General features: G+C 45.5%; 53 protein-coding genes and 2 pseudogenes (1 of these 55 running past the window's edge). 1 reads left to right on the forward strand and 54 read right to left on the reverse strand.

Annotated features, from left to right (window positions below):
• From A3GW_RS0109835 to A3GW_RS0109995, 33 genes and pseudogenes are all read right to left on the reverse strand, one after another.
• Positions 1–1,853 (reverse strand): Cna B-type domain-containing protein (locus A3GW_RS0109835; protein WP_018369121.1); only part of this gene is annotated, 1,853 nt, incomplete at its 3' end.
• A gap of 262 nt (positions 1,854–2,115) precedes the next feature.
• Positions 2,116–2,934 (reverse strand): RNA-binding cell elongation regulator Jag/EloR, encoded by an 819-nt coding sequence (gene jag / locus A3GW_RS0109840; protein WP_018369122.1) that lies wholly within the window; start codon positions 2,932–2,934, stop codon positions 2,116–2,118.
• Positions 2,935–2,990: 56 nt separating this feature from the next.
• Positions 2,991–3,785: a YidC/Oxa1 family membrane protein insertase gene (locus A3GW_RS0109845; protein ID WP_040798915.1), complete on the reverse strand. Its 795-nt coding sequence runs from the start codon at positions 3,783–3,785 to the stop codon at positions 2,991–2,993.
• A 23-nt stretch (positions 3,786–3,808) separates the two neighbouring features.
• A complete protein-coding gene (gene rnpA / locus A3GW_RS0109850) occupies positions 3,809–4,153 on the reverse strand; it encodes a ribonuclease P protein component (protein ID WP_018369124.1) in 345 nt (114 codons plus the stop codon).
• Between the two features lie 927 nt (positions 4,154–5,080).
• Entirely contained in the window at positions 5,081–6,088 is a 1,008-nt protein-coding gene (locus tag A3GW_RS0109860) for a GtrA family protein (RefSeq protein WP_018369126.1), read from the reverse strand.
• A complete protein-coding gene (locus A3GW_RS0109865) occupies positions 6,085–6,438 on the reverse strand; it encodes a hypothetical protein (RefSeq protein WP_018369127.1) in 354 nt (117 codons plus the stop codon). Before A3GW_RS0109865 ends, A3GW_RS0109860 begins: the two co-directional genes overlap by 4 nt.
• A gap of 25 nt (positions 6,439–6,463) precedes the next feature.
• Positions 6,464–7,411 (reverse strand): phosphodiester glycosidase family protein, encoded by a 948-nt coding sequence (locus tag A3GW_RS0109870; RefSeq protein WP_018369128.1) that lies wholly within the window; start codon positions 7,409–7,411, stop codon positions 6,464–6,466.
• Positions 7,412–7,555: 144 nt separating this feature from the next.
• The gene (locus A3GW_RS0109875; RefSeq protein ID WP_018369129.1) at positions 7,556–7,978 is read right to left on the reverse strand and encodes a GNAT family N-acetyltransferase; all 423 of its coding nucleotides are present in this window, start codon (positions 7,976–7,978) and stop codon (positions 7,556–7,558) included.
• A 151-nt stretch (positions 7,979–8,129) separates the two neighbouring features.
• Entirely contained in the window at positions 8,130–9,026 is an 897-nt protein-coding gene (era, locus tag A3GW_RS0109880) for a GTPase Era (protein ID WP_018369130.1), read from the reverse strand.
• Between the two features lie 153 nt (positions 9,027–9,179).
• A complete protein-coding gene (locus A3GW_RS0109885) occupies positions 9,180–9,656 on the reverse strand; it encodes an NUDIX hydrolase (protein WP_018369131.1) in 477 nt (158 codons plus the stop codon).
• Positions 9,657–9,714: 58 nt separating this feature from the next.
• Positions 9,715–9,807 (reverse strand): annotated as a pseudogene (locus A3GW_RS12250) (8-oxo-dGTP diphosphatase); the annotation flags it as partial.
• Between the two features lie 153 nt (positions 9,808–9,960).
• Entirely contained in the window at positions 9,961–10,893 is a 933-nt protein-coding gene (locus A3GW_RS0109890; protein ID WP_018369132.1) for a nitronate monooxygenase, read from the reverse strand.
• Positions 10,894–11,125: 232 nt separating this feature from the next.
• Positions 11,126–12,037 (reverse strand): MBL fold metallo-hydrolase, encoded by a 912-nt coding sequence (locus tag A3GW_RS0109895; protein WP_018369133.1) that lies wholly within the window; start codon positions 12,035–12,037, stop codon positions 11,126–11,128.
• A gap of 14 nt (positions 12,038–12,051) precedes the next feature.
• The gene (locus A3GW_RS0109900) at positions 12,052–13,164 is read right to left on the reverse strand and encodes an acyl-CoA dehydrogenase family protein (RefSeq protein ID WP_018369134.1); all 1,113 of its coding nucleotides are present in this window, start codon (positions 13,162–13,164) and stop codon (positions 12,052–12,054) included.
• A gap of 13 nt (positions 13,165–13,177) precedes the next feature.
• On the reverse strand, positions 13,178–14,083 hold the full coding sequence (locus tag A3GW_RS0109905; RefSeq protein WP_018369135.1) for a LysR family transcriptional regulator: 906 nt from the start codon (positions 14,081–14,083) through the stop codon (positions 13,178–13,180).
• A gap of 148 nt (positions 14,084–14,231) precedes the next feature.
• Positions 14,232–14,885: a 3-oxoacid CoA-transferase subunit B gene (locus A3GW_RS0109910; protein ID WP_018369136.1), complete on the reverse strand. Its 654-nt coding sequence runs from the start codon at positions 14,883–14,885 to the stop codon at positions 14,232–14,234.
• Between the two features lie 4 nt (positions 14,886–14,889).
• Positions 14,890–15,612: a CoA transferase subunit A gene (locus A3GW_RS0109915; RefSeq protein WP_018369137.1), complete on the reverse strand. Its 723-nt coding sequence runs from the start codon at positions 15,610–15,612 to the stop codon at positions 14,890–14,892.
• Positions 15,613–15,625: 13 nt separating this feature from the next.
• A complete protein-coding gene (locus A3GW_RS0109920; protein ID WP_018369138.1) occupies positions 15,626–16,405 on the reverse strand; it encodes an enoyl-CoA hydratase-related protein in 780 nt (259 codons plus the stop codon).
• Positions 16,406–16,654: 249 nt separating this feature from the next.
• A complete protein-coding gene (locus tag A3GW_RS0109925; protein ID WP_018369139.1) occupies positions 16,655–17,845 on the reverse strand; it encodes an L-lactate MFS transporter in 1,191 nt (396 codons plus the stop codon).
• A 15-nt stretch (positions 17,846–17,860) separates the two neighbouring features.
• A complete protein-coding gene (locus A3GW_RS0109930) occupies positions 17,861–19,039 on the reverse strand; it encodes an acetyl-CoA C-acetyltransferase (protein WP_018369140.1) in 1,179 nt (392 codons plus the stop codon).
• A gap of 30 nt (positions 19,040–19,069) precedes the next feature.
• Positions 19,070–19,918 carry a 3-hydroxybutyryl-CoA dehydrogenase gene (locus A3GW_RS0109935; protein WP_018369141.1) on the reverse strand — a complete coding sequence of 283 codons (849 nt, stop codon included), beginning with the start codon at positions 19,916–19,918 and terminating at the stop codon, positions 19,070–19,072.
• 88 nt (positions 19,919–20,006) lie between these two features.
• Positions 20,007–21,212 (reverse strand): acyl-CoA dehydrogenase FadE, encoded by a 1,206-nt coding sequence (fadE, locus tag A3GW_RS0109940; protein WP_018369142.1) that lies wholly within the window; start codon positions 21,210–21,212, stop codon positions 20,007–20,009.
• A gap of 276 nt (positions 21,213–21,488) precedes the next feature.
• Positions 21,489–21,965 (reverse strand): annotated as a pseudogene (locus tag A3GW_RS11120) (NUDIX hydrolase).
• A gap of 12 nt (positions 21,966–21,977) precedes the next feature.
• Entirely contained in the window at positions 21,978–22,421 is a 444-nt protein-coding gene (locus A3GW_RS0109950; RefSeq protein ID WP_018369144.1) for a diacylglycerol kinase family protein, read from the reverse strand.
• Positions 22,402–22,896, reverse strand: a complete 495-nt coding sequence (ybeY, locus tag A3GW_RS0109955) for an rRNA maturation RNase YbeY (RefSeq protein ID WP_018369145.1) — start codon at positions 22,894–22,896, stop codon at positions 22,402–22,404. The genes A3GW_RS0109950 and ybeY overlap by 20 nt, the downstream gene beginning before the upstream one ends.
• 113 nt (positions 22,897–23,009) lie before the next feature.
• The gene (rsgA, locus tag A3GW_RS0109960; protein WP_018369146.1) at positions 23,010–23,957 is read right to left on the reverse strand and encodes a ribosome small subunit-dependent GTPase A; all 948 of its coding nucleotides are present in this window, start codon (positions 23,955–23,957) and stop codon (positions 23,010–23,012) included.
• A gap of 8 nt (positions 23,958–23,965) precedes the next feature.
• Positions 23,966–25,705 carry an ABC transporter ATP-binding protein gene (locus A3GW_RS0109965; RefSeq protein WP_018369147.1) on the reverse strand — a complete coding sequence of 580 codons (1,740 nt, stop codon included), beginning with the start codon at positions 25,703–25,705 and terminating at the stop codon, positions 23,966–23,968.
• Positions 25,705–27,432, reverse strand: coding sequence for an ABC transporter ATP-binding protein (locus A3GW_RS0109970; protein WP_018369148.1), 1,728 nt, complete (start codon positions 27,430–27,432; stop codon positions 25,705–25,707). Before A3GW_RS0109970 ends, A3GW_RS0109965 begins: the two co-directional genes overlap by 1 nt.
• A gap of 302 nt (positions 27,433–27,734) precedes the next feature.
• Positions 27,735–28,643 (reverse strand): PhoH family protein, encoded by a 909-nt coding sequence (locus tag A3GW_RS0109975; RefSeq protein ID WP_419757110.1) that lies wholly within the window; start codon positions 28,641–28,643, stop codon positions 27,735–27,737.
• Between the two features lie 455 nt (positions 28,644–29,098).
• On the reverse strand, positions 29,099–29,689 hold the full coding sequence (locus A3GW_RS0109980) for an ATP-dependent Clp protease proteolytic subunit (protein WP_018369150.1): 591 nt from the start codon (positions 29,687–29,689) through the stop codon (positions 29,099–29,101).
• A gap of 177 nt (positions 29,690–29,866) precedes the next feature.
• Positions 29,867–30,496 (reverse strand): uracil phosphoribosyltransferase, encoded by a 630-nt coding sequence (gene upp, locus A3GW_RS0109985; protein ID WP_018369151.1) that lies wholly within the window; start codon positions 30,494–30,496, stop codon positions 29,867–29,869.
• Between the two features lie 196 nt (positions 30,497–30,692).
• Positions 30,693–31,793, reverse strand: a complete 1,101-nt coding sequence (locus A3GW_RS0109990; RefSeq protein WP_018369152.1) for an LPXTG cell wall anchor domain-containing protein — start codon at positions 31,791–31,793, stop codon at positions 30,693–30,695.
• 251 nt (positions 31,794–32,044) lie between these two features.
• Positions 32,045–33,577, reverse strand: a complete 1,533-nt coding sequence (locus A3GW_RS0109995; RefSeq protein ID WP_018369153.1) for a zinc ABC transporter substrate-binding protein AdcA — start codon at positions 33,575–33,577, stop codon at positions 32,045–32,047.
• A gap of 240 nt (positions 33,578–33,817) precedes the next feature.
• Between A3GW_RS0109995 and A3GW_RS0110000 the strand changes: the two genes are divergently transcribed.
• Positions 33,818–34,291 (forward strand): LURP-one-related/scramblase family protein, encoded by a 474-nt coding sequence (locus A3GW_RS0110000; RefSeq protein ID WP_018369154.1) that lies wholly within the window; start codon positions 33,818–33,820, stop codon positions 34,289–34,291.
• 63 nt (positions 34,292–34,354) lie between these two features.
• Here the strand turns inward: A3GW_RS0110000 and carB are convergent, their stop codons facing one another.
• The 21 genes from carB to msrA form a co-directional block, all read right to left on the reverse strand.
• The gene (gene carB, locus A3GW_RS0110005) at positions 34,355–37,531 is read right to left on the reverse strand and encodes a carbamoyl-phosphate synthase large subunit (RefSeq protein ID WP_018369155.1); all 3,177 of its coding nucleotides are present in this window, start codon (positions 37,529–37,531) and stop codon (positions 34,355–34,357) included.
• Between the two features lie 18 nt (positions 37,532–37,549).
• Positions 37,550–38,587, reverse strand: a complete 1,038-nt coding sequence (locus tag A3GW_RS0110010) for a carbamoyl phosphate synthase small subunit (protein WP_018369156.1) — start codon at positions 38,585–38,587, stop codon at positions 37,550–37,552.
• Between the two features lie 9 nt (positions 38,588–38,596).
• On the reverse strand, positions 38,597–39,523 hold the full coding sequence (locus A3GW_RS0110015; protein ID WP_018369157.1) for a dihydroorotate oxidase: 927 nt from the start codon (positions 39,521–39,523) through the stop codon (positions 38,597–38,599).
• 1 nt (position 39,524) lies between these two features.
• A complete protein-coding gene (locus A3GW_RS0110020; RefSeq protein WP_018369158.1) occupies positions 39,525–40,787 on the reverse strand; it encodes a dihydroorotase in 1,263 nt (420 codons plus the stop codon).
• 9 nt (positions 40,788–40,796) lie between these two features.
• On the reverse strand, positions 40,797–41,681 hold the full coding sequence (locus A3GW_RS0110025) for an aspartate carbamoyltransferase catalytic subunit (RefSeq protein ID WP_018369159.1): 885 nt from the start codon (positions 41,679–41,681) through the stop codon (positions 40,797–40,799).
• Between the two features lie 95 nt (positions 41,682–41,776).
• A complete protein-coding gene (pyrE, locus tag A3GW_RS0110030; RefSeq protein ID WP_018369160.1) occupies positions 41,777–42,391 on the reverse strand; it encodes an orotate phosphoribosyltransferase in 615 nt (204 codons plus the stop codon).
• Positions 42,388–43,074: an orotidine-5'-phosphate decarboxylase gene (pyrF, locus tag A3GW_RS0110035; protein WP_018369161.1), complete on the reverse strand. Its 687-nt coding sequence runs from the start codon at positions 43,072–43,074 to the stop codon at positions 42,388–42,390. Before pyrF ends, pyrE begins: the two co-directional genes overlap by 4 nt.
• A 325-nt stretch (positions 43,075–43,399) precedes the next feature.
• On the reverse strand, positions 43,400–44,323 hold the full coding sequence (ftsX, locus tag A3GW_RS0110040) for a permease-like cell division protein FtsX (protein ID WP_018369162.1): 924 nt from the start codon (positions 44,321–44,323) through the stop codon (positions 43,400–43,402).
• Positions 44,316–45,008 (reverse strand): cell division ATP-binding protein FtsE, encoded by a 693-nt coding sequence (ftsE, locus tag A3GW_RS0110045; RefSeq protein WP_018369163.1) that lies wholly within the window; start codon positions 45,006–45,008, stop codon positions 44,316–44,318. Before ftsE ends, ftsX begins: the two co-directional genes overlap by 8 nt.
• Before the next feature lie 210 nt (positions 45,009–45,218).
• A protein-coding gene (prfB, locus tag A3GW_RS0110050; protein WP_149036291.1) for a peptide chain release factor 2 occupies positions 45,219–46,323 on the reverse strand; the annotation gives its coding sequence in 2 pieces (ribosomal slippage) (positions 45,219–46,250 and positions 46,252–46,323; 1,104 coding nt in all).
• Positions 46,324–46,435: 112 nt separating this feature from the next.
• Entirely contained in the window at positions 46,436–47,563 is a 1,128-nt protein-coding gene (queG, locus tag A3GW_RS0110055) for a tRNA epoxyqueuosine(34) reductase QueG (RefSeq protein WP_018369165.1), read from the reverse strand.
• Between the two features lie 122 nt (positions 47,564–47,685).
• Positions 47,686–48,444, reverse strand: coding sequence for a hypothetical protein (locus A3GW_RS0110060; protein WP_026216697.1), 759 nt, complete (start codon positions 48,442–48,444; stop codon positions 47,686–47,688).
• 87 nt (positions 48,445–48,531) lie between these two features.
• Positions 48,532–51,219 carry a cation-translocating P-type ATPase gene (locus A3GW_RS0110065; RefSeq protein ID WP_018369167.1) on the reverse strand — a complete coding sequence of 896 codons (2,688 nt, stop codon included), beginning with the start codon at positions 51,217–51,219 and terminating at the stop codon, positions 48,532–48,534.
• A 199-nt stretch (positions 51,220–51,418) separates the two neighbouring features.
• Positions 51,419–51,811 carry a YwiB family protein gene (locus A3GW_RS0110070; protein ID WP_018369168.1) on the reverse strand — a complete coding sequence of 131 codons (393 nt, stop codon included), beginning with the start codon at positions 51,809–51,811 and terminating at the stop codon, positions 51,419–51,421.
• 72 nt (positions 51,812–51,883) lie between these two features.
• Positions 51,884–53,071 carry a methionine adenosyltransferase gene (gene metK, locus A3GW_RS0110075; protein WP_018369169.1) on the reverse strand — a complete coding sequence of 396 codons (1,188 nt, stop codon included), beginning with the start codon at positions 53,069–53,071 and terminating at the stop codon, positions 51,884–51,886.
• A 300-nt stretch (positions 53,072–53,371) separates the two neighbouring features.
• On the reverse strand, positions 53,372–54,187 hold the full coding sequence (gene folK / locus A3GW_RS0110080; protein ID WP_018369170.1) for a 2-amino-4-hydroxy-6-hydroxymethyldihydropteridine diphosphokinase: 816 nt from the start codon (positions 54,185–54,187) through the stop codon (positions 53,372–53,374).
• Between the two features lies 1 nt (position 54,188).
• Positions 54,189–54,743: a GTP cyclohydrolase I FolE gene (gene folE, locus A3GW_RS0110085; RefSeq protein WP_018369171.1), complete on the reverse strand. Its 555-nt coding sequence runs from the start codon at positions 54,741–54,743 to the stop codon at positions 54,189–54,191.
• Positions 54,744–54,827: 84 nt separating this feature from the next.
• Positions 54,828–55,778, reverse strand: coding sequence for a dihydropteroate synthase (gene folP, locus A3GW_RS0110090; RefSeq protein WP_018369172.1), 951 nt, complete (start codon positions 55,776–55,778; stop codon positions 54,828–54,830).
• Positions 55,778–57,148: an SLC13 family permease gene (locus tag A3GW_RS0110095; RefSeq protein WP_018369173.1), complete on the reverse strand. Its 1,371-nt coding sequence runs from the start codon at positions 57,146–57,148 to the stop codon at positions 55,778–55,780. Before A3GW_RS0110095 ends, folP begins: the two co-directional genes overlap by 1 nt.
• Positions 57,149–57,248: 100 nt before the next feature.
• Positions 57,249–57,464, reverse strand: a complete 216-nt coding sequence (locus A3GW_RS0110100) for a YozE family protein (protein WP_018369174.1) — start codon at positions 57,462–57,464, stop codon at positions 57,249–57,251.
• Positions 57,461–57,671, reverse strand: partial view of a peptide-methionine (S)-S-oxide reductase MsrA gene (gene msrA / locus A3GW_RS0110105; RefSeq protein WP_018369175.1) — the final stretch only. The gene runs 299 nt beyond the window's last position; 211 of the gene's 510 nt are visible here — the last part of the coding sequence; its start codon lies off the right edge, out of view; it ends in the stop codon at positions 57,461–57,463. The genes A3GW_RS0110100 and msrA overlap by 4 nt, the downstream gene beginning before the upstream one ends.

The raw sequence follows: 57,671 nt of genomic DNA on the forward strand, positions 1-57,671 counted from the left end.
GAAACCTGAGCTTCCAACTGTCCTTTGCCATTGTCTTTAACTGTTACAGTAACTTTTACAGGGGTTTCATCATAGGTAATTGTTGAATCAGTACCCTTCACTTCTGTGATGGTGTAATTATAAATCCCAGCCTTATCAAATGAGAGTTCTGGAAACTTAATATTCCCAGCGCCATCATTCGTCACTGTCTTGATGACCTCACCATCTTCCTTGGCAAGTTTAAACGAGAATTCATCAGCCAACAAATCTCTATTTTCCAGTGTTTTTTTGGCAACAATGGTAGCTGTTGTTGGGGTAGTTCTGTAGGTGTTTGTGACAGTATAACCTGTTGTCGCATCACCGCTAATTTCAGAAGTGTAACCTTTCGGAACAACCACTTCTTTGATGGTATAGACGATTTCTTTACCGTCTTTCATTTTTGGAAGATCAGTAAAAGTTCCTTTCCAATCAGAAGTAGCATCTAACTTAAGAGTCTTACCTGAAACTTCCTCACCATCTGCTAAGAGTTGAACGGTAATCGTTTCTGGACGCATCGTTGGCTGGTCTCCTTCCCAAATCTTTGTGACTGGGATAGAGATGGTTTCTTGTTTGTTAATAATTTGTTTGGTTGCTAATTTTGTATCTGCATCAAAGTCTGATGGATTAATTTTCACATCTTCGGCTTTGACATATCCTCTTGGTGCCTCTGTTTCTCTTAAAATGTAGGTATCGTTCAGGAGATCTCCAAGTGTTCCTTCTCCTTTTGCATCAGTAGTGATGGTACCAACAGAACGACCTGTCCGCTCACGGATAACATCAAAAGTTGCTCCTTCTAATGCTTCCCTTTGTTCGTTTACTTTTTTGATTTTTATCTTGTAAACATAACCTTCAGCCTTACCACCGGCTGCATAGAAAGTATAGCCAGAATGAACCAGTTCCTCAATTCCTTCAGCAGTTGTCAAAGTCGCATCGTTGAGGAACTTCTCACTATCTACTGGAGTATGTCCCAATTTCACATCATAAAATATGCGAATACCTTTATCTTTCAAAAGGTTACCAAAGTGAAGCGTAAATGTATTGCTATTTGCGACCGCATCGCGATCTGGAAGAACTTCATCAGTGATGAGTTCTTCGTCATACATTCCCCAGTCACCATTCCTAAAATCAAGGGTTCCTCTATAAATTCTGAAACTGTCAGGGATGTAGGTTACATTTGGGTCTTTTAATACATCAACCAATTTAATATCTGACATATCCTTGTTGCCTCGGTTAATGTCGATGTAAAAATGTCCTATTTTAGGATCATCTTTATCTTGCCAACCTGACTTGGCTATATCAGATTTGTCGATTTGACCGATACCCTCATAAGTGACGTTCCCAGCATGCATGATCTTGCCACTGACTTTAATATCAATTGGGACTTCTTTGCGTGTCGGAACAACATTAAAATCAAACTTTACATAAAAATAGAATGACCCCTTAACCCCAGATTTAGTTTCAGGATATTTGGTATAGGTAATGATAATTTCACGAGGATTGTTATTATTTACAACACCTGTACCTACTAGCTCTTTCTGCTCATCTCTAAGTTCAAAAGTCGCTTGACCGCTAAATTGTATTTCGGGAGGTAGAGTAACTGTTGTTGTGTCACCTGCCTTTACAGTATTATCTGGCAAGCTAAACTTACCGTTGATACGAAAGGTCTGCCATTGACTAATATCTCCTGTGATGGGTTTCCCTTCTGCATCTGTGACAGTCATTTCAGTAATGACATCTCCCTGTTCTTGTGCCAGCACATTTGACACACTTGGAGTCAATAAACTCAGAAATAGGCTGAAAATTAGGATAAATGGGATAAATATTTTTTTCCTCATATCGCTTTCCTTTATAAAGATATTTAATTATTTTTATACCACTTAAAGCAGTATACAAACATTATCATTTTAACAAATATTAACTAGTTTCGCAAGTAAATATACTCACAAGGTCTACAAAAAGTCGCACTTTGATAATAACCAGAGAAACTAGAGATTTTATTTTACCTCATCCGCCCACTCGTAAAGTCGGGAACAACCGCATCCCGACATAATAAAAAATAACGCACCTGTACCCGCGGGCACAAGTGCGTAAGCATGACTAATCTCTGGATACGATGACAACATAACGTTCTGGATCTTCACCTTCTGAATAACTCTCAACACCAGAAATTTGAGAAATCGTTTTATGGATAATTTTACGCTCGTTGTTGCTCATCGGTTCCAAACGATGCGGACGTCCATTATCTAGCACTCGGCGCGCAGAGCGATGAGCCATATCGACCAGAGTTTCTGTACGATGTTCTAGATAATCGTGAACATTAAGCATCACATTGAAATGGCGAGAATAGCGATCATGCAAATAGTTCTGAGCTAAAAGCTGTAAAGATTTCAAAACCTTGCCATGATAGCCGATAATACGACCTGGCTCAGGAGTATCAATCTGCAAAATGATCTGGCGTCGACTTCTTTTAATGCTAATATCAGCTTCTAAATCCATATCATAAATAATCTGTTGAACATAAGACAACACATCTTCTTGAGCCTGTTCAATCATTTTGGGGCTTTCGACAGCCTCTTCAATCCCATCAAATTCCTGAGCAATAAAAGCCTCAAAGTCCTTATCTTCCTGCTTTGGTGCAGTTTTCTCTGTCTGCTCTGACAAGGACACTTGCTCGTCTGCAACAACTTGACTAGTTGGTTCCTCAACTTGGACAGGCTCTGAAACCAATTCTTCTTGCTCACGGTTTTCAACCAGTGGAGAGATCTCGACTTGAGCTGGTTTCTTACCAAATAATCCTAAAAATCCTTTTGATTCCTTGGCTAAAATAACAATATTTGCCTGTGAACGTGTTAAGCCTAAACTGGTCAGACCTTTTTCAACTGCTTCTTCAACGTTGGACCCTGTAAATACTGCCATTGTTTCCTCCTTGATACAACTGCTTTTCTCTATTTCATTTTCATACTTGACTAAGGTTAGCGACGCTTAGCCATTTTTTTCTTAGCTCGTCTGATTTTTGCTTCTTTTTCTTTAACCGCACGTTCAGCTGCTTCACGCTCTGCAATAACCTTAAAGGGGTTGTTAAATAGCAAGAGCTGGGCCACTTGAAAGGCATTAGAGGCTGTCCAGTAAAGGGCCACACCGCTAGCAACCTGCACAGCGAAAAGTAAAATCAATCCAGGGGCGATATAGGTCATTACCGTCGTCATCGTATCCTTGTTTGGGTTCGCTTTGCTGGTCAGCCAAGTTGATAAGAACGTAAATCCAGCTGCTAAAATTGGCAAAATAAAGTATGGGTCTGGCTTGGCAATTTCTAACCAGAGAAAATGTCCCTCTCGTAAAAACTCAACGCGAGTAAGGGCTTGGAAGAGCGCCATTAGAATAGGCAACTGCAAAAATAGTGGCAGAAAACTTGCCCAAGGGTTGATCCCTTGTTCCTTATAGAGAGCTTGTGTTTCCTCCGACAACTGCACCCTGCTGTCCATATCCTTGCCAGGATACTTGGCTTGCAAAGCACGCAATTGAGGTTGAAGTGCTTGCATTTTCTGGCTCGATTTAATCTGCATATTGTAAAGTGGTAGCAGAACAATCCGAATAACAATAGTAAACAGGATGATACCTAAGCCAGTCAGACCTCCAAATGATAGACTTTTAATCATTTGAGCAAAGAAAAAGACAAACTTTTCCCATAGAGAGGTTGATGAACTAGTAATATCTGCGACTTGGCTACTTGATTGACAGCCAACCAAGAACAGCAGGCTGAATAACATTAAAATGGTTAATTTCCCTTTTTTCAAGCGATCGTCTCCTTATAAAGCTTTGCTTTGGTTAAAACATGAGAGAGGTGTTGCTTCATCTGCACATAGGTCAAGTCTTCGACACCCTTGCGAGCGATAATCACCATGTCATAGGTTTTCAAATCAGGCTCAAATTCCATGATGAGATGGCGCAGTTGGCGTTTCACTCGATTGCGACGAACAGCATTTCCGAGCTTTTTGCTGACGGATAACCCTAATCTCAAGTGATCTAATTGCCTATTTAAACTGTAGACCACAAACTGGCGATTGGCATAGCTCTGACCTTCTTTGAATACAAGCTGAAAATCCCTGTCACGCTTCACTCGATAAGATTTTTTCATAGTATTCCTCAATCTAATCTTTAGTGCTATTATAACATAATTTTAAGAAATAAACAGCCTAAATTGAATTGAACAGAGGAAAATTATCGGTCTCTCATCTGTAAAATGACACTCAATAAAAGGACATCTTTATCTGCTCTCAGAAACAGTATCAGAAAGAGAGGAGGATGCCCTTTTAAGGGATATTATAAAACCATCTATCAAAACCTGAACGAAGACAGAGACAAGTCTGCTTAAGCATTACTCAAGAAATGAGCGAGGTCACTTCGACTAAAATCTGAAAGAATAGAGTGGCAACAGCAGTCATCAAAATCCTTTATATTTTGGATTTTTTTCAATTTTTATTGTACAATATTAAATAAAAAAGAAAGCGGTAACACTATGTTTAAGGCAGAAATTTTTTTTGTTTTTTTACTTTTGACTATCATCGAAACTACAACCTTGTTATTTTTAAAAAGAGGTCTCGAGATGGGTTATTTAGACACAAAAGCTATCATCCTCACCGTTTTTTCATTTGCCTTTTTTAACCTCTGTTCATTCGCTTGGGTCTACTTTGTCATTAAAAACAGAAATAAGTAGACTTATTTTTAAAAGTCAGAACTTCTCAAAAAACGCACTTCCTTGCACCTGCTCCGTAAATGTGTCATATTGTTTCCGCGAAAGGATGATGTTTCCTAGACCATGAGCAACGGAAAGCCTCAGCATTTGCAATGCTGAGGCTTTTTTGCGTGGTTGCCAAACCACGTCCTGGCCAGTGGCACTTAATCATCGGATTCTACCATTCCGTTTTTACGTTGTAATGGCATACCTGTTCTTTCTGATACATCCTCGATTTTTCTTGAGAAAGCCTTATAATCAGAACGATAACCTAGCTTAAGCATCACAAACTAGCCTGAGCAACAATCACTAGCAAGACCTGTTAATCCTTTACCCAAATACCAGCCCCTGTTGGACACGGTAACTGACCAAAAACAGCACAACTTCGGTGAACACTTTTGCCAGCACCAAGCCAAGCCCTAGACTGACCAGAGCTTGCAGGAGCAAGGCGTTGCAGGCAAGGAGGGTGATGACCAAAAGACCATACCGCAGGAGTGAGGTGACTGTTCGTTTGTTCTGGTGAAAAACCAGTTTGGCATTAAGCAGGTACTGAAGACCTGCGCTAAGAAGGCGAGCCACAATGACAGAGAGCAAGAGATTTTGGGTCAAGGTCATCATAACCACCAACAAGCCCATATCTAACAAGGCTGCCGCACCACTACTCGCTAAAAATGTGACAAATGGTGCATAAATCCGCAGGGAATCTCGAATCGGTCTGAAATGCGAGGACTTATTTTCTTCGATGTAGATGGTTTGAATGGGTTCTTCAACAAGCGTAAAACCAGCACGCTTACTGTCCAGAAGCATATTGAACTCGTATTCAAAACGCTCGCCAGACAGGCTGAGTAACCAATCCAAGTGCTGGGTCGAAAAACCACGTAAGCCCGTCTGGGTGTCGGTTACTGGCTGACCTGTTGCCAGACGAAAGAGCACTGCAGTGACCTTGTTTCCAAAACGGCTTCTGGCAGGCACCTTGCCAACAAAGCTCCGAGCCCCTAAGACCAGACGCTCTGGTTCTGCCTGCACCCGCACAGCTACCCGTGCGATGTCCTCAACCAAGTGCTGACCATCGCTATCTGCGGTGACAATCACCGTCTCCTGCTCTGCCATGTTCCTAATATAGGCAAAGCCAGTCTTGAGCGCCGCCCCCTTGCCACGGTTGACCGCATGGGTCAGAACCGTTGCCCCAAGGCCCTTAACCGCCTCAAAGTAAGGCGCATAGGCAGGGCCACTGCCGTCGTCGATAACCAGGACTTGAGCGTTCGTGCGATGAGTAATGTATTGAACGATACCGACAAGCTTCTCGTCGGGTTCATAAGCAGGAATAAGAATAATCATAGGCGTTTCTCCTTTCTGTGGGGAAAGAGGTGACCAGCCACCAAGCTGAGGGCGAGAAAGGCGAGACCTGCCCACCAGTAGGGGGTGTCGATGGTCGTTGACCGCCCAGATATCTCGATGATGCCCTTGACCAGACAAGCGCTGATGGCGATGGCTAGGCTAGAGTTGAAGAGACTAACAGCTGCACGGTTGCGCAACCATGCCAGACCTAGAGCTGACAAGAGGTAGAGTCCCGCCCCAAGCAACGGTATGACAAACATGAACCGCATATAGAGCGAACTCTCCCCGTAGCTGAAACTCTCGTAAATCTGATTAAATAAGATGAGGAAAAGACTAAGTAAGGTTAACATCACCATGCTTTTTCGCTGTGTTTGTCTAGTAACCGATGTAAACAATATCACTCACCGCCCTTTCTTTAATTGTGTTGCCATTGGTGGTCGGTTTGTTGACCACCTGACCGTTGAAGTACATGGTAGACGAGCCACCGCCGTCTAGGTTATAGGCTAAATCAGCGCCATAACTCTGCATGACCTCAGCCAGTTCATAGAGGGTCAGACCAGAGCTCTCATCGCTGCGGCCGTCAGAGACGACGATGAGATAGTGAAGAGAGCCGTCCTCTTCCTCGATAATTCCAATAGCTGTCCGAGGATTATCTGCCATGGCACGACCAACCTCGTCAGTTGTCGACACAGCAATGTCACCATCCTTAACCAAGGTTGGTCCAAAGGTAAAGGTATTGACCACACCACTGTCCAATAAGGCTTGCGCCGTCGTGTCACTCTCTGAAATCACACCCAGCCTTCCATCGGCATACTGCACCAAATCCTCATAGTCACTGCTTCTAGCCACATCACGGTAGAGTACCCCATTTTTGATGACATAGCCCGTCTGGTTTGCCCCGTAGTAGTCTCCATTGACGGCAAAGATGGCCTTGTTTACCGCCGCTGTGCTAGAGGTCGTCGCTGTGATATTGGTCCCATAGGTATCCTGCGCCAGCGCCGTCTTGAGCAAGCTCGGATCACTGATGCGCACATCCGCCACGTAGACGGTCGTGTCCTGTTGACGAATCGTCTCGATACTAATGGTAATGTTATCATCCGTGTAGCTAGTATCGGTCACTGTTGCTGTGCCTGCGGCCATAGCAGAGCTACCAGTTGTTGTTCCAGTGCTGGAGCTGATGGGCGTTGCCTGCACTTGACCGGTTTCTGCTACCCTTGTCACCGCTGTTGGCAGAACAAAAGTTTTTAGAAGACTATAGGCATTTGCCGTCAGCAAGACACTGGAAAATAAAATCGTATAGGCATGTTTTTTGATTTGTTTCATTAAGCAGTCCCCTTCTTTTTTGATTGCCCTAGTTTACATCGCTAGGTTAAAAGAAAACTTAAAGAATTCTTTATAAAATCTTAAATTTCTGTTTTTTCAGACAAATATGGGTTTTGTCCAATAAAAAAAAGAGGACTATCGTCCTCAACAGTCCTGTATGACATTCACTGTTCGGCTGACTTCCTGAAAGCCGAGTGCTTGATGACAAAAATGACTCGCTTGGTTGTCTAGGGCATAATTAGAGGCAATCTGGCTCAATCCCTGTCCTTTTGCCCACTCTCTCGCAAAAGTAACCAGTTTTCTAGCCAACCCTTGGCGACGATAACTGGGTAAGACAAACACTCCTTCTAAGAATGCAACAGGAGAGCCTTTTGCCCCTTCAACATAGTCCTTTCGGATAGACAGACTGATAAAGGCAACTGCTCTGCCATTGTCCCAAAAAAGAAACTCATACGGGAATCGACCAGCTAAAAAGTCTGCCACCAAGTCCTGAGGCTCAGGCGACCACAACTGGCTGGCGAGGTCTGCCCAATGCGTTACTGTTTTTGCGGTAACAGGTTCAATCATCAGTCACTCCTCCCCATTCCTTTGCTTGTGTTAAAAAGTTTACTGAACCTCATTGCACTTTTTTTCAGGCGATGACCCTAAACTCCCCATTAAGGAAGTCTCACCTTTGCCTTTCTAAGCTCGGGTTAAAATAGCCTATCCGTAGGCTATTTTAATACTCTTTCTCATTATATCCAAAGTCAGCGAGGTCAAGCTTCTTGTCGCGCCAGTTTTTCTTGACTTTGACCCAGGTTTCCAGGAAGACTTTGTCGCCTAGCATGAGTTCGATGTCACGGCGGGCAAGGGAGCCGATTTTTTTCAGCATGGCGCCACCTTTTCCGATGACAATCCCTTTTTGGCTGTCCCGCTCGACCATGATGGTCGCTTGAATATGAACCTTGTCAGTCTCCTCATCTCGCTTCATGGACTCGATAACCACCGCTACCGAATGCGGAATCTCCTCGCGGGTCAAATGCAAGACCTTCTCCCGAATCATCTCCGACACCAAGAACCGCTCGGGATGGTCGGTAATCTGATCTTCTGGGAAATACTGGAAGCCCTCTTCCAGATTGTCCTTGAGAATCTCCATCAGGCGATTAACATTGTTCCCTTGAGTGGCTGAAATCGGCACAATTTCCTTGAAGTCCATCTGACTCCTGAAGTCATCAATCTGCTCCAAGAGCTGGTCAGGGTGCACCTTGTCAATCTTATTAATGACCAAAATAACAGGGATATTGGCCTTTTTCAAGCGCTCGATAATCATATCATCGCCCTTGCCTCGCTTCTCATCAGCAGGTACCATAAAGAGCACCGTCTCCACCTCACGCAGGGTCGAGTAGGCCGCATCTACCATAAAATCCCCCAGAGCCGTCTTGGGCTTATGAATCCCTGGCGTGTCAATAAAGACGATTTGCTCCGTCTCAGTCGTATAAATCCCCATGATTTTATTGCGGGTCGTCTGAGCCTTATCGCTCATGATGGCAATTTTTTGTCCCATCACATAATTCAAAAACGTTGATTTGCCGACGTTTGGTCGACCTAAAATAGCTACAAAACCTGATTTAAACATAACTTAAGATACAAAGGACGTCAAAAGCAAAGTCAAAATAGGGAATGACCCGAAAATCCTGATTGTCGAGGTCGTTCATCTTTTTGACACAGCTTTTAGTCCGTGTTCAGTTGGAACACAAACCCGTCCCACTCCTTTCATTTTCTATTACTTTTAGTGTCCCATGGCAAAGCTGCCAGACACATATTCTTCAATCATCAAACGGTGGCTGTCAAAAGCCAATGCCAACTGGTCAATCTCCTCTTTTGTGAAAAAACGTAATTCTAGGCTTTCATCATCACGGTGAGCGCTAATGTCATAGCTCTCTTCTGCTACCATTTCATAGATAAAGGTGATGGACTGGCAAATATCACCGTTGAGATAATGATGCTCGCTGTTTGTATAAACGTTAAGCAAACGTTTGGCAGTCACCTTAATGCCTGTCTCCTCAGCAAACTCACGAATGGCTGTTTCCAGAGAACTTTCACCGAGTTCCATAGCACCGCCTGGTAGACCCCATTTGCCAAAATCCCCACGTTTTTGCAGTAAAATCCTACCAGCATCATCGGTCAAAATCCCACCAGCAAAGGTCAGCATAATCTTGTCATGTCCAACTTTTGAGCGGATATAAGAAATATAATCTTGCGTCATAATGGTCCTTTCTCAGGAGAACAAAGCCCATAACTTGGGCAAAAAGATAATGATACCGACGATCAGGGCTTCTGATTTGCATGACAAATTGCCCCTGATCATTTTCGACTAGGCACATGTTGGTTAATATGACTTGGGATGGACGAGCCATAGAGTTCTCTTTTTTATATCAATGATTCTAGAATTTACTGTTCTAATCGTTATTAACTGTTCCATTATACCAAAATTCATTTAAAAAGGCCAAAGAATCTTGTCTTTGGCCTTGAAGGAGTGGCAAGAATAAGATTGTTATCAACAATCCATTTTAGATATCAATCGTTGTTTGTGATAAGACGTTTTTTGCTTCTGTGAACAAATCTTCGATAATGGCAGCACATGGTTTGATTTCTTTAATCAAGCCGGCAATTTGCCCGCTCATCATAGAACCATTAACTACATCCCCTTCGTAAACAGCTTTTGACAGCGAACCAAGCGTGATTTCTTCTAACTCTTCACGGTCTGCTCCATTACGCTCCAACTCGATATATTTTTCAGTCATTTCATTTCGAATACAACGAACTGGTGCTCCAGCAATGCGTCCTGTAACAGCAGTTGCGGTATCATTGGCATCCAAGACTGCTTGTTTATAGGCATCTGAAATAGGACATTCTTGCGAAGCAAGGAAAATAGTTCCTAGTTGAACACCTTGAGCCCCGAGTGCAAACGCTGCTGCTACGCCTCTTCCATCTCCCATACCACCTGCTGCAATAACTGGTATATCGACAGAATCAACAATTTGTGGAATCATAGACATAGTGGTGCTTTCACCAATGTGTCCACCCGCTTCACAACCTTCAGCGACTACAGCATCTGCTCCTAACTCCTGCATTTTTTGAGCGTGTTTGACACTGGCAACTACTGGAATAACTTTGATACCCGCTTCCTTTAGATAAGGCATGATGAACTTAGGTGTTCCTGCACCAGTTGTCACAACAGGTACTTTTTCTTCAATAATCACCGTCACAATTTCTTCAATATTTTTCATCATGAGCATGATGTTAACACCAAATGGTTTGTCGGTTAATTTTTTTAATTCTTGAATTTCATGGCGCAACTCTTCACCAGTCATACCACCAGAAGCAATAATCCCTAACCCACCGGCTTCTGATACTGCAGCGGCCAATTGGTAATGGGCAATCTGGGCCATTGCACCTTGAAAAATAGGATACTGGATCTTCAGCAATTGTGTAATCGACATAATAGTTAGTTCCTCCGTTTTTTAAACTATGATAACGCTTTATTTATAGGAAGTCAAGGCTGATTTTTGCTAAAAATGGGAATATAGACAGGCTCATTTCAACAATAGTTGATCTTATCCACTTTATTATAAGAAAAACTTATATTTCCATTATGAATTGTTATAGTTGAAATCGGCTCATGTTGAGTAAAACAAAAGCCGTCGATAGTAGTAACGGACTTTTGGAAATGAGTTATGACGCGTCTGTCACATCCAATCTTTTTTCTTGTTTTTCAGTCCAATCAACAATTGGTTTTCGGATGCGTTTGACACACTCTCTTACTTCCTGGCCAGTTTTATCAAATTGCAAGACTGCATAGAACTGGTCATGGTAAAAGAAGAACTTGTATCCATTGGCATAGGCTTCATTAACCCATTTGGTTTTAGCAGCGATTGAATCCATAGGGTAATCATCCACCGCTGCAACCCACAGTGGATTGCGGTGAACATGGGTCAATACCAAGTCCGCCATATGGATCATGGTCTCTTCTCCCTGTTTCAAAAGGATGATGGAGTGACCGTTGCTGTGGCCACCTGTATGGTGCAATTCAATGCCAGGGACCACTTCCATTTCCTCTGAAAAGGTTTGAACTTGTGGCTGAATGGCCTCCCAATTCTCTTTAAGGTATGTTCCCCGTGTTCGTTTATTTGGATGACGTACCTCGTTCCACTCAATTTCCTGAATATAAATGGTGGCATTTGGAAACGTAGATACGATTTCACCATCTTTTAGCGAAGTTAAACCTCCAGCATGATCATTGTGCATATGGGTCATCAAGACTACGTCGATGTCCTCAGGTCTTAGGTCAAGGGATGCTAAGCTTTCAAGAACACGATTTTCAGAGAGGACACCTAAATTCCGCCGTTGCTTCGCATCTAATTTTTCAGTTCCTAAACTGGCATCAATCAAGTACTGTTTTCCCTGATAGGAAATGAGGATCGGATCGGTTAGTTCCGCCATTAAACCATCATCGGTTGTCGGATAAAATCGAGACCAGACTGCTTTTGGAACTGGTCCAAAAAGTGTCCCAGCATCTGTATATTTGTCGGCACCTCTTAACCACGTAAGCGTCATATCTCCAAATTGGTAAGTTTGTAATTCCATAGACTCATCCTTTTCTAGTTCTCTAGCCAAATCTGAGCAATATTTCGTTTCAAACTATCTGCTGCACCTCCATAAAGCCCAATCACTTTGGCATCATGCACATAGCGTTCAATATCATTATCGGCAATAAAACTATAGGCTCCTGTGATCCGCACCACTTCATCTGCTACTTCTTGAGCTGTTGAAGTGGTCAGTAATTTTAACATGGACACTCGACGATCATCCACCATACTCCCTCGGATATATTCATGGTAATAGGCTTTGCAGGCAGCTAATTTCATTTCTATCTCAGAAAATTTGAATTGGTTAACACTCACATCAATCGGTCGTCTACCAAATCCACGCTTCAACCTACTATAATCCAGCCCTTTTCGAAAGACCCCTTCAGCAATTCCTAGGGCTTGTGCACTGATTGCTAATCGCATTTTCACAATAACCTGAGCCAATACCTCGAGGGCGTCTAAGCGATTCCCTAGTAAGGAATCCTTGGCTAATTGGACACCGTCAAAAGTAACAGGAGCAATCGGCATTGCCTTAACACCATATTTTTCAATTGCTTTTCCCACAGTCACTCCCTCTTGATGAGAATGAACAATGAAAATACCAGTCCCTTCTTGACCCTCTAGGGTCTGTGTACGGGCAAAGACGAGCAGGAAATCAGCCAGACTAGCATTTGAAACCATGTGTTTTTGACCTGTCAAAATCCAACCTGTCTCTGTTTGGATAGCAAGTGTTTGAGGAAGTTCTTTTTTCAGACGAATATCTTGTTCCGAAAAAGCAAAACCTCCAAGTATTTCACCAGAAACAAGACTTTCTAGATAGACTTCCTTTTGCTCCTCTGTTCCAAAATGCTCCAAGGTCCAAATAGCATAAATTCCTTGTGTCAATAAGATGCTTCCCAAAGAAGCGAATTCTTTAGAAATAATACGGATTGCTTCTAAAAAGGTCCGAAAAGAACGAGGTTGTGCATCTTTTGTAATTAAGCAATCAAATAAACGCAGATTTTTGCTTAAATAATGCCAGTGTTCCTGCGGAAAAGTTTGTGAATCATCAAATTCTCGCGCCTTTCCAGCAAGATGAGTATGTGTGTATTGAGATACTTCAGCAGTTAAATCTTCGTGAAACAAGTGTCTGACCTTTCTAGTCTGATACAGGCATATAAAACAGTTTTAGAAATTCTTCATAAACAAAGTTTTCAACATCATTTGCTCTTGTTTTATAGGGACGACAGAACCAAATATTAAAAGGAATAAAGTCCCTAAAACGAACGACCTTAAAACGATCATAATCTAATAAATTCTCAATCGGAGCAGGCAAAATACTGATGATGTCTGTTTTATACGTTGATTCCACTAAGTAATCCCAACTAGATGATAAATGAGCTAATTTCGCATTGATTTTTTCTTTTTTTAATTTTTCCTCTACAAGGCCATAAGTTGTAAAGTTTTTTACAAAGGTTCCCAATTGATAAGCTTCTAGATCTTTCCATTCTAACAAGTCTTTTTGCGCCAGTGGATGATGTTTATCCATAAAGGCTACATACTCATCCATCTGAATGATATGTTGTTCGTATTTTTTAGTATCAAGGCTAGTTGGCTCAATTAATAGAGCGTAGTTGAGTTCTTCTGCCAATAATTTTTGACGCAAATCCACTCCACCACTCTCAACAATTTGAATATCAATATGAGGATGTTTCAATAAGAAGTTTGGTAGGATATTTGAGAAATAAAACCGAAGAATCAGAGAAGGGAGCCCCAAACGAATCGTTCCTTTTTGCTTGGCTGATTCACTTTGGATGGCATTTTGCATCTCTTCGTACTTGCTGATAATCTCTGTGGAATATCGATAAATCCGCTCTCCTGCTTCTGTTAATCCGTCCAAACGTCCATTTTTTCGATGAAATAGCTGAATATTCTCATTTTCTTCAAAATTTTTAACAAATTGACTCAGTGCTGATTGGCTAATATGAATTTTCTTTGCTGCTAAGGAAAGATTACAGCTGCATTCGACAATATTCATAAAATAGTACATTTGAATAATATCCATATTGGCTGCTTCACCTTCCCTTAAAATATTTTACACAACTAGTATAACATAGAAGTAGTTAACTATTAAGTAGTTAACTATAACTAGTTAGAGATTCTGAATTTCAATTAATAAGTTAGGAAACTGACCATCAGCTCCCTAACTTATATTAAATCGGCATGGTGATGAGATTTTCAGATACAATCACATCTCCAGCAGTTTTTTCCAACACTTCCTCAACGGTCACGCCCGGTGCAAGTTCTTTTAACAAATATTTTCCATCTTGGAAATCAAATACTGCTAATTCTGTAATGACACGAGAGACGACTCCTTTAGCTGACAAAGGAAGAGTACATTCTTTTAAAATTTTAGAATTGCCATTCTTATCGACGTGCTGAATTGCTACAATCACACGTTTGGCACCAACGAGAAGATCCATTGCTCCTCCCATACCTGGAGCAAACTTTCCTGGAATAATCCAGTTGGCAATACTAGCATCTTGGCTCACTTCCAAAGCTCCCAATACGGTTGCATCTACATGTCCACCACGAATAATGGCAAATGATGTTTGGATATCAAAGGTAGAGGCACCTGGCATTAGGGTAATGGGAGCACCACCTGAGTTTGCAAGATTGGGATTGTAATTCTCTTTCGTTGGTGTCTCACCAAAACGAAGAGCACCGTTTTCAGCTTGCAGTATCACATTGACACCTTCTGGAATAAAATCTGCTGAATAGTTTGGAATTCCAAATCCCAAATTGACAACGTCCCCATCACGGAACTCTAAAGCGACACGACGTGCAATAACTTCTTTTGCGTTCATCTTCTTACCTCACTGCTAATTTCTTTGTCTCAGTCCACAAATCACCCATCATCTTATGATGCTCGCTTGTAGAAAGACCTTGGACAATATAGTCTACCAAGATACCTGGAATATAGATATCATCAGGTGAGATGTCGCCTACTTCGACAATTTCATTCGTTTCTACAATCACTACATCTGCAGCGAGTGCCAATTGACGTGAAATATTCCGAGTTGTTCCATCGATGAATAAATTTCCGTATGCATCAGCTTTCGTAGCCTTTATAAGCGCTACGTTCAACTTGAGTGGATCATAAATGAGGTAATCACGGCCATTCCGAGTAATCTTTTCTTGTGTTTCTTCAAGAATGGTTCCAACACCTGTTGGAGTAAGAACGGCCCCCAGCCCAGCTCCAGCAGCATGCAATCGCTCAACAACTGTTCCCATTGGTGTAAATTCAACTTCCATGGCTTCTTCAAAGTAAGCACGTTGAGCAGCTGCAGATGTTCCCACGTGGGCTGCGATGTATTTTTTCACTTGATAATTTTCACAGAGTCGACCTACTCCCACTTCTTTACCAGGGTGCGAGGTCACAACAGAGACCAGTGTTAAATCACCTGTGTTTTGTTTGACCAATTCTTCAATTAATTCAAAGGGTTCCCCAACACCAAGAAAACCTGAAATTCCGACAACATCTCCTTGTTTGACTAAGCTAATTGCTTCTTGAACATCAACAATCTTTGCCATGTCTTCTCCTCCCTTATTTCCGTTTAAATGCTGCTTTTCGTTTTTCTACAAAAGCTCCCATGCCCTCTACTTTGTCTTCTGTTGAGAAGAGGAGTGCTTCTGCTTCTGTTTCCAAACGAATGGCATTTTGAAGGGGAAGATCAATACCAACAGTGATCACATGTTTTGCTTTTTCAACCGCAAGCGGAGCATTCTTCATGATACTACGTGCAAGATTTTCAGCTTCTTCAAGAAGATTTTCAGCAGGGACCAAACGATTTAAAATGCCTAGTGCAACTGCTTCTTCTGCTTTCACATGGCGAGCTGTGAAAATTAATTCTTTTGCTTTGCTTGTTCCGATAAGGCGTGGCATGCGTTGCGTTCCAGCAAAACCAGGAATAATCCCTAAACCAACTTCTGGGAAGCCAAGCAAGGTTTTCTCATGACCAAGACGAATATCTGTTGAGAGAGCTAACTCCATACCACCACCGAGCGCATAGCCATTTACAGCTGCAATCGTTGGTTGGCGAAGTTGTTCTAATTTAGAAAAGACGTCGTTCGCATAAGTCATATATTCAAAAGCTTCTGTTGGCGTCATTTTATCCATCTCTTTGATGTCAGCGCCTGCGACAAATGCTTTTTCTCCAGATCCTGTCACGATAACAACACGAATGTCATCATTTTCTTTTACATCATCCAGTACCTTATCCAAGTCTGATAATACTTGTGAACTAAGTGCGTTCAAGGCTTCTGGTCGATTGATTGTGATGTAACCAATTTGCTCCTTTACTTCCAGCAAGACAGTGTTACTCATAGTGTGTTCTCCTATTTTGAATTTTTAGCGAAGGTACCTAACGTCAACAAATGTACCTTACTTCACTTCTTCAAAATGTAAAACGCTTACAATATTATTGTACCAGCAACTTCAATTTTCGTCTACTTAAATTAAATTAATAAACCTATAAGCTAGACTTATAGATTAGTGCGATAGAAATTAAAAAAGTTACAAGAAAGCTTAAACTTGTAACTTTATTGAATCATATGAAGGAAAATGGGAAATCTATTAAGATTTCTTAAGCTTTTTTATAAAGTAAAGTTGGAAGAGTATCCCAATAAGAGCCATTGCAATTACAATGAAGAAGGCAAGGGTATAATCTCCGTTATTGGCAGTTTTGATGTTGGTAGCCAATTGCGGGCCAAATAGAGCAGCTACGCCGTAAGCGGTAAACATCCAACCATAGTTAGAACCTGCATTCTGAACTCCCCAATTTTCAGCAGTAATTCCAGGGAAGGCTCCAAGGAAACCACCGAAAGAAAGTGCTACCATCATTACACCAATAATACCTAAACTAGCACCAAGCGATTGATTAGAAGCAAGTAAGAATAGGCCTACTGCTATAACCATAAACATGGCAACAACGGTAAAATAGCGTCCAATTTTATCAGAAATCACTCCCCAGAAGATACGTCCGAAAGTATTGGCTAAACTGACTAACATTACAACCAGTACAGGGTCGGCTAATGCGTATGTTTTGGCAATATCACTTGCCGTACCAATCATCATCATACCTCCTGTCGCTCCAAGAGTGTAAATCAGCCAGAGTAACCAGAAGTTTCCTTCTTTGAGCATTTCTTTGTAGGTCTTGCCATCTAGCACTACTTGTTCTGCTGCTCCTTTTGTTGTAGGTGCTTTTTCCATCACAATAGAAGCACCACAAATGATGACCAATAGAACCAAACCAAGAATGTTAAAGGTACGATAGACCCCTACTGAAGCAATCAAGCTCTTGATAATGGGTGAAAAGATAATTGGGCCTGAGCCAAAGCCTGCTGCTGTCAAACCACCAGCCAAGCCCTTTTTATCAGGGAACCATTTTACAGCAACTGATGTTGCTGCACCATAGGCTGAGCCAATACCAAGCCCGAGAAGGACACCGTAAGTTACATAGAGAAGTGGAATACTAGTAGCAAATCCTGTCAAGAACATACCTAGACCGAACAAGATACCGCCTAAGAAAACAAATTTCTTTGGCCCTTGCGCATCTATTTTTGGTCCAAAAAGAATCATTCCAACAGGGACCATGGCAAAGGAAATACTGAAGGCTAGGGATGTCTGTGACAGTTCCCAACCCTTACTGGCATTGGTTTCCAATAAGGCTGCTTGGAAAACAGACCAGGCATACCCTGTTCCCAATGAAAGGTTTGTGAGAATAGCAGCTGCTAAAATCAGCCAACGATTTGGTTGTTTCGTCATCGCTACTACCCCCTACTACCGTTCAACGATTACAGCAGTCCCCATACCGCCACCGATACAGAGAGTTGCTAATCCACGTTTGGCATCACGTTTTTGCATTTCGTGAAGTAAAGTAACGAAGATACGAGCACCAGATGCGCCGATAGGGTGTCCTAGAGCAATTGCCCCACCATTAACGTTGACAATATCTGTGTTCAAACCGAGTTCTTGGTTGACTGCGCATGCTTGTGCTGCAAAAGCTTCATTTGATTCAATCAAATCAAGGTCGCTGACTTTCAAGTCTGCTTTTTCTAAGGCTTTACGAGTAGCGTAGATGGGGCCACAACCCATGTATTCTGGTTCTAAACCAGCACTTGCATAGGATTTGATAGTCGCAAGGATTTCAAGTCCAAGTTCTTCCGCTTTTTCACGAGATGTTACGACCACGGCTGCTGCACCATCATTGATACCAGAAGCGTTCCCAGCTGTTACTGTACCATCTTTCTTGAAGGCAGTACGCAACTTAGCCATACCTTCCAATGACGCATTTTCACGTGGGTATTCATCCGTATCAAATACGATTGGGTCACCCTTACGTTGCGGCACAAGAACTGGAACAATTTCTTCTTTAAAACGACCAGCTTTGACTGCTGCAACTGCTTTGCGTTGTGAATGAACAGCAAAGGTGTCCTGTTGTTCGCGCGTGATGTTATATTTCTCAGCAACATTTTCTGCGGTGATTCCCATATGGTAATCGTCAAACGCATCCACCAAACCATCACGCAAAAGGGTATCTACAACCTTGCTGTCGCCCATACGCGAACCCCAACGTTGTTGTTGCAGGACATACGGTGCTTGACTCATGCTTTCAGCTCCACCTGCTACGATGATATCTGCATCCCCTAGCATAATAGCTTGCGCTGCCAATTGGATGGTTTTCAAACCTGATCCACATACTTTATTGATGGTAAATGCGGGACTTGAAATTGGAATACCTGATTTTACGCTGACTTGGCGTGCCATATTTTGGCCAAGGCCACCACTCAAGACATTCCCCAAAATGACTTCATCTACTTGTTCTGGTTTCAAGCCAGCGCGCTCAATTGCACCTTTTACCACTGTCACACCTAAATCAACTGCTGAAACATCTTTTAATGATCCACCGAAGCTACCAATCGGTGTCCGAACTGCTGAGACAATTACTGCTTCTTTCATATTTTTACCTCTTTCTAACTCTGCTCTCTCTTAATATTTAAAGAAACCTTCGCCTGTCTTACGGCCAAGTTTACCTGCTTCAACCATTTTCTTAAGGAGTGGTGCTGGACGGTATTTTGGATCGTTGAAACCATTGTTCAATACGTTCATGATGGCCAATACGACATCCAAACCAATCAAATCACCAAGTGCCAATGGACCAATCGGATGGTTGGCACCCAATTTCATTGCTTCATCAATTTCTTCTGCTTCTGCCACACCTTCACCGAGCACAAAGATAGCTTCATTGATCATTGGAATCAAGATACGGTTGACAACAAATCCGTAAGAATCCGCAACACGAACCGCTGTCTTATTGATTTGACCAGCTAATTCTTCCATCAAGTGAACAGTCTCAGTTGATGTCTGGATGGCTTTAATAATTTCAACCAATTTCATCACTGGTGCAGGGTTGAAGAAATGCAAACCAACAACTTTATCAGGACGACCTGTCGCTGCAGCGATGTCTGTAATAGAAAGTGAAGAAGTGTTCGAAGCCAGAATGGTATTTTCACCAGTGATTTCATCCAATTGTTTGAAAATGCTGAGTTTGATATCACGGTTTTCAGTTGCTGCTTCAACAACCAATTCTACGTCTTTCGCATCTGCATAATCCACTGAAGGAATAATGCGGTCGAAGATTTCTCCCGCTTGTTCTTGTGTCAAACGCTCACGGGCTACTGAACGAGCCAATTGTTTTTGGATGCCTTTCAAACCACGTTTTACAAATTCTTCGTTGATGTCATTGAGATAAACTGTGAAACCAGATTGTGCAAATACTTGAGCAATACCGCTACCCATTTGACCTGAACCGATAATCATTACTTTTGAAATTGTCATTGTTCTTTTCCTTTTCCTCTTAAATATTCAACAAGAAAGGAACAGTCGAATGGCATCAGCCTTTCAACCATTCCTTCACATTCCTTTTTTATACGAATGCACCGATACCTGTCAATTCACGAGCAACGAGCATAGCGTTGATTTCATGCGTCCCTTCGTAAGTGTAGATTGCTTCTGCGTCAGTGAAGAAGCGTGCCACCTCTGTTTCAAGAGTGATACCATTACCACCACATACTTCACGTGCCAGGGCAACTGTTTCACGCATACGAAGTGAGTTGTGCAATTTCGCAAGAGATGAGTTGAGCATCACTTCTTGACCTTCTTCTTGCAATTCACCAATACGGACACTGTACGCAATAGCTGCTACTACGTTTGCTTGCATACGAGCCAATTTTTCTTGTACCAACTGGAAGCCAGCCAATTTACGGCCAAATTGCTCACGAGTTGTTGTCAAACGAAGGGCTGCATTATAAGCACCAGCTGCTGTTCCCATTGCGATGTACGCTACGTCTGCACGAGTACGGACAAAGATTTTTGCAACATCGCCGTAGCCGTTGATATTTTCAAGACGGTCAGCTTCTGCTACTTCAACATCTTTTAATGTGATGTGTCCGTTATTTACCAAACGAAGCGCAATTTTGTGTGGTACGTTTTCAACTGAAAGTCCTTCACTACCTTTTTTAACCATGAAACATTTGATTTTCTTCGTTTCTACATCACGAGCAAAGACTGGAATGAAGTCGGCTGTTTTCGCGCCACCGATCCAACGTTTTTCACCATTTAAGATCCATTTATCGCCACGGCGCTCAGCAGTTGTTGCCAAACCACCTGCGATATCTGAACCATGATCAGGCTCTGTCAAAGCAAAACAAGTTTGTGCTTGGAAGGTGCGAACAGGTGTACCGAAACGTTCTCTTTGCTCTTCATTACCACCGATAAGGATGGTGTTGTATCCCAAACCACCATGTACTGTATAGAATGTTGCTACTGAGGGATCGAAGCGAGCCATTTCAAGGTAAAGGAAAGTGTTGTAGATTTCACGTGATTTCCATTGACCTTCGCGACCTACAAATAAGTCTGGGTGATCCATGATGCGAGCTGCTGCAAATGCACCAAGAATTTCTTCACGTGGTAACAATGCTTTTTCGTAGCTCTCAATGAGAACTGGACGAATACGTTTCTCCATTTCTTCACGAAGGTGTTTCAAAACCTTCAATTCACCTTCCGTTAGCTTTTCAGCATAACCAAACAAATCCTCTGGGTACAATTCACGTGCTAATTCTTTAACTGACATCGTTAAAACTCCTTTTATATTTATTTTTAATATGTAATTTTTCCGTGTAAAGCGTTTACATTTTTGTTGACAAGTTAATCATAACTCGAAAATCCTATAAAGTCTACTTAATTAAAGTTAATAGAATTATAAGCTAAATTTATAGACGTCCAGAAATGCTTTATTTTCAATGATTTACAAGATTTCTCCTTCTCAAAATTGACTTTTATTTTTTGAAAAAATAAAAAAAGTCGATTTCTGACAATCAACTTTTCCTTTATAATTTGTGTTTTCATACTAGTTTCCCAAGGCATAACTATCTGCAAAATATTCTGCTATCATGAGCTGGTGTTTATCAAAAATCGGCTCCAATTAAGCAATCTCCTCCTGGGAGAAAAAAGCAATTTCAAGTGTTTCTTCATTGTGAAAATCGGTAATGTCGTAGTCTTCCGTCTCTTCCACCTCATAAAGGATAACCACTGTTTGAGCCATGTCAGCATTTGGATAAGAGGACACATCCTTGGTGTATACATTGAGCAGACGCTTGACCTTAACTCGAATCCCTGTTTCTTCGTAAAATTCCCGTTCACAGGCGTCGACCGAACCTTCTCCTAGTTCCATAGCGCCTCCAGGTAGACCCCATTTGCCAAAATCCCCACGTTTTTGTAGTAAAATCCTACCTGCTTCATCGGTCAAAATCCCACCAGCAAAGGTCAGCATAATCTTGTCATGTCCGACTTTTGACCGGATATAAGAAATATAATCTTGCGTCATGATGGTCCTTTCTCAGGAGAACAAAGCCCATAACTTGGGCAAAAAGATGATGAAGCCAACAATAACAGCTAAAAACGACATCATCAAAACCGCTCCCGCTGCCATGTCCTTAGCATTTTTTGCTCGCATGGAAAAATGGTAATCACTCGCCAAGTCAACAACGTTTTCAATAGCTGAATTGACAATTTCCATGCAAATCACTCCAAAGATGCAAAGCAACAAAATCAGCCACTCGGTCGTAGACACCTTGAAAAACAGACCAGCAAGAAGAACTAAAGCTGCTGATAACACATGCTTTCTCATGTTGCGCTCTTGCACAAAACTTGTCTTTATGCCTGACCAAGCAAATTCAAAACTATTGATGAAATTGCTGTTTTTCCACTTTTGACGCTCTGCTTTGGGCTCAATGGGGTCAGATTTTTGATAAACCTTTACATCAGTCTCTTTTAAGTCCATAAGCTGTCAATATCTCCTCTTGCAAGCCAAACATTTCTGCTTCTTCTTCTGGTGTCTGATGGTCATAGCCATTGATGTGCAAAAAACCATGCACTGTTAGAAAGCCCATCTCTCGTTCGTAGGAATGGTCATACGCTAGAGCCTGCTCTGCCGCCTTGTCAATGGAGATAAATAACTCACCGATGTAACTATCAAATTCTGCCATCATCTCCATTAAATCAGCATCTTCTGCTAACTCATCATCAAAGACAATGGGCATTTCTGGCTTATATTCTAAACTGATGACATCGGTTGGTCGGTCTACACCGCGATAGAGCACGTTTAACTCGTGACTGCGGGCATTGTCCACAAAGGTCACTGCCATTTCCTTGCCGACCTTGCCCAACTTAGCTGCCGCAAATTCTAGAATTTCTCTAGTTTGGGTCAATATCTCCTCAGAGACCTGTCCAGTTTCATCAATGAGTTCAATATACATGACACAACTCACCTCTCTTCTTTACTTTGCCTTATTATAACATACTTCCCTATAAAATGCAGAAGATAAACCAAGAAAGAAAAGGCAGCAGACCGCCTGCCACCTTTTTACGCTCATCTTGCAGTAAACTGTTTAATGTTGTCGGCCTGATAGTGATAGCGATTCAGCTTTTCCTGAGAAAGCTCACCGCTGACAACTGCTGCCTTAACCGCACAGCCAGGCTCTGTCTTGTGCTGACAGTCTGAAAACTTACAGCTGTCAGCCAAAGCCACAATATCATCAAAAAGGCTACCAGCCGAAACCGCCTCTTGACTGTCAATCCCCTTAAAACCAGGACTATCGATCAAACAGTAATCCAGCTCCTCCAAAACATGGAGGGTCGTCCCTGTCGTGGTGTGCTTGCCCTTGCCATCACGCTTCTTCACCGCCTTGGTTCGCTCCAAATCCCTCCCCAGCAAACAGTTAAGGAGGCTGGACTTTCCTGCCCCTGAAGCACCAATCATCAAACCTATGCTTTGTGGAATGAGCTGACGCTTAACCACAGCAAGGGATTGGTCATCAAAGATGCTTAAAGCTGTAAAGCGAACATGAGGATAGAGACTGGATAAATGCGCTAATGTGTCATCCACCTGCGAACATAAATCCTTCTTAGTTAGCAGAACATGGAGTTCTTGTCCGTCCTGCTGAAAGACAAGGATAAATCGCTCTAGCTTAGATAGAGAGAAATTCTGGTCAAGCGCAATCAGGATAAAGAGCTGATCCACATTGCTAGCTAGAATCTGACTGGCTTCTAACTGACAATAGTCTTTCAGGCTATGATTAACTGCTTTTTTGACCACCTGTTCACGCGCCAACAAGCGTTCAATCACCAATCGCCCCTTCTGTTCAGTTAACTGGACAAGGTCGCCAACCACATAGTTGGGCTCTCCATAATGTTTCTTGACCGTAATCACCTCGCCTGTGACCAAACCAATTCGGTAGCTCTGCCTGGTCTCAGACACTAGTCTACCGTCTTGTTTTTGGTCTGACCTCGTTTTTAAACCATAGCCATAGTTTTCCATCAAATCACCTAAACGTTCTGTTGAATCTGATACATGTGGGCATAGACCCCATCTTGAGCCAGCAAGTCCTCATGCCTGCCGCGCTCAACGATACGCCCCTTATCCAATACTAAAATCTGGTCAGCGTGTTGAATGGTGGACAGGCGGTGAGCGATGATAAAGGTTGTGCGACCTTCTTTGACCACTTCCATGGCTCGCTGGATAACCTCTTCTGTCTCTGTGTCAATATGCGATGTCGCCTCATCTAAGATTAAGAGCTTGGGATTGGAAAATAGCGTTCGAGCAAAGGCAATGAGCTGGCGCTCGCCGCTGGAGAAGGCTGCTCCCTTTTCCACCACAGGCTCATGGATGCCCTTGTCTAGTCTGGCTAACAAATCGCCTGCCCCAACTTTCTCCAGAGCTGCGATAATGGCCTCGTCATCTACATCCGCCTGATCCATGGCAACATTGCTAGCAATGGTACCTGTGAATAGGTAAGGATCTTGCAAGACAATGCCCATATAGCGCCGCAAGCTTTCTCGTGAAAACTGGTCGATGGCTTGACCATCCACCAAAATCTGTCCCTGAGTTGGCTCATAAAAACGGTAGAGCAAGTTCATCAGAGAAGACTTACCAGAACCTGTATGTCCGACCAGAGCGATGGTCTGCCCTTTCTCAGCGACGAGGTTGATGCCTGACAGGGTCGCTTGCCCCTCTTCATAAGCAAAGCTAACATGGTCAAAGATTACACGACCATCTGTCATCACCAGCTCTGCTGCCGCATCCATCTCGGTCTCCTCACCCAGCAACTCTTGAACTCGCTTACCAGTCTCGATAGAGCGCTGAATATTGGGAAATTGCCGCACCAGCGCACCCATCAAATCAAACAAGTCCACCATGTAGTTGAGGTAGAGAAAGAGCCGTCCAGGGGTAATGGCTACCTCTCCAGAGAGAAACTGGTACCCCACCAAGGTCAAAATGACTGTCACGACCAGATTACGAATAAAGTCTGTCAAAGGCCAAGATGAAATAGACTGTCCCCAAATAATCCGCTTGTCGGCATCCAGCAAATGACCTGCAGTTGCTTCAAACTCGCTTAGAACTGCCTCCTCCTGACCATAAAGTTGCAAGAGACTAGCCCCATTCATGGTCTCGTTGACCTGAGTATTGACCTGACTTCTGGCCTCAAAAAAGTCCTTGGTCGGCTGATCTGTCAGCTTCTTGTAGAGCAACTGTACCAAATAAAAGACTGGCAAGAGTAAGAGCAAGATAGCTCCCAGAGCAGGATTCAAATAAAAAACAATCCCATAGGTTAAAACCACCCGTAAGAAATTGGTCAGGAGATTGACCAAAATTCCGTAGAAATCATTGCGCAAAGTCTCTGTGTCGTTGACAATCCGTGTCGCCAACTGCCCTGCTGGCTTGTCTGAAAAGTAAGCAATCGGCAAATTCTGCATCACATCGTAAGCGCGATTGCGCAAATCTGCAACGATTTGATTGCCCGACCGCCTTAGCAAACGTGACGCCCAGTAAGTTAATCCCGCTCCCATGAGTAAGAGGAGCAAGTAGCCACTCATCAGTTGAAGAAAAGCTGCCGCTTGAAAGACAGTTTGTCCCGTCAGTGGACGCAGATGAGCATCAATCGCTGTCTGAAGCATCATGGGGGCTAACTGACTGGTCATCGTTCCTAGTAAAAAGAGCACGACTGCCCAGAAAAAGAGCCACTTAACCTGCTTGATCTCCTTGATTAAGGTAACAATAACGTTCATTATTGCCCTCCTTTCTGTGTTTGCTGGCGGTTGTACTGGTCGGCATACCAGCCACCTGCTGCCAGCAAGTCTGCTGGTCGTCCCTCTTCGATAATTTGTCCATCATCTAAAACCAAGACCCAATCCGCATGGTGAACCGCAGATAAGCGGTGGGCAACGATGAGGTTTGTCTTGCCCTGACGCTCCTCTTGCAAGCGCTGGATAATCTGGCGTTCAGTCTTGGCATCAACTGCAGACAATGAGTCGTCCAAAATCAATAGCTCTGGCTGACGAATCAGGGCACGAGCGATGGAAATCCGCTGCTTTTGCCCACCTGAAATGGACAAGCCCCGCTCCCCAATCATGGTCTCCAGACCATCTGCCATCCGCTCAACATCCTCAGTAAAGGCCGCCATCTCAATTGCTGCCGCCAGATCCTGAGCTGACGCAGCAGGATTTCCCAGCAAAATGTTATCTCTGACCGACTTAGAAAAGAGCACATGCTCCTGCGGCACATAGCCAATCAAGGCTTCCACCGAGCTCCGCTGATAGTCTAAAACAGACCGCCCATCAATGATAAATGCTCCTTGACCAAGAGGGTATTGGCGTAAAAACTGGCGGACCAAGGTCGTCTTACCTGAGCCTGTTTTTCCGACAATTCCAACCGTTTGACCTGCCTGCAAGACCCAGTTGATGTCCACTAGACTAGGTCGCTCTGCCTGCGGATAAGTAAACTGATAGTTTTCAAAAGCATAGGTCTGCGGTTTTGTCAGCACGAGCTGACCATCTGCTTCCATGTCGTCACCGGTCTCAATCAGTTCATGGATTTTTTCAAAAGACGTTTTCCCTGTCTGATAGACCAGTATCAAATCTGCCAGCATCATAAAAGGATCAACCAAAGACACCATGTACAGTTGTAAGGCCAGCACTTGACCGAGACTAACAGTTCCTTTTTGCAAGAAGTGAGCCCCTATCCACAAGATAAGGACAGTTGACACCCCCAGCAAGCCTACAACCACTGGACTGTACAGTGACTGCCAGTCTCCAATGCGGTTGCCTGTCTCTGCCAACGTTTGGGTCTGTTTGCGAAACCGCTTCTCCTGCACCGCTTTTTTGCTATAGGCACGAGTAACCTGTACCCCTTCGATGGCTTCTAAAACCTCATTATTAAGCTGGGCGACTGCTTCACGGTTATCATCAATCAGCTGGTCTTGCTTGCGACTAATCATATACATCAAGACCATCATCAGCAGCATCGGTAGCATGGCTACCAAAGTCACCTGCCAAGATAAAACCAACATGGCTGGTAAAATAAAGGCAATCACCCCCCCAGCATAGACCACTATCATTAGCCCATAACCAATGACTTCAAGTAGCCCTCCCACATCCGTTGAGAAACGGGTCAGGATGTCGCCTGAACGAAATTTCTCATAAAAAGGGGTTCGCATCCGAATCAGCTTTGCAAATGCTCGCTGCTGTAAGTCGAACTTAAAGGTCACCGACCCTTGGAAAAGCTGATAATGCCACAGATGGCCTGAGCCATAGTTAACCAAGGTAGCAACTGCCAAAAAGGCAATATCGCTCACCAAGCGCTCTTGGGTTAGGCTCTTCTGAGAAAGCTGATCCACCAACCGCTGCGTCACCTGTGTCGGTACTAGCAAGGTCACATCATGCACCACAATCAAAACCGCAATCCATAAATAGCGCCACTTGTGTTGCCGCATATAACTCCAAATCAAACCAAACATCTCTTCCTCCTTAAAAACACAAAAAACCTAGATGGACATAGCCACCCAGGTCAACGGTCTACAAAAGTAGACCTATTTCTGCTTGTCTGAAAGGAGGCTTGTTCCATGTATACGTCTAACATTGATCATGATTACTATGTTCATGGCGATACTCCTTCCTATTTTGATTGTATTTATTATAACATAGATTCTTGACTTGTCAAGGGAATCGTGACATTTTTTTATGTCATTACCCGCTGTCGCTACTCGCTATTTTTCCACTAATCTTTTCCAAAACTCACGAAAACGCTCTGCTATTATTCTTAAGCTTCTGCCTCATACGCTCGGATAATCTCTGCTACCACAGGATGCCGGACCACGTCTTTAGCGGAAAAATGCACAAAATCAATCGCAGCAATGCCCTGCAATTTTTCTGTGGCATCTATCAAGCCTGACTTGACCTTGCTGGGCAGGTCAATCTGACTGGTGTCACCATTGACAATCATCTTAGAATTGAAGCCCAGACGGGTCAGGAACATCTTCATCTGCATGATGGTGGTGTTTTGTGCCTCGTCTAGAATGACAAAGGCATCGTCCAGCGTCCGTCCCCGCATGTAGGCTAGAGGGGCAATCTCAATAATCTCCCGCTCCATCAAGCGAGCGGTCTGCTCCTTGCCCAAAATCTGGTAGAGGGCGTCATAAACAGGGCGCAGATACGGGTCAACCTTTTCCTTGAGGTCACCTGGCAAGAAACCCAGACTCTCACCAGCCTCAACCGCAGGGCGGGTCAGGATAATCCGCTTGACCTGTCCCCGCTTGAGGGCTGTTACCGCCAAGGTCACCGCCAAAAAAGTCTTTCCTGTCCCCGCTGGACCAATCCCAAAGACGATATCGTGGCTCTTGACACTATCGACATAGACCTTCTGACCCAGCGTTTTGACACGGATAGGCTTACCGTAGCTGTCTTTGATGATGTCCTCTTCATAGAGAGCGACAAATTTGTTCATCTCACCGCTGCGTGCCATACTGATAGCCGTCACAACATCAGGGGTTGCAATGACCATGCCTCGTCCGACTAACACCAGCAGAGCCTCGATGACCAATCTCGCCAACTCAACCGCTGCCTCCTCGCCCAGCACCTGCACCACTTCCGTCCGAGCATGCAGAGCAACACCAAGCTCTTGCTCTATTAGCTTGAGGTGGCGCTCATTACTGCCAAACAGGCTCAGCATATCATCAGGGTGTTTTAAGCGAATGTCCAATGAAAAATCTTCCAAGTTTTTCTCCTTTTTTCTCTTTCGTCTATTATACCATAAAAGCTGTGTTTTTTTGGGAAATAGCAGAGCTGTTCAGGCAGACTAACTGACTATTTCTCAAAAATAGATGGGGACAATTCGACAGAAATTGATTAGCCGTTACCCCTCTCTGAAAAGTTAAGTAGGACTACTCAGCTGACAACATCTGCTTGTCAGGGACCAAGGTGTTCACGGTTCAGCTTTCAAAGATTATACACCTTGAGACACTTGACAACTAGACATTGGCACGAAAGCGCCTAATAACCCGTGCATGGGCAACTCTAAAATCAGCAAAGCCGGTAACAGTTGCTCCAACCACTCATCTTGCTTCGTTAGCGCGAATAAAATGAAAAAACCAGGATTGTTATCCTAGCTTCCTCATTTTTTAGTTCTTATTTCAGATCATTATTCGTCATGATTTCATCAATAAATCCATAAGCCAAGGTTTCCTCAGCTGTCATCCAGTAATCGCGTTCGCCATCCTTATGAATCTGACGAACAGTCTTACCAGAATTATCTGCCAAAATTTGCTCTAAACGTTTACGGGTCTTGAGCAAGTGCTCAGCAGCAATAGCCATATCGGTCTGCTGAGTACCGCCACCAGTACCTCCCATCGGCTGATGGATCATGTACTCGGCATTTGGCAACATGAAGCGTTTCCCTTTAGTTCCACTTGAAGCGATAACTGTTCCCATGCTAGCTGCCATCCCCATCACAATCGTCTGCACATCAGCTTTGATAAAGTTCATGGTATCCACGATAGCAAGACCTGCAGAAACAGATCCCCCAGGGGTATTGATATAGAGGTAAATGTCTTTGGTTGGGTCTTGAGCATCTAGAAATAACAACTGGGCAATGATAGAGTTTGCCATATTATCCTCAACTTGTCCTGTCAGCATAATGACACGATCTTTTAACAAACGAGAATAAATATCGTAGGAACGTTCCCCACGGCTGGTCTGCTCAATAACTACTGGAATCATAATGTCTCCTTTTCTTGTTTCAGTATAGGTCTATTATAAGCGATTGGTCAAAAATGGTCAAATAAAAAACTTATCATTTTTAGCAAAAAGAAAGGAAGGTGATTTAGCTATCCCCCTCTTCCCTTCTGTTGACTAGTATCGACTAAACTATCTTTAAGAACCTGTCGGTATCAAGACCTACTTAGTCCCAAATAAACGGTCACCCGCATCACCAAGACCTGGAACGATATAGCCGTTTTCGTTGAGTTTTTCATCCAATGCTGCCGTGAAAATTGGCACATCTGGATGGGCTGCTGTAAGGGCTTCGACCCCTTCTGGCGCTGCAACCAAGCAGACAAACTTGATATTAGTTGCGCCACGCTTTTTCAGAGAATCAACCGCTAGGATGGCTGAGCCACCAGTCGCCAACATCGGATCAACCACAAAAATCTGACGCTGGTCGATGTCCTCTGGCAATTTAACCAAATACTCAACAGGTGTCAAGGTTTCCTCATCACGGTACATACCGATGTGCCCAACCTTAGCCGCAGGAACAAGGCTCAGAAGACCATCCACCATGCCGATACCTGCCCGCAAAATTGGCACAATAGCCAACTTTTTACCAGCCAACTGTTTCTGCACAGTCTTGGTAATGGGGGTTTCAATCTCAACATCCTCAAGAGGCAAATCACGCAATACCTCGTAACCCATCAACATGGCAATTTCATTAACCAACTCACGAAAATCCTTGGTTGATGTTGTTGTCCGCCGCAGGATAGACAACTTGTGCTGAATCAGCGGATGCGAAATAACCTGACATTTTTCCATGATGAAAACCACCTTTTCTATTTTGTTATCTTAACTATTATAGCATAGTTGCGCCCGTTTTTCATCTCTGATATGCATTCTTTTGAAAAATAGCAGAGCTCTTTCTGGACATTCTGGGATAAACATCATTAACTCATTTTTCTGATTGAACCAGCAAAAAACCGACAGCTTTTGTAGTTGTCGGTCTTATGTTTGACTAGTTAATCTTACGACGATGAACCAAGCCAAGGCTTGCCAAAGTCGCTACCAGACCCAAACCTGTCAGGGCAAGGGAACTAGCCTCACCTGTTTGTGGTAAGGTGTTTTTGCTCTCTGTTTTTGCTTTTGTTGCTTCAGTAGCTGATGTGACTGGTTTGGTCAGTTTGGCAAACTGAGCCTTGACTTTATCCAAATCTTCAGCCGTTTCAGCAAAACTGATGAGAACTGCCAAGTCGCCTTTTTGCTCACCAGTCAAGTTGGACTTGTCCACTTGAGCTAAGAGCTGGTTGCGAGCAGCTGATAAATCCGCTGGCGTTACTGTGGCTGATGCGGTGAGCTTTGCCAACTCAGCCTTGATGCTATCCAGCTCCTTAGCCGTTTCGGCAAAGGCAACTTGCTCTGCCAAAGCACCTTTTTGAACGTCAGTGAGGGCTGACAGGTCGAACTGCGCCAACATCTGGGCACGCACAGGCGACAAGTCTGGTGCTTGTGTGGCTGGGGTGATTGGGGTTGGGCTTGTTGTGCCGTTATTGCCTGTGGCTGGTGGTATAACTGTGTTCCCACTACCGTTGTTAATTGGTGAGTTTTCGGTATTTGCGCCATCGTTGGCTGTTGGCGGCGCTGGTGGGGTAACCTCGTCTTGATTTCCATTATCAGCTGGTGGTGGAGTTTGATTGTCAGGCTGGTTATCTTGGTTATTACCATTGTTAGATGGTTCTGGAGCAGGATTATCTTTGGAGTAACTGAATCCAGCCAAAGCGAAACCTAAGGAACTATCCCTTTTAATGTCTTCATAGGTATAGGTGAAACCATTTCGAGATGTCCCATTATTATTAAAATCAATAAATGTAAATCCTGGGAACTCCTTAGCTTCAACTGTAACTGACTCTCCTGGAGACAGCAAAAAAGTCTCACTTAAAAGTGTCACCCACTCGCCATCTTCAGAGTAACCATATGATGCTATAACTTTCATTTGAGCAACATTTTCCTCAGCCCTCACAACCGTCGTACCAATCACGGGCAACTCAGTTGCTGTTGCAACTGCCCCAAGCGCTACCAGTGTCAGGCTGGTCACGCCATATTTTAGAAGTTTTTTCATAAACTCCTCCTTTTTTTATAAATAGTTGCTGTTTAGAAGAGCTTGGCTTGAAAAGTCAAGCTCTATATACTAGTATATAGGCATTTTGTCAAGTTTTTTGTTGAAAAAACAGCAAAAACCTGCCGAAGGCAGGTCTTTTCAGTGATTTTCACGAATTTTCAAGCACCCCTCAGGGACTTTAGATCTTTCCAGCTCACTCTGCTCTGCTATTTGACAGACAAAAAACGGCCGAAGCCGTTATCTATCATCGATCAGTGTGCCACAATCTCCTGAGCAATCTCACGACCAGTCAAGCCAGTCTCGTAATAGGTTGGCCAGTTGTCCAGCTCCTCGAGTAAGACCTTGTGATCCTCAGCCCCCCAGTAGATGTGGAAGTGCTCAGAGTCTTGCGGTGCGATGGCGTGGTCGCTAAACTGAATGTTTTTGAACTCACCAGCATCAGCGTCATCCGTTGTAAAGAGGTAACGCACGCCACGATTGCCTTTTTTATAAGTCAACACTTCGTAGCCGACATACTTGTAGGTAAAGGTTTTCTTCTCGCCACCACGGACAAAGGTCATGGTGTTCTTGTCGCCGTCAATGATGATGTTATCAACATCGGTCTTGTAGCCAACGGTGTAGTAGTCCTTATACTCGCTAGCTGTCATGGTCTTACCAGTCTTAGCCTTGTAGTCCCAGACAGGGTCAAGTGTGCCATCGACCAGATAAGGGTAAACCGACTGCCAATCACCATCCCAGTCCGCTAATGTGCGGTCAGTGATGTCTTTGTCCTCAAAGTAACCCTTATAAACCGTCTTAGTCTTGTCCTCTTCAGGCTTGATGGCATCGCCAGCTGTTTCTGTGGTCAATAGCAGAGCTTTCAGGTTGTCTCGCATGACAGAGAAATAATCAGCTCCCTTAGCCATCTCCTGCTCTGTTAGGCTTTCCAGCGGGTTGAGGACAGCTGTCTCCACTCCAACCTCATTTGCCAGAGTTTTGGCAACGTTTGAAGAGGCATTTTCTTCAAAATAAATGTACTTGACGCCGTTAGCCTTAACGTATTCAGCTAGCTCAGCCAAGCGCTTGGCTGAAGGCTCGCTGTCTGCCGATACCCCAGCGATAGGGATTTGGGTCAGGCCATACTCCAGTGCCAAGTAGCCAAAGGCGGCATGTTGGACAACGAAGCTGGTTTGTTTTGGACTTGCCAGAGCAGTATCGTATTCCTTGTCCAGTTCTTCTAGTTTAGCGATGTAAGCAGCAGCATTCTTCTCAAAAGCGTCTGCTGATTTTGGAAATTCTGCCTTGAGGTCATCACGGATATTTTCCACCAGTTTGATGGCCAAGCTCGGTGCCAACCAAACGTGGGGATCAAGTTCATGGGTGTGTCCCTCTTCACCGTGATCGTGGTCAGCGTGGTCATGCTCCTCTTCAGCGACACCAGGCGCTAAAATCATGTCCCCAGTCGCCTTGACAAAGGTTACCTTATCCGTGTCAACAGCTTCCTCGACATCATGCACCCAGGTCTCCATGTTCTCATCATCATAGACAAAGGCATCAGCGTCTTGGATTTTGGCGATGTCCTTGGTTGATGGCTCAAAACCGTGTACTTCAGTCCCTGCCTTAATCAAGAGCTCAACATTACCCTCATCACCAACGATGTTTTTAGTGTACTCATAAATGGGGTAAAAACTTGCAACCACCTCTAGTTTCTCATCCGTTTTGGACGAATTGTTCGCCGAGCAGGCTGCCAAGCCCAATGTCGACAGACTTAGTAAGCCAACAACTGCCAGTAGTTTTCTTTTCATCTCTTTCTCCTTTCATTTTAACCAGTTAAAGGTCAACCAGTAAATTATATCATCTTGACCAAATTTGTCAAGCACAAAATTTGCTGCTTTTATTTGACAACCAAAGTATTTGCCTTTTAATAATTTCTATGAGATAATTAGCATTCAATCAGAGTTGTCCTATTTAAGATGGGGTAGTAATCACCCAATTACAACTGAGGTTGAACCATTTATAACTGATATCTTATAAGGAGATTTTATATGAAATTTGTCGTTAACTATGCCGGCTCGCTTGTCCATCAGGCCTTTGATGTCATTGATGAAGCTGGAAAACTTGCCTATAAAATTCGTGGGAACACCTTGATGTTCGGTGCAAAAACGACTATTTTTAATGCAAATGACCAAGAATTAGCCCTGCTCAAGCAAAAAATCTCGTTAACCCACTACAGTTACAATATCCTACGAGATGGTCAATTAATCGCCAACGTCACCAAGAAAAACCTATCCTTAAAACCAAAATTCACCATTAATGGTCTAGACTGGTCTGTAGAAGGAAAGTTCCTATCACGTGAGTACAAACTCTTTAACAACAACGGTGAGGTTATTGCAATCATCGATAGGCAAGGTCTTCTGCAAGAAGGCGCTTATGCTTTTGAACTTATTGACCAAACCGTTGAGCCTGTCACAGTCCTTGCTGTTTTAACAGCTATTGATGCTGCTCTTATGCAGAAATAGTGTGGATTTCTTATCGCTCAAAACGCCCTCAGTGTCCTGTTTCTCACTGAGGGCGCTTTTTGTCTAAAGGGTCTGTACCATAAAACTTCTACTTTCCAGCACTTTCAGCATAGCCTTAGCCGTATCTAAAGCGGTGAAAAGCGGAACGCCATTTTCAATAGCAGCCTGACGAATTTTTGCCCCGTCCTGCCCTGCTGTTCGATCGAGACCGGAAGTGTTAATCACGGCTTGAACCTTGCCCTGACGAATCAAGCTTAAAATGTCAGCTCCTCCATCACCGATTTTGGGCACTGTCTGAACTGGCAAACCTTGCTCAATCAGGTAACGCGCTGTGCCTGCAGTTGCGATTAAGCCATAACCGATAGCTAGGAAACGTCTTGCGAGATCTAAAGCCTCACCCTTGCTCTCATCAGCAATGGTAAAAATAATGTTGCCATGACTTGGCAGATGAAGATAGCTGGCTTCAAAGGCTTTATACAGCGCTTTTTCAAGCGTACGGTCTGTCCCCATCACCTCGCCTGTAGATTTCATTTCAGGACCAAGCAAGCTATCAACCTTGGCTAACTTGGTAAAGGAGAAGACAGGAGCTTTGATATGAACCTGCGGACTTTCTGGGTAGAGACCATCAGCGTAGCCAAGCTCATCTAGTGTCTTGCCTAAGATCAGTTGGGTCGCGACCTGTGCCATTGGAATCCCTGTAACTTTAGAGAGAAATGGCACTGTCCGGCTGGCACGCGGGTTAACCTCAATCACATAGACTTGCTCATCTTTGATGACAAATTGAATATTCATCATACCGATACAATTGAGCCCAATAGCCAAGCGCTTGGTGTAATCCACAATGGTGTCTTGAACCGCCTTTGTCAGAGTCTGCGGCGGGTAGACAGCCATCGAATCCCCAGAGTGAACTCCTGCCCGCTCAATGTGCTCCATAATGCCTGGTATCAAAACTGTCTGACCATCCGAAATGGCATCAACTTCGCACTCTTGACCAATGATGTAGGAGTCAATTAGGACGGGGTGGTCTGGGCTGGCTTTAACTGCCGTCCGCATGTAGTTGCGAAGGTCAGCCTCCTTGTCGACAATTTCCATGGCACGACCACCGAGAACATACGATGGGCGCACAAGCACCGGATAACCGATACGAGCGGCAGCTTGCACCGCACCTTCTTCATCAACAGCAGTTTGTCCTGGTGGTTGCGGGATGCCAAGCTCTCGCAGGGTCTGCTCAAAAAGATCACGGTCTTCTGCCCTGTCGAGATCCGCCACCTGTGTCCCCAAAATCTTAACACCTGCCTGGGCAAGAGGTTCAGCTAGATTGATTGCCGTCTGTCCACCAAATTGCACCACGACCCCAATCGGTTGCTCAAGGTCAATGACATGAAGCACATCCTCCAAAGTCAACGGTTCAAAGTAGAGCTTATCTGACACTGAAAAATCGGTCGAAACCGTTTCTGGGTTAGAGTTCATGATAATCGCCTCATAACCTGCCGCCTGAATGGCCTTGACCGAATGCACCGTCGCATAGTCAAACTCTACCCCTTGCCCGATACGGATAGGACCAGACCCTAACACCAGCACAGACGGTCGACCAGAAGCCACAGACTCATTCTCAAGACCGTAAGTAGAGTAAAAATACGGCGTCTCAGAAGCATACTCACCCGCGCAAGTGTCCACCATCTTATAGACCGGCGTGATGCCGTTTTCCAGACGTTTCTGGCGAATAGCAGAGCTATCCACCTGCCACAGCTCTGCTATTTTACGGTCGGAGAACCCATTTTGCTTGGCAAGTTTCAGGAGCTTGACATCATCAGGCTGGCTAGCCAAAGCAAGCTCCAACTGGTAAATGTTAACCAATTTCGTGAGGAAGAAGCGATCAATCCCTGTTAAGTCGTAAAGCATATCCAGTTCCCACTCTCGACGAATAGCTTCAGACAGGTAAAAGAGGCGGTCATCTTGTGCCTTGCTCAGTCGCGTCACAATCTCATCATCTGATACTTGACGGAGTTCTGGTAGTTCATTGTGGTGAACCCCAATTTCCAAAGATCTAACAGCTTTCAGCAAGCTCTCCTCGATGTTACGACCGATAGCCATCACCTCCCCAGTTGCTTTCATCTGAGTCCCTAACTGGCGATCTCCAAACTCAAACTTGTCAAATGGAAAACGGGGCAGTTTGGTCACCACATAATCAATGCTCGGTTCAAACATGGCATAGGTTGACCCTGTGACTGGATTTTTCATCTCATCGAGGGTCAGACCAACTGCTATTTTAGCGGCTAACTTAGCAATCGGAAAACCTGTTGCCTTAGAGGCTAAGGCAGACGAGCGAGATACGCGAGGGTTAACCTCAATAACATAATACTTAAAACTATGCGGATCAAGCGCTAACTGAACATTACAACCGCCCTCAATTTTTAAGGCTCTGATAATCTTGATACTAGCATCTCGCATCAACTGGCACTCGATAGCAGACAGGGTCTGCGTCGGCGCCACCACAATCGAGTCTCCTGTGTGAATACCCACTGGATCAACGTTTTCCATATTGCAGACCACCAAGGCATTGTCTGCTGAGTCACGCATCACTTCGTATTCAATTTCCTTGTAACCTGCGATGGACCGCTCCACCAAGCACTGGGTGACTGGTGAGAGTTTAAGGCCGTTTTCTGCAATTTCTCGTAGCTCTGCTTCATTGGCACAAAGTCCACCCCCAGTACCACCAAGCGTAAAAGCAGGGCGAACAATGAGCGGATAACCGATACACTCAGCAAACTCAAGGGCCTCATCAACAGTTGTGACAATAGTAGACTCTGGAATCGGCTCACCCAAAGTTTCCATCAACTGCTTAAAGAGATCACGATCCTCTGCCTGGTCAATGGCAGATAGCTTAGTCCCCAAGAGTTCAACTCCCAACTCATCTAAAATACCTTCTTTGGATAACAACATGGCCATATTGAGCCCGGTCTGACCACCAAGTGTCGGCAGCAAAGCATCTGGTCGCTCTTTGCGCAAGATGCGAGAAACAAATTCTAGGGTAATTGGTTCGATATAAACCTTGTCCGCAATTTCTCGGTCAGTCATGATGGTGGCTGGGTTGGAATTAACAAGGACAACCTCATAACCTTCTTCCTTGAGTGCTAAACAGGCCTGAGTTCCAGCATAATCAAATTCGGCTGCCTGGCCAATCACGATTGGTCCAGAGCCGATTACCATGATTTTCTTAATGTCTGTGCGTTTTGGCATAGTGTCTCCCCCTACGTTTTAGATTTGCTCTTGTCTTTTGGTCATGAGTTCTTGCCAGTCCATAAAGGTCTGACGTGTCGGCTCATAGTCAATGCCCATCACAGCGAGGCTCTGGTGTCTGGTCGTTTGAATGCTTTGGTCATTTAAATGACGGGCTAACACCTCTAGTTGCTCTGGCAAGTCAGCGTCCACTACCGCTTCTGTTTGACTCTGCAAGGTAAAGGTCACACGTCCCGTCTCCTGTTCACGCACCGCATGGTTAGTCCCCTGATGTCCAACAGTCAAACGCTCGACCCTAGCCCCATTAGCTAGCGCCAAAACACGATGACCTAAACCAAGTCCCAAAATTGGCAGACTATCCTGCAAGCTCCTGACTAGTTCAACCACCTGTGGCAGCTGATGAGCACTCCCAGGACCGCTGGACAAAATCAGTCCACTTGGGGCTAGGGCTAGAATCTGTTCAGCTGAGCTATCCCAAGGCACAACCGTGACTTGCCAGTCTAAGTGTTTAAGTGTTTTTAACAGGGCTTGTTTCAGTCCCAAATCAAGAATCACAACACGACGACCTGTCCCTGGTAAGGCATAAGCTGTCTTGGTCGATACCCTGTCAACGAGATTCTGCTCAATTGCTTCGACCTGATTGGGCTCATCTCGCTGGTCGGTCAACTGTGCTCTAATAGAGCCTCTGTCTCTAATCAAACGCGTCAGCGCTCGCGTATCCAAACCAGAAATACCTGGAATCCCTTTGCGGCGCAAAAACTCATCTAAGGTCATCTGATTGCGCCAGTTACTGCCCTCTTTTGCCCATTCGTAAACAATAACACCTCGGCAGTCTGAATAGAAAGAATTATCATCATCAGCATTTAGCCCATAGTTGCCAATTGTTGGGTAAGTAAAAACCACAAGCTGACCAGCATAAGCTGGGTCTGTAATGGTTTCTTGGTAGCCAACCATACCTGTTGTAAAGACCAGCTCACCAGTTGTTGTTACATCAGCTCCAAAGGCTTCTCCCTCAAAAACTGTGCCATCTTCTAAGATTAAATACCGTTTTGCCATGTTCTCTCCCTACAAATAGTGCAATTTCCCACGAAAATCATCTAAACATTCGTAGCCTTTTTCAGCCATGATGCTCCGCAATTCTGCCTCCAAGCGGTCAAAAATCGCTGGACCTTCCTCCTGAAGAGCTGTTCCGACCTGCACCAGACGTGCACCGCAGAGGATATGCTCAAAGACATCACGACCAGAGGTCACACCACCTGTTCCGATGATAGCAATCGATGGTTTCAACCGCTGATAAAAGGCATGGACATTGGCCAGAGCTGTCGGCTTGATGTAACTCCCCCCAAGACCCCCAAACCCATTTTTGGGCTTGATAGCTACCGTCTCGTCCTCAATGTAGAGGGCATTGCCGATACTGTTGACTGTATTGACAAAGGTCAAGGGAAACTGATTGAGCACCTCGGCGATTTGGTCAAAATGAGTGAGATCAAAGTAAGGTGGTAATTTCACTCCCAAAGGCTGGTCAAAGTAGGCGAAAACTTCTGTCAGGAGGTCGTTGACACCTTCGGTGTCATAGCCCAGCTGGGGCTTGCCGATAAGGTTGGGACAAGAAAGATTGAGCTCCACAAGACCATTGTAGCTAGAAGACTGGATTTTCCTGAGCAAGGTATGAGTTTCCTCACGAGACAGCCCCGTCACGGATAGGAATGGCGAGCTCTCCCCAACCTCCACCGTTTCGAGGTAGTCCAGATAGTAGTCGATGCCCAAATTTGGCAAGCCCATGGAATTGATAGAGCCTAGCGGTACTGCCTTGTAACGCGGTGTCGGATTGCCCTCGCGTGGATTGAGCGTAGCAGACTTGGTGACAAAGGTGGTCGCCTTTGATGCCCTCAAGTCATCCAGTTCAGTTCGGTCATAACAATGAACACCAGAGGCATTCATCACACAGCTGTCAAAACTAAATTGTCCAAGAGTGGTTTGTAATCTGGTCATGTTATTTCTCCTCGTAAACGATTTGTCCTTGATAAATGGTCACCAATGCTTTCCCATAAACGGTCTGTCCACCGTAAGGGGTATTTCTGCCTTTGCTGAGAAACTGGTCTGGGTCGATGGCATAAGCCGTCTCGGTATCTAAAATCACCATGTCAGCAGAGCTGCCTACCGTCAACCTACCATAAGGCAAATCAAAACAGGTTGCCACGTCCTCGGTCATCAGCGCCAGCAATTTTTCCAACGGTAACATCCCTGTCCGCACCAAATGAGTGTAAAGCAAGCCAAAAGCCGTTTCACTACCGACGATACCAAAAGCTGCTTGGGTCATGGAGCAGTTTTTTTCCTCAGGCGCATGCGGCGCGTGGTCAGTGGCGATGATGTCAATGGTGCCATCCAAAAGCCCCTCAATCAGAGCCTGTCTGTCCTGAGTTGACCGTAAAGGCGGGTTCATCTTCCACAGGCCAGTATCGTGAGTAATGTCCATCTCGTCGCTAACCAGATGGTGAGGGCAAACCTCGCAAGTCACTCGAATGCCATTTTTCTTGGCCTCGCGCACCAAGCGCACCGAGGCTTCGGTGGAAACATGGCAGACATGATAATGGCAACCTGTGGCTTCCGCCAATAAGATGTCTCTGGCAATCTGCACGCTCTCACAAACAGACGGAATGCCTGGCAACCCTAACTCCTGACTACGTTTGCCCTCGTGCATACAACCGCCTCGTATAAGAGAATTATCCTCGCAATGAGCGACAATCGGCTTGTCCAATGAAGCTGCCAAACGCATGGCCTCATACATGGTGTTGGCATCTTGCACCCCACGCCCATCATCACTAAAGGCAAAAACATGCTGTGCCAAGTCCGTCATATCTGCTAAGTCCTGCCCCATTTCTTCCTTGGTAATCGCACCGTATGGAAGCGCCCTGATAACACTGTGCTGGGCAATCAAGTCTAGTTGCTGCTGCAAATGTTCTCGACTGTCTGGGACAGGATTGAGGTTTGGCATGGGCATGACTGTTGTAAATCCACCTCTGGCGGCCGCTCGACTGGCCTGAGCAATGGTTTCCTTGTGCGGAAAACCTGGTTCTCGCCAGTGGACATGAACATCAATGAAGCCTGGCGACACATAGCGACCAGCCGCATCAAGCACCTCATGCCCTATCGGATCAATCCGCTCGGCTATTTCTCCGATATACCCTTGGGCAATGAGAATGTCTCGCTTAACCCATTTTCCGTCTAGGAAAATCGTGGCATTTGTGATTAACATCTGTCCCTCCTATAAGTTGTTGCTGGTGATGATATGCTCTAAAATCGCCTGACGCATGAAAACACCAGTGGTCATCTGTTCAAAAATAACTGACTTGTCCGCTTCCACCAACTGGCTAGCAATCTCCGCCCCACGGTTAACAGGAGCAGGGTGCATAACAATCGCCTCTTGTTTGAGTTTCTTGTAACGTTCCAAGGTCAGCCCATAAGCCTGATGATAGCTTGTTATGTCTGACAATTTCGTTCCAAAATGCCGCTCATGCTGCAGACGTAAAAGCATGCAAACATCCAACTCTGGCAAAACGGTGTCAAAATCAACCATCTCACCTAAGGTCTTATCCTCAAAAGCTTCTGGACCGACAAAGACAACCGTCGCGCCTAGCCTTTTCAGGGTATGGTAATTACTTCTAGCTACTCGAGAGTGCTTGATGTCACCAACAATAGCTACCCTGAGCCCTTCAATGCGACCAAAACGCTCATAAATGGTCATCAGATCCAACAGACACTGGCTGGGGTGTTCACCGCTGCCGTCACCTCCGTTAATCACTGGCACCGTCAGACCCGCTAGTTCCTCAGCATAATAATTCTCCTTAGGGTGGCGGATAACCAGCACCTGACAACCAATAGCTGCCATGGTCTGACAGGTATCGTAGAGACTTTCGCCTTTGTTGACTGAGGAAGTATCCGCGTCAAAATTGATGACACGAAGCCCCAGTTTTTGCTCTGCCACCTCAAAACTGTGTTTTGTTCTTGTGGAGTTTTCAAAAAAGAGATTAGAAACGAAGAGATCTGAACGATGCAGGGGTGGGCTACCTGCTTTCAGCGCCAAAGCTCGATGGATTAGCCCATAGACTTGCTCAGTTGTCAGGTCCGACATGCGGATAAGGTTGATCATCACAACTCCTTTCTTACCCCGTAGGGTTGGTTTAGGGAAAATAGCTGAGCTAAACAGATGAGTTTTCTAGCTCGTGTCAATACTCAGCTTATCAGCTAGGGCTTATCAAGTTCTTGAAAAAAGTGCTGAACCTGAGATAAGTCCGATTGTGCTAAATAGCCCTCTTCAACAGCCAACCTCAGCAAGGTTTCTCGGTCAGACAGGGTGTACAGTGGCACGTTTGCTGCTGCAAAGGCCTGCTCGGCTCTCTTGAGCTGATAGGTAAAAATCGCCACAACTCCAACCACTTCAATACCAGCTTGACGCAAGATGTGAACGGCCTCCAAAACACTACCTCCAGTTGAAATCAAGTCTTCAATCACGACGACCTTGGTGTTTGGGATTTGATATCCTTCAATTTGCTGGCTACGACCATGTTTCTTTTGACTACTTCGGACATAACCCAGTGGCTTATTGAGATGGTCTGCTAAGATAGAAGCCATCGGGATACCTGCCGTGGCAGTCCCCATGATGGCGTCATAATCTAGGGATTGAATATGGGCAACTAAGGCATCCCTCACCTGACGACGTTGTTCAGGAAAAGCCAGTACACGGCGATTGTCACAGTAGATCGGCGACTGGATACCGCTAGCCCAAGTAAAGGGCTGATCTGGTGATAGAAAGACAGCCTTAGTCTCTAAGAGCAGTCTTGCAAGAGCAGTTTTTGTCATAGAAGTTCCTCCTCAATAGCTAGATAGGTTTGGTAAGGGTGTGCTGATTGGCTAATGCTCCGCCCAACGACAATATAATCAGACCCAGCTGTCTTGGCAAGAGCTGGTGTCGCTACCCGTTTCTGGTCAGCTGCTCGGCTATTGCCAAAAGAAATCCCAGGCGTCACACAGATAAAGTCCGCCCCACAGGCATCGTGAATGGCTGCTACCTCATGGACACTGCACACCACCCCGTCCATACCAGCTGCTTTAGCGTTTCGAGCGTAAGCTAAGGTTGTCTCTAGGGCAGGTTGAGAGAGCCCAAGCTCTGTCTGAAGTTGCTGATCATCAAGCGAGGTCAGGATGGTCACTGCAATACAGAGGCTATCTGGATTGACTGACTTGACAGCATTGACAGCCGCTGTCATCATGGCTATGCCACCTCCAGCATGCACGTTTAGCATGTCCACACCCAGTGTCGCCAGTTGGGTCATGCCTTGGGCGACGGTGTTTGGGATGTCGTGGAGCTTGAGGTCAAGAAAAACCTGAAACCCCTTAGCTTTCAACTCACGAACAAAATCAGCCCCTAGAGCGTAGTACAGCTCCATGCCAACCTTGACATAGATCGGTTCTGGAAAATCAGCAAGCAAATCCCATGCTTGATCGGCAGTAGACACATCCAGTGCCAGTATGGTTTTTGTCATCACGCCTCCTTAATTAGCCTCAGGCAACAAAAAAGTGCCCTGTCATTGACAAGGCACCTGTAAATGGCTTCACAACAAGTTGGATACAGCAAAGACATCATCAGCAATAAAATTTCTGGTGCATGCTCTTTGACTGCTAGGGTCAGCTGGTTGTTTTTCTATCGTTACCCTATCGTTCGGGTAACACAATAACACCTAGAAAACATAACCCTTTTCCCATACGCTATTTGTCAGATTCAGTTACCTTGCTCGCCTCTCTGGACGAATTTAAAGATATTCTGAATTGACTTTAGCATATTCTAATAAAAAATGCAAGAGATTTTGTTTAGAATTTCAAATATTTACGGACAGATAGGCTAGACCCAATGGCACCAATCACAATCCCGACAGCAAATAGTCCGCCGACAACATAGTAGAGGAAGGGCACTGGAGGGTACAGAGAAAGGTTCTGCACAACTAACCCAGGATTCCATTCGCTATAGGCAAAATGGTAGCCAAAATAAACCAATAAGGCAGGCATGATTGCCCCAAGTAAGCCAACAAGAGCTCCCTCAATAAAGAAAGGTCCGCGAATATAGCCACTCTTAGCACCAACCAAACGCATAATCTGAATCTCACGGCTGCGTGAGATAATGGTCATTCTGATGGTATTGGAAATAAAGAATATGGCCATGACTAAAATAAGCGCTGTAATGCCTACCCCCCAAATTCGAACAGTATCGGCCAATTTGAAGAGAGCTTCAGCTTTCAGACCGCCGTAAGACACTGAGTCAACCCCAGCAATTTTTTCAATGGCAGCTGTGACCGACTTAACTGAATCAGGTGTCTTAGTAGAAACAATGTAAATATCTGACAGAGGGTTATCCTGATCATAGATTTCCCAAGCTTCACCCATGGTTTGTTTCAAGGCAACGAGCTGCTCATCCTTACTAGAAAAAGTGATTTGGTCAACATCTGGCAAGGCCATGATTTGATCATAAACCTTGTGATAATCAGGGTTTGGCACTGTTTCTCCACGGTCATTGACAATCGTTTCGTTATTATCCGTTGATTCGTACAAAAGGAAGGTGTTGATTTGAACATTGCCCTCAACGCCTGTTGTTAGGCGCTCCGCATTGATGACAACAACTGAGAAGAATGCCAAAAGGGTCAAGGTTAGGCTAACAGATGATGTCGCAATCACACTCATCAAGCCGTTTCGAATCAATCCTTTCACGGCTTCCCAAAAATGTCTAAATGGTCTAATCATCGTAACCGTAATCTCCTTTCTCTTGGTCTCTGACCACGCGCCCATTTTCAATGGCGACAACGCGGTGGCGCAAGGTGTTGACAATCTGGCTGTTGTGGGTCGCCATTAAAATAGTTGTCCCTTGCATATTGATGCGCTCAAGAAGCTTCATGATTTCCCAAGAGTTATCAGGGTCAAGGTTACCTGTCGGCTCATCAGCAATCAAGAGTTTCGGATTGTTAACAATAGCTCGCGCGATAGCCACACGCTGTTGCTCACCACCTGATAATTGGTCAGGAAAGGCACGCATCTTGTGCTTGAGACCAACAAGTTCTAGCACTTCAGGAACACGTTTTTTGATGGTTTTACGTCTTTCACCGATAACTTCCATAGCGTAAGCGACATTCTCAAAAACAGTCTTACGGGGCAGAAGTTTATAGTCTTGGAAAACAACGCCAATCGAGCGACGAAGATAGGGCAGGTGTTTGGGTTTGAGGTTGGTGACATCAAACTCACCTACCTTAATACGACCACTGGTCGCCTTTTCCTCGTGATAAATCAGTTTGATAAAACTTGATTTACCAGCCCCTGAGGGGCCAACGATATAGACAAATTCGCCTTGGTTGACATCAAGGTCAACACCGCGCAAGGCAGTTGTCGAGCGATGGTATTTCTTGGTCACATCGCGTAATTCAATCAGTGCCATAGACACTCCTTTCGTTTTTCAGCTCAGAGCAGTTGCTCAGCTCTGCTATTTCTCAGAAAATCCTAAACCTAAGAGGTTCAGATAAATAAGAATGCAAAGGGCAGAACTTCTCCTCACTCTCTCGTTTTCAAGCTCAGGCTAAAACAAGCCACTGGCTTTCCCTCGCCACCTCATTTTCATGCTCGGGCTAAAACAAGCCACTGGCTTGTTTTACTCATCCACACCCATTTTCCACTTGAGGTAGGCGTCGATAAAGCCATCAATCTCTCCATCCATGACCTTGTCCACCTGAGCAACCTCATAGCTGGTGCGGTGGTCTTTGACCATGGTATAAGGGGTAAAGACATAAGAACGAATCTGGCTACCCCATGTGATTTCTTTCTTGTCACCTTTGAGGGCAGACACTTCAGCCGCCTTTTTCTCTTCTTCCAACTGATAGAGCTTGGCTTGGAGCATCTTCATGGCTCGGTCTCGGTTGCCGTACTGGGTGCGATCAACGGTTGACGCGACAACAATCCCTGTCGGAATATGGGTCAAGCGTACACCAGTTGAAACCTTGTTGACGTTCTGACCACCTGCACCACCTGAGCGGAAGGTGTCCATTTTGACCTCATCATCACGGATAGCAATCTCGATGTTATCGTCTAACTCCGGCATGACCTCAACAGAGGCAAATGAGGTATGACGACGTTTCGCCGAGTCAAAGGGTGAAATCCGTACCAAACGGTGAACCCCCATCTCTGACTTTAATAAGCCGTAGGCATTTGGCCCTTGGAAAGACAGGGTCACTGACTTAATCCCAGCCTCGTCTCCCGCCTGATAGTCTAGGGTCTCTACCTTGAACCCTCTGGCATTGCCAAAACGCATGTACATGCGAAGCAACAAGTCACCCCAGTCCTGAGCCTCAGTACCACCAGAGCCCGGGTGAATCTCCAAAATAGCGTTGTTCCTATCATAGGGTTCTGATAAGAGTAGCGTCATCTCGTAGCTGGTCATCAGACCCTCAAGCCTCGTCAAACTGTCAGACAACTCCTCCAACAAACTCTCGTCCTCTGCCCCCATCTCCAGCAGCAACTCGCACTCGTCGCAGAGCTCCGTCATGTCATGAAAGGTCTGGTAGGTTGTTTTGAGGTCATTTAGCTCCTGAGAGACCTTTTGCGCCGCCTGATTATCATTCCAAAAATCTGGCTCAGTCATACGGTGTTCTAAGGTCGCGATGTCCTCTTCCAAACGGTCGAGGTCAAAGAGACCTCCCAAAGCTGGTTAGCTTTGCACGCAGGTCCGCAATCTTGTTGCGGCTGTCAATCATATCCATAGTTTACCTCGTTGGTTCTTTTTTTAGGGCAATAGCAGAGCTGCACCCCAGTGTTAGTCCGTTTCGGTTAATTGGCAGGAAACTACCATAACTTTTCTATTCTATCATATTTTTAGCTAACTTGCCATTTTTGAAGCAGTTGCTCACGCTCCGTCAGAATATCAGCGTTGTCCGTCTTCACCGCCAGCACCAGCTCTAGCATATCATCGTTCGGTGTTTTGATGATTTCCCCCAAGGCCCAAAGCGCTGTCGCCGTGTGAATGGGGTTATTGTTTTTATCAATGATTTCCAGGAGTTTGACGACTGCTGTCTTGTCGTGAGCATTGGCAAGGGCGATGATGGCATTGCGTTGGAGGATATTTTTCCCTCGCCAAGAACCGGCAATCATGCCAAACTTTTCCTTGAAGGTTGAGTTGGTCAATTCCAAGAAGGGAATCAGCTCTGGCCAAGCCAGTTCAGGGTCAATCTCGCTGGCCAAGGGATTGTTTAACCCTTTATTATAAGGGCAGCAGATTTGGCAGATGTCACAACCATAGATAACAGTCTTGATTTTCTTGCGAAATTCCAGCGCCATCATGCCCTTGTCCTGGGTTTGAAAGGATAGACAACGCTTGGCGTCCATGCTCCCATCCCCAATCAAACAGGACGTCGGACAGGCATCCAAACACCGTCTACAGTCCCCACAGTCATAGTCCACAGGCTGGTCGGGCTCAATCTCCAGATTGGTAATTAGCTCTCCCAGATACATATACGAGCCGTATTCTTTGGAAATGACCAAGCCATTTTTACCGATAAAACCAATCCCTGCTCGTCTGGCTACCGCCGTATCAACCAGAGCGCCCGTATCCACCATGGCCTTGTGCTCTAGCGGAAAATCCTTGCACAGCTCTCGAATGCCTACCGCTAAACGATTGAGCTTGTCTTGGAGGACATAGTGGTAGTCAAGTCCCCAGCTGTTTGGGGTGATTTTACCCCGCTTGTAATTGGTCTTTTGAGGTTCAATCGGCAGTTTATGGGGGTAAGCAACCGCTATGGAGATGATGGTTTTGGCTGATGCCAAGCTCAGCTTGGGATCCAAGCGTTCCTCGATGTTCTTATGCTCAAAGCCTGACAACCTGTCCTCATCAGCTGCCGCGCGCAAGCTTTTCTCCAAATACGAAAAATCATCAGCCGTGGTAAAGCCGATTTTTGAAATGCCAATCTCTCGCGCGAGTTGCTGAATCTGAGTCTTTAAGTCCATACTCTCATTGTACGCCAAAAAGGTAACAAGTGCAAGAAGCTAGCGTTACAAGTTGGTGACATAAAAACCAACCCTTTCGGATTGGTGAACAAAAAAATGTTTGACAGATAAAGATACCCATTTCAGACAGAGTAGCCAATCACCTCTCGACAGACGGTATCAATCGTTTCGCCATCGACACTGTCAATCCTCAAGCGGTAAACGTGATGCAATCGTGGGTTGTAAATTCCAAGATAAAGAAGCTGCTTAAAATGATCATCATCAGATTGGAGACCCATCAAGTAATAAACGAGTACCTGAAGGGTGTGCTTTGCTGTTGGTTTTGCCTTACTTACCTTAAAATCCCACAGGGTATCACTGGTTAAAAAGTCTCCATCCCCACTATCAATGGTTTCTGTATAACCTCCCAGCATGTTAAAACCGTCTTTAATAACAGGACCATAATGATTGAAAAAGACTAAACTTCGCTCGACCATTATTCTAATATTTTCGATAGTCCACATATCCGGAACGATGCTCTCAACAGGCTTATAACCAGAGCGACCTGCACGGAAGACCACATCATAGCCGACCAATTGACAAGCGCAAGTAATGGAATAACTATCTAAACCAATGATGCTCTCCAACAATTCCCAAGCATGCTCAAGTTCATCTATCATCTGAGCACCATAGAGGGAAATCCGAAACGCCTCCTCAGCCCTTGTGCCCAATGTAAAACGCGTTAAATAATCAACCGCCAAACCAACCAAGCTGCTATGGATATTTTCAGCAGGTGCTAACTCTTCACCAATAGGCAACTGAGTGACCTCAAAACGAGATGGTTTAACATAACCACCTCTTGGCTGTTTAATCGCACTGATACGTTGTGTCACAGAAACCATCATTCTCTCCCATTTTTTTGATTTTATTATATCATATCCCCTTCTCTGTCAAGAAAAAAGAACCCAGCGAATCGCTGAGTTCGAGGGTTAAATCGCATTTTTGTCTTGACCGGCAGCACGCTGCACAGCCTTGACAAGCTCAACCACCACAATCATAAGGGCAGAGCCTATCACTGCAACCAACCACTGGGTCGGTGTCAGCACCGTCACGTGGAAGAAGGTGTTAAAGCCTGGCACCACAATCGTTGCCATCAACATGAGGAAGGCCACTACAATCGACCAGTTGAAGAGCTTATTCTTAAATGGACCGACTGTAAAGATAGACTGGTAAACAGACTTGACGTTAAAGGCGTGGAAGAGCTGGATGAGACCAAGGGTCACATAGGCCATGGTCAAAGCGTCTGCGTGGATGGCATGGTGGTCACCAACATGCTCTGGGAATTGCAAGGCAAACCAATAAACACCCAAGACCAAGATGGTTTGCAGGATACCTTGGTAAATGATGGCTCCTAGCACGCCACCTGAGAAGAAGCTGGACTTGCGTCCACGAGGCTTGTGGCTCATCACTCCTGGCTCAGCAGGCTCCACACCCAAGGCAATGGCTGGCAAGGTATCGGTTACCAGGTTAATCCAGAGCAGGTGAACTGGCTCCAGAACGTCCCAACCAAAGAGGGTTGCAAGGAAGATACAGAGCACTTCTGCGGTATTGGCTGACAGGAGGTACTGGATGGTTTTCTGAATATTGGAGAAGACCTTCCGACCTTCTTCAACTGCCACGATGATGGTGGCAAAGTTGTCATCTGCCAGCACCATGTCAGAAGCACCTTTTGAAACTTCCGTACCTGTGATGCCCATCCCGATACCGATATCAGCTGTTTTGAGCGACGGTGCATCGTTCACCCCGTCACCCGTCATGGCAACAACCTTGCCTTCATTTTGCCAAGCCTTGACAATACGCACCTTATGTTCAGGCGATACACGGGCATAGACAGAGTATTGCTTGAAGACTTTTTGGAACTCTTCATCGGTCAACTCATTGAGCTCTGCTCCTGTGAAGACGTGATCTTCCGTGTCATTCGGGTCAATGATGCCGAGGCGCTTGGCAATAGCTTCCGCAGTATCCTGATGGTCACCTGTGATCATGATCGGACGGATACCCGCTTCTTTCGCCACAGCAACAGCTTGCGCTGCTTCTGGACGCTCTGGGTCGATCATACCGACCAAGCCTGCGAAAATGAGGTCATTTTCGACCACGTCTGTCTCAAGTGTCGGAATGCTGTCCACATACTTGTAAGCCATCATGAGGACACGAAGTGCTTGCTTGGCCAGCGATTTATTGGTCGCAAGGATGGCTTCACGGTCAGCGTCTGTCAGGGCACGCACCTGATCCTTGTCCTCGATCTGGGTAATCCGCTTGAGGAGCTGGTCTGGCGCACCTTTGACCGCTACAAAGTAGCGACCATCTGCCTGTCGGTGAATAGTGGACATGAGCTTACGCGTTGAGTCAAATGGCAACTCTGCCACACGTGGTTCCCCTGCTAAGACCTCACGCACATCAAAGTTCTTGTCCAGACCAAACTGCACCAAGGCTGTCTCCGTCGGGTCACCGATGAGCTTGCCTGATGGGTCAATCTTGGTGTCATTGGCAAAGTTCATGACACGAAGGGTTGAGTTGCTAGCGTCAAACGCCGCTGACGCATTGAGCAATTCACCATTTGTATACACCTTCTCAACGGTCATCTGGTTCATGGTCAGAGTACCCGTTTTATCCGAAGCGATAATCTCGGTTGAGCCGAGGGTTTCCACCGCTGGCAACTGACGGATAATGGCATTGCGCTTAGCCAATACTTTTGTCCCAAGTGACAAAACAACTGTCACGATGGCTGGCAGCCCTTCTGGAATGGCCGCAACCGCAAGGGCAATCGCTGTTGTCAAGCCTTTCAGAGCTGGTGTTCCTTGGACAAAGACACCAACAGTAAAGGTAATGGCTGCAATCACCAAGACCGCATAGGTCAGCACCTTAGACAACTGATGGAGGTTTTGCTTGAGCGGGGTATCGCTCTCATCTGCATTGGCCAACATACCAGCGATATGACCGACCTCAGTGTACATCCCTGTGTTGGTCACAACTCCAGAACCACGACCGTAGGTCACATTTGAGTTCTGGTAGGCCATGTTGACACGGTCACCGATTGGAGCATCCGCAGCCAAGGTGGCTGTCAAATCTTTCTCAACAGGCACTGACTCACCCGTCAGAGCAGCTTCCTCGATTTTTAGGGAGTTGGCTTCCAAGAGACGCATATCCGCTGGCACCACATCCCCTGCTTCTAACATGACGATGTCGCCAGGCACCAAGTCTTTGGAGTCAACTTCGATGACATGACCGTTCCGACGGACGCGGGCAACAGGCGAAGACATGCTCTTGAGGGCTTCAATGGCAGCCTCTGCCTGTCCTTCTTGGTAAACACCAAAGGCGGCATTTAGAACGACAACGGCTAAGATGATGATGGCATCCGCCAAGCCGTGCATCCCTTCTGTCACCACGGTCAAAATCGCCGCTGCCAAGAGGATGATAATCATCAAATCCTTAAATTGGTCGATGAATTTCTGCAAGAGGGTGCGTTTTTCCCCCTCATCGAGCTCATTGCGACCATAGTCTGCTAGACGAGCCTTCACCTGATCATTGGTCAGACCATCAATGCTAGTCTCCAACTCTGCCAACACGACGTCTTCATGCTTGGCATAATAGGCGTCACGTTTTTGTTCTTTTGACATGTGTTCTCCTTTTCTAGTCTTTTTCCATGTCAATAGAAAAAGACCTGTTTTTATAAAACAAGTCTCGCGGTTTCAGACAGCGCCGGAAAATAATTTTCGGAATGACGACACTGCCCAGCTGTTGCCAGCTGCTGCTACTCCCTTGAATATGTCTAATAGTTTACCAAATCATCAGCAAAATAGCAAGATTTTCGTCAGTTTATTTTTGCCAAGAAATGTGTAACTCATAACTAGCAAAAGGCTGCTGAGCTTCTGGTGAGGGCAAGAGGTCATAACTGACAAGAACGGTTTGCTGACTTGCCGATAAGTTAAACGCTCTGCTATTGGTCACTAACCGCTGAACCCCCATCGGTGTCGGAAGACTGGCCGTACCGATGCTGCCAGCAACCAACCTCAGTTGCGTCAAGGGAGTGGAATAACGGGTCATCAGCAACTCATTAGTGTTGAGTTTGATGATAACTTTCTCCCCTTCGCTGTTATGGTAAATCAAGTATAGCCAGTCACCTTTGACGACTAAATCGCCTGTATGCGTTTCGTGAATCAACTCGACATCATCATCTATCTGAATTTTATTTTGAATGGTAATCTGCACAAAGCCTCTCCTTAATCTTTCCCTTTATTTTACCAAAAAAGACCAGCCGTGGCTAGTCTTCTCATCGTTGTCTTATTGCACTGCCTTTTTCAGGTCTTCCATCTTGTCCAAACGTTCCCACGGAAGGTCAATATCCGTCCGCCCCATGTGCCCATAGGCCGCTGTCTGACGGTAAATCGGACGTTTGAGATTCAGCATCTGGATGATGCCAGCTGGTCGCAGGTCAAAAACCTCTCGAACCGCAGTCTCTAACTGACTCTCCGCTACCTGCCCAGTACCAAAAGTATCAATGCGAACAGAGACAGGGTGGGCAACTCCGATAGCATAGGCCAGCTGAACTTCTACTTTTTTAGCCAAGCCTGCACCGACAATATTTTTAGCGATGTAACGGGCAGCATAGGAAGCGGAACGGTCAACCTTGGTCGCATCCTTGCCAGAAAAAGCACCGCCACCATGACGAGCAAACCCACCATAGGTATCCACGATAATCTTTCGACCCGTCAGACCAGAATCTCCCTGCGGTCCACCAATCACAAAGCGGCCCGTCGGATTGATAAAGAACTTGGTCTCCTCATCCAGATATTGAGCTGGGATAACTGCCTTAATCACCTGCTCAATCATGTCCTTGCGGATTTGCGTATTGGTCACCTCTGGGTCATGCTGGGTCGAGATGACCACCGTATCTACACGGACTGGGCGGTCTGCTTCATCATACTCCACCGTCACCTGCGATTTGGCGTCTGGTCGTAGGTAGCTGATGGCGCCTGATTTGCGGAGCTCGGCTAATTTCCGAACCAAGGCATGGGACAGCGAGATAGGCAGCGGCATGAGTTCAGGCGTTTCGTCAATGGCAAAGCCGAACATCAGCCCTTGGTCTCCCGCACCGATGAGGCTCAGGCTATCCGTATCACCATCCCGCACCTCTTGAGCCTCATTAACCCCTTGGGCAATATCTGGAGACTGCTCAATCAAGGATGGGTGTACCCCAACCGACTCAGCTGAAAAACCATAGTCATTTTTAGTGTAGCCAATCTCTGCGATGGTATCTCGTACCACCTTGTCAATATTGACATAGGCTGTCGTTGAGATTTCTCCAAAAACATGCACCGTCCCTGTGTAAACAGCTGTCTCTGCTGCCACGTGGGCTTCTGGATCTTGGGCTAAAACCGCATCCAAAATCGCATCTGAAATCTGGTCAGCAATCTTATCAGGATGCCCTTCCGATACTGACTCAGACGTGAATAATTTCCGTTCTGACATAAAATGTCCCCCCTAAAATGATGTATGCTCGCATTGACCAGGTCAACCACCAGCACCAAGACGGGAGGACACAGCAAAAAACAGCCTATCCCCCCTAAAACGAGTTACAAAGCACTAGCTTGTGGTCAGTCCCTCATAAACAATGCTCGTCGGCGCAAACAACTGCTCCGACCAACTGTACAAAGACTAACCCCAAACTACCTTTTCGGGACTCATTATGACTATTAGTATAACACATCTTGACCCTATTTGCTACCTAGTAACTGATAAATTTTGGCTATCACTGTCAGCGCTATTATCCTACTGGCGCACTAATTCTGCCAAGAGTTGGCGCATTGTTTTTTTCAAAACTGGATGGGTATAATGGGGAGCAATTTCCGCTAACGACTGCAAAACAAATTCTCGTTCAGCCACATAGGGATGGGGCACAAGTAAATTGTCAGTGTAGATGGTCTTATCACCAACAAATAGAATATCCAAGTCAATGACGCGGGGACCCCACTTGACCTCACGTATCCTGCCCATCTGAGCTTCGATAGCCAATAAGGTGTCAAGCAAGGCTTCCGGTGTCAACCAGGTTTCTATTTCAATCACTTGATTGAGAAAACTATCCTGCTCCACACCGCCCCAAGGCTCAGTTTCTAGGACACTAGATTGCTTAACGATGGTCAGACCCGCCTGCCTCATCAATTCTACGGCCTGAGTCAGGTGAGCCTGTTTGTCCCCCAAGTTTGTCCCAAGTCCGATAAAAGCTCTGCTCTTTTCACGCGTCAGCGTGACCGAACAAGTCTCTAAGGGCAAATGCACAGGTGCCCAAGGCTTTTTGAGGGTAAGGGTGACTGACTGACTAATCGGGTAATGCTCAAAAATCTGCTCCACTAGCCGATAAGCCGCCGTCTCAATCAGGTCATGGCTAGTTGCCTGCAACCAGTCCGTCAGCTGCTGGCTGAGCTCACCGTAATGAACCGAAGCCGTTAAATCGCCTGTCCTTGCTGCCTTAGTCATATCATAAGTCAGTGTCAGGTCAATGACGAACTTCTGCCCTAACTCCTTCTCTGCTGGAAAAACACCGTGATGAGCAAAAATCTCTAGCCCTAAAATCTCTAGCCTGTCCATCTTAGACCCCCATGAGGCGGTAGGCCTCGTTTTTCAAGTCCTTATCGGTGTCAAAAAGCCCTCGAGCAACACTGGTCACTGTGAGCGTGCCTGGTTTTTTAACCCCTCGCATGGTCATGCACATATGCTCCGCCTCTATGACGACCAGAGCGCCCTTGGCATTGAGATAGGTCATGAGGGCATCAGCAATTTCCATGGTCAGGCGCTCTTGAATCTGCGGTTTTTTGGCATAAACATCAACCGACCGTGCTAGTTTGGACAGCCCTGCGACACGACCGTTAGGAATATAAGCGATATGAGCCTTACCATAAAAAGGCAGAAAATGATGTTCACACATGGAGGTGAAGGTGATATCCTTCTCGATGACCATGTGATCATCAACAATTTCAAAGGATTTCGATAAGTGCTCCTCAGCTGTCTGTCCCAAACCTGAAAACACCTCCGCATACATCCGCGCCACACGGGCTGGGGTTTCTTGCAAACCTTCCCGCTGTCTATCTTCGCCAACTGCGTCAATAATCTGTTCTACTGCTGCTTCAATCTTGCCTAAATCCATGGCAACCCCCTTCTTTTTATCTTTTTATTTTACCATTTTTTCAAAGCACTTTCAAGCTAAAAACAGCCCTCAGGGGGCTGTTCCTTATTTCTTGTAAGCTGATAGGTGCTTATCCGTCTGTTCTTGGGCGTGGGCAATGGCAGAGCCCATCAGTAGACCCAGACGGTGAGCCGCCGCATCGTGGACACGCAGGACTTCGACCCCCTGACTGGCAGCGATAGCCGTGAGGTAACTGGAACCCAGATCACGATTGGCAAAGCCTGCTGGGCTGGCGATATCGGTCTCTAACCCAGCCTCCTCTAGCAGGCTCATGATGAACCGTTTACGAGATACCCCGAGAAAAATAGGATAGCCCCGTTCATGAAGCACCGACAGGTGTTGCAATAACAACAGATTTTCCCGTTGCGTCAATCCAAAGCCAATTCCTGGGTCTAAGACCAAGCGATCAGCTGAAATTCCTGCCTGCTCTGCTATTGCTATCGAGCGAGACAGGTAAGCCTGCATCAGATCAAGGATCGGTAGCTTCTCAAAGGTCTCCAGCTCTTCTCCCGTAAATGCCCAGCCCCTCCCAAAGGTCGGAAAAATCTGACTGCTTGGATTTTGGGGACGAGCGATGACTGGGTTAAACATCAGAATGGCCTGTTTGCCATGCTGGGCGACCACTTGAGCCATCTGGGGATCTCCCAGAAAGCCTGTGATGTCATTGACCACATCTGCCCCTGCTTGCAGGGCAGCCGCCGCGACGTCTGCCTTCCATGTGTCGATGGAGATGAGGACATCGCTGATGGCTCGAATGGCTCGGATAACAGGCACAACACGAGCAATTTCATCAGTCACAGCAACATAGTAGGTTGACCCTGGTCTGGTCGATTCCCCGCCGATGTCCAGCATCGTGGCTCCCGCTGCTATCAGTTCTTTGGCCTGCTTTACAGCGGCATCTACCGCCAGGTATTTTCCCCCATCAGAAAAAGAATCAGGGGTCACATTGATAATGCCACAAAGGGCAGGAGCCTGCCCGCGTTTAATCTCTCTCATCAGAATAACCTCCACCAAGTCCAGTAAATGCCCAGGAGCAAGAGCGGTGTCAAGACCGTCATGACAATCCCGTAGCGGAGCATGTAGCGGTCAGGGTAGTAGCCCTTGCCAATCCCCAAGAGCATAATCGCATGATGGAAGGGCAAGAGAAAATGAATGTTGACAAGGGTATAAGTCATCAAGGTCACTAAGTGCGCTTGATAACCTGCGGCCGCCATCAGAGGTACGACAATCGGCAGAACAACCGACATGGTCGCTACCGATGACCCAATCAAGATATGGAACAACATGATAAACAAGATAATCGCCAAAAGGTAGACAGGCGATTGCCGGCTGGGAATCAGAACCTTCATCTGTTCAAAGACCAGCCCTGTAATGCCAGCCTGTCCCAGCACCTTGCCGATCGAGAAAATAGTCGTTAAAAAGAGGATAAAGTGCGGGTTAATGGCAGACAAATCATCCCTGGTCAAAATACCTGTCGCAAAAAAGATGACCACACCAACCACGACCGGCAACCAGGCTGGCAGCTGGTGCCATCCAACTATTGTCCAAGAAAGCACAACCCCTGCGATGACTAGCAGGCTGAGGCGCTGCTGGTTGGCAGATAAACTCTGATGAGACTTATCTGGTTTTAGGAGCATGGCAGAGCTGAAGGCTGATAGCTCTTTTTTGAAGAGCATTTTTGTCACTAAGATGGTCACAGTAGCGGTAACCACAACTGGCAAGCTCATGAGTTTGAACCAGTTCCAGCTGGTCAAGGTCGCTGCAACGTCTTGTCCACCGAAACTGATAGCTGACAAATTGAGCAAGATATCACCCTGCCGCACCAGCATGTAGGCAATCGATACACCGATAAAACCGTTCATCATCAGCACTCGCTTGGCAGCCATTTCCTCTGTTGTTCTGGCCTGCAAGAGACCATCCAAAATCGTCCCTAAGATAATCACACGCACAAAGGCTTGAGGAATCAGGATAATCAAGACCAAACCCAAAGCGTAGGGCACTAACAGCAAGAGATTAGTATTGTTAGCTGATGTCGCCAGCCACTTTTCCACATAGGCCTGAATCAGACCTGTCTTCATCATGCCCATGCTGAGCAAGGTCGTGCTCATGATCAGCAGGTTCATATCCCCCCAGAGAAAGCCAAATATCTCGACAGGAGGCGTCTGTCCAAAAACGATAAAGCTCGCTAGTAAAAAGAGACAGGCTAGGCTCTTGTGCACCGCATCGGTCGCCCAAGACGCAACCGTGATGATAAGACTTGACACTAACACGGTCTGATTGAACGAAAAGCCCATAGGGTTCCAAATGGCAAATAGCAGAGCTAAGCTAATGATAATCGTTAACTCACGTCTTCTTAAGTGTTTCATCAAAACTGCCCTTTCTTAAAAAAGATTGAACTTTTATATCATTAAAATAACTCAGTTGTCAACATAGAAATGACATCAAAATTAACTGGTCGACCCTATCCTAGTGGGCTAGGTAGTCTTCCCAGATCTGGTCAAAGTCACTGAGTGAAAAGCTAAAACTAGCTTCCTGTTCCAAGAAACGGCTGATGGTGTCAAAATCATCAGTGTGCTTAGGAAAATCACTCTCTGAGAAAGCCAAATCAGCCAGTATCGCTACTGGGGCAGTTGATTTCGGATGGCGTTGCGTCATCAACCAATGGTAGAAGGATGTTCTCACTGCCAATTCCTCGCAATAAAGGCCTCACGCACCCCACTGCTCATCTTGTAACGAACAGGATTTGTCTTGTAAAAGGCCTGGTGATAGCCCTCCGCTGGGTAGAAGGTCTGGGCTGGCTCAATCGTGGTCACGATAGGACGATCAAAGCGTCCAGAATCAGCTAACGCCTGCTTGGACTGCTCTGCTATTTCCCGCTGGGCATCGGTC

The organism is Streptococcus entericus DSM 14446 (genome assembly GCF_000380025.1).
In the GTDB taxonomy this organism is placed as follows: Bacteria; Bacillota; Bacilli; order Lactobacillales; family Streptococcaceae; genus Streptococcus; species Streptococcus entericus.

Excerpts from the sequence above, each read along its gene's own strand:
- jag (WP_018369122.1), bottom strand. The coding sequence starts at position 2,934 with ATGGCAGTATTTACAGGGTCCAACGTTGAAGAAGCAGTTGAAAAAGGT.
- A3GW_RS0109845 (WP_040798915.1), bottom strand. The coding sequence starts at position 3,785 with ATGTTATTCAGCCTGCTGTTCTTGGTTGGCTGTCAATCAAGTAGCCAA.
- rnpA (WP_018369124.1), bottom strand. The coding sequence starts at position 4,153 with ATGAAAAAATCTTATCGAGTGAAGCGTGACAGGGATTTTCAGCTTGTA.
- A3GW_RS0109860 (WP_018369126.1), bottom strand. The coding sequence starts at position 6,088 with ATGATTATTCTTATTCCTGCTTATGAACCCGACGAGAAGCTTGTCGGT.
- A3GW_RS0109865 (WP_018369127.1), bottom strand. The coding sequence starts at position 6,438 with ATGTTAACCTTACTTAGTCTTTTCCTCATCTTATTTAATCAGATTTAC.
- A3GW_RS0109870 (WP_018369128.1), bottom strand. The coding sequence starts at position 7,411 with ATGAAACAAATCAAAAAACATGCCTATACGATTTTATTTTCCAGTGTC.
- A3GW_RS0109875 (WP_018369129.1), bottom strand. The coding sequence starts at position 7,978 with ATGATTGAACCTGTTACCGCAAAAACAGTAACGCATTGGGCAGACCTC.
- era (WP_018369130.1), bottom strand. The coding sequence starts at position 9,026 with ATGTTTAAATCAGGTTTTGTAGCTATTTTAGGTCGACCAAACGTCGGC.
- A3GW_RS0109885 (WP_018369131.1), bottom strand. The coding sequence starts at position 9,656 with ATGACGCAAGATTATATTTCTTATATCCGCTCAAAAGTTGGACATGAC.
- A3GW_RS0109890 (WP_018369132.1), bottom strand. The coding sequence starts at position 10,893 with ATGTCGATTACACAATTGCTGAAGATCCAGTATCCTATTTTTCAAGGT.
- A3GW_RS0109895 (WP_018369133.1), bottom strand. The coding sequence starts at position 12,037 with ATGGAATTACAAACTTACCAATTTGGAGATATGACGCTTACGTGGTTA.
- A3GW_RS0109905 (WP_018369135.1), bottom strand. The coding sequence starts at position 14,083 with ATGGATATTATTCAAATGTACTATTTTATGAATATTGTCGAATGCAGC.
- A3GW_RS0109910 (WP_018369136.1), bottom strand. The coding sequence starts at position 14,885 with ATGAACGCAAAAGAAGTTATTGCACGTCGTGTCGCTTTAGAGTTCCGT.
- A3GW_RS0109915 (WP_018369137.1), bottom strand. The coding sequence starts at position 15,612 with ATGGCAAAGATTGTTGATGTTCAAGAAGCAATTAGCTTAGTCAAACAA.
- A3GW_RS0109920 (WP_018369138.1), bottom strand. The coding sequence starts at position 16,405 with ATGAGTAACACTGTCTTGCTGGAAGTAAAGGAGCAAATTGGTTACATC.
- A3GW_RS0109925 (WP_018369139.1), bottom strand. The coding sequence starts at position 17,845 with ATGACGAAACAACCAAATCGTTGGCTGATTTTAGCAGCTGCTATTCTC.
- A3GW_RS0109930 (WP_018369140.1), bottom strand. The coding sequence starts at position 19,039 with ATGAAAGAAGCAGTAATTGTCTCAGCAGTTCGGACACCGATTGGTAGC.
- A3GW_RS0109935 (WP_018369141.1), bottom strand. The coding sequence starts at position 19,918 with ATGACAATTTCAAAAGTAATGATTATCGGTTCAGGTCAAATGGGTAGC.
- fadE (WP_018369142.1), bottom strand. The coding sequence starts at position 21,212 with ATGTCAGTTAAAGAATTAGCACGTGAATTGTACCCAGAGGATTTGTTT.
- A3GW_RS0109950 (WP_018369144.1), bottom strand. The coding sequence starts at position 22,421 with ATGGACTTAAAAGAGACTGATGTAAAGGTTTATCAAAAATCTGACCCC.
- ybeY (WP_018369145.1), bottom strand. The coding sequence starts at position 22,896 with ATGTATATTGAACTCATTGATGAAACTGGACAGGTCTCTGAGGAGATA.
- rsgA (WP_018369146.1), bottom strand. The coding sequence starts at position 23,957 with ATGGAAAACTATGGCTATGGTTTAAAAACGAGGTCAGACCAAAAACAA.
- A3GW_RS0109965 (WP_018369147.1), bottom strand. The coding sequence starts at position 25,705 with ATGAACGTTATTGTTACCTTAATCAAGGAGATCAAGCAGGTTAAGTGG.
- A3GW_RS0109970 (WP_018369148.1), bottom strand. The coding sequence starts at position 27,432 with ATGTTTGGTTTGATTTGGAGTTATATGCGGCAACACAAGTGGCGCTAT.
- A3GW_RS0109975 (WP_419757110.1), bottom strand. The coding sequence starts at position 28,643 with ATGCTGAGCCTGTTTGGCAGTAATGAGCGCCACCTCAAGCTAATAGAG.
- A3GW_RS0109980 (WP_018369150.1), bottom strand. The coding sequence starts at position 29,689 with ATGATTCCAGTAGTTATTGAGCAGACCAGCCGTGGGGAACGTTCCTAC.
- upp (WP_018369151.1), bottom strand. The coding sequence starts at position 30,496 with ATGGAAAAATGTCAGGTTATTTCGCATCCGCTGATTCAGCACAAGTTG.
- A3GW_RS0109990 (WP_018369152.1), bottom strand. The coding sequence starts at position 31,793 with ATGAAAAAACTTCTAAAATATGGCGTGACCAGCCTGACACTGGTAGCG.
- A3GW_RS0109995 (WP_018369153.1), bottom strand. The coding sequence starts at position 33,577 with ATGAAAAGAAAACTACTGGCAGTTGTTGGCTTACTAAGTCTGTCGACA.
- A3GW_RS0110000 (WP_018369154.1), top strand. The coding sequence starts at position 33,818 with ATGAAATTTGTCGTTAACTATGCCGGCTCGCTTGTCCATCAGGCCTTT.
- carB (WP_018369155.1), bottom strand. The coding sequence starts at position 37,531 with ATGCCAAAACGCACAGACATTAAGAAAATCATGGTAATCGGCTCTGGA.
- A3GW_RS0110010 (WP_018369156.1), bottom strand. The coding sequence starts at position 38,587 with ATGGCAAAACGGTATTTAATCTTAGAAGATGGCACAGTTTTTGAGGGA.
- A3GW_RS0110015 (WP_018369157.1), bottom strand. The coding sequence starts at position 39,523 with ATGACCAGATTACAAACCACTCTTGGACAATTTAGTTTTGACAGCTGT.
- A3GW_RS0110020 (WP_018369158.1), bottom strand. The coding sequence starts at position 40,787 with ATGTTAATCACAAATGCCACGATTTTCCTAGACGGAAAATGGGTTAAG.
- A3GW_RS0110025 (WP_018369159.1), bottom strand. The coding sequence starts at position 41,681 with ATGATCAACCTTATCCGCATGTCGGACCTGACAACTGAGCAAGTCTAT.
- pyrE (WP_018369160.1), bottom strand. The coding sequence starts at position 42,391 with ATGACAAAAACTGCTCTTGCAAGACTGCTCTTAGAGACTAAGGCTGTC.
- pyrF (WP_018369161.1), bottom strand. The coding sequence starts at position 43,074 with ATGACAAAAACCATACTGGCACTGGATGTGTCTACTGCCGATCAAGCA.
- ftsX (WP_018369162.1), bottom strand. The coding sequence starts at position 44,323 with ATGATTAGACCATTTAGACATTTTTGGGAAGCCGTGAAAGGATTGATT.
- ftsE (WP_018369163.1), bottom strand. The coding sequence starts at position 45,008 with ATGGCACTGATTGAATTACGCGATGTGACCAAGAAATACCATCGCTCG.
- queG (WP_018369165.1), bottom strand. The coding sequence starts at position 47,563 with ATGGACTTAAAGACTCAGATTCAGCAACTCGCGCGAGAGATTGGCATT.
- A3GW_RS0110060 (WP_026216697.1), bottom strand. The coding sequence starts at position 48,444 with ATGGTTTCTGTGACACAACGTATCAGTGCGATTAAACAGCCAAGAGGT.
- A3GW_RS0110065 (WP_018369167.1), bottom strand. The coding sequence starts at position 51,219 with ATGTCAAAAGAACAAAAACGTGACGCCTATTATGCCAAGCATGAAGAC.
- metK (WP_018369169.1), bottom strand. The coding sequence starts at position 53,071 with ATGTCAGAACGGAAATTATTCACGTCTGAGTCAGTATCGGAAGGGCAT.
- folK (WP_018369170.1), bottom strand. The coding sequence starts at position 54,187 with ATGGACAGGCTAGAGATTTTAGGGCTAGAGATTTTTGCTCATCACGGT.
- folE (WP_018369171.1), bottom strand. The coding sequence starts at position 54,743 with ATGGATTTAGGCAAGATTGAAGCAGCAGTAGAACAGATTATTGACGCA.
- folP (WP_018369172.1), bottom strand. The coding sequence starts at position 55,778 with ATGAGAGAGATTAAACGCGGGCAGGCTCCTGCCCTTTGTGGCATTATC.
- A3GW_RS0110095 (WP_018369173.1), bottom strand. The coding sequence starts at position 57,148 with ATGAAACACTTAAGAAGACGTGAGTTAACGATTATCATTAGCTTAGCT.